General features: G+C 28.7%; 38 protein-coding genes and 1 pseudogene (2 of these 39 cut by a window edge). 6 read left to right on the forward strand and 33 right to left on the reverse strand.

Annotated elements, in window-relative coordinates; translation table 11 throughout:
- From AACH12_RS13770 to AACH12_RS13850, 17 genes are all read right to left on the reverse strand, one after another.
- Positions 1 to 870: the 5' portion of a nucleotide sugar dehydrogenase gene (locus AACH12_RS13770; protein WP_338535953.1), read on the reverse strand. It extends 297 nt beyond the left edge of the window; only the first 870 of its 1,167 coding nucleotides appear in the window; the start codon lies at positions 868 to 870; its stop codon lies beyond the left edge, outside the window.
- Positions 871 to 932: 62 nt separating this feature from the next.
- Positions 933 to 1,718 carry a glycosyltransferase family 2 protein gene (locus tag AACH12_RS13775; protein ID WP_338535954.1) on the reverse strand — a complete coding sequence of 262 codons (786 nt, stop codon included), beginning with the start codon at positions 1,716 to 1,718 and terminating at the stop codon, positions 933 to 935.
- Between the two features lie 35 nt (positions 1,719 to 1,753).
- Positions 1,754 to 2,461, reverse strand: a complete 708-nt coding sequence (locus tag AACH12_RS13780) for a sugar transferase (protein WP_338535955.1) — start codon at positions 2,459 to 2,461, stop codon at positions 1,754 to 1,756.
- Positions 2,462 to 2,471: 10 nt separating this feature from the next.
- On the reverse strand, positions 2,472 to 3,584 hold the full coding sequence (locus AACH12_RS13785; protein ID WP_338535956.1) for a DegT/DnrJ/EryC1/StrS family aminotransferase: 1,113 nt from the start codon (positions 3,582 to 3,584) through the stop codon (positions 2,472 to 2,474).
- 82 nt (positions 3,585 to 3,666) lie between these two features.
- Positions 3,667 to 4,221 (reverse strand): winged helix-turn-helix transcriptional regulator, encoded by a 555-nt coding sequence (locus tag AACH12_RS13790; RefSeq protein WP_338535957.1) that lies wholly within the window; start codon positions 4,219 to 4,221, stop codon positions 3,667 to 3,669.
- Between the two features lie 179 nt (positions 4,222 to 4,400).
- Positions 4,401 to 5,681 carry a hypothetical protein gene (locus AACH12_RS13795; RefSeq protein ID WP_338535958.1) on the reverse strand — a complete coding sequence of 427 codons (1,281 nt, stop codon included), beginning with the start codon at positions 5,679 to 5,681 and terminating at the stop codon, positions 4,401 to 4,403.
- A gap of 12 nt (positions 5,682 to 5,693) precedes the next feature.
- On the reverse strand, positions 5,694 to 7,037 hold the full coding sequence (locus tag AACH12_RS13800; RefSeq protein WP_338535959.1) for a GumC domain-containing protein: 1,344 nt from the start codon (positions 7,035 to 7,037) through the stop codon (positions 5,694 to 5,696).
- A 41-nt stretch (positions 7,038 to 7,078) separates the two neighbouring features.
- Complete coding sequence (locus tag AACH12_RS13805) at positions 7,079 to 7,933, reverse strand: hypothetical protein (protein ID WP_338535960.1); 855 nt, start codon at positions 7,931 to 7,933, stop codon at positions 7,079 to 7,081.
- Positions 7,934 to 7,946: 13 nt separating this feature from the next.
- On the reverse strand, positions 7,947 to 9,605 hold the full coding sequence (locus AACH12_RS13810) for an S-layer homology domain-containing protein (protein WP_338535961.1): 1,659 nt from the start codon (positions 9,603 to 9,605) through the stop codon (positions 7,947 to 7,949).
- Positions 9,606 to 9,667: 62 nt separating this feature from the next.
- A complete protein-coding gene (locus AACH12_RS13815; protein ID WP_338535962.1) occupies positions 9,668 to 12,466 on the reverse strand; it encodes an S-layer homology domain-containing protein in 2,799 nt (932 codons plus the stop codon).
- Between the two features lie 206 nt (positions 12,467 to 12,672).
- On the reverse strand, positions 12,673 to 14,529 hold the full coding sequence (locus AACH12_RS13820; protein ID WP_338535963.1) for a polysaccharide biosynthesis protein: 1,857 nt from the start codon (positions 14,527 to 14,529) through the stop codon (positions 12,673 to 12,675).
- Between the two features lie 333 nt (positions 14,530 to 14,862).
- Entirely contained in the window at positions 14,863 to 16,224 is a 1,362-nt protein-coding gene (locus AACH12_RS13825; protein ID WP_338535964.1) for a GumC family protein, read from the reverse strand.
- Positions 16,225 to 16,364: 140 nt separating this feature from the next.
- Positions 16,365 to 18,086 carry an O-antigen ligase family protein gene (locus AACH12_RS13830; protein ID WP_338535965.1) on the reverse strand — a complete coding sequence of 574 codons (1,722 nt, stop codon included), beginning with the start codon at positions 18,084 to 18,086 and terminating at the stop codon, positions 16,365 to 16,367.
- A gap of 144 nt (positions 18,087 to 18,230) precedes the next feature.
- Entirely contained in the window at positions 18,231 to 21,620 is a 3,390-nt protein-coding gene (locus AACH12_RS13835) for an S-layer homology domain-containing protein (RefSeq protein ID WP_338535966.1), read from the reverse strand.
- 228 nt (positions 21,621 to 21,848) lie between these two features.
- Positions 21,849 to 23,279: a S41 family peptidase gene (locus AACH12_RS13840; RefSeq protein WP_338535967.1), complete on the reverse strand. Its 1,431-nt coding sequence runs from the start codon at positions 23,277 to 23,279 to the stop codon at positions 21,849 to 21,851.
- Between the two features lie 272 nt (positions 23,280 to 23,551).
- Positions 23,552 to 29,065, reverse strand: a complete 5,514-nt coding sequence (locus tag AACH12_RS13845; protein ID WP_338535968.1) for an S-layer homology domain-containing protein — start codon at positions 29,063 to 29,065, stop codon at positions 23,552 to 23,554.
- Between the two features lie 578 nt (positions 29,066 to 29,643).
- Positions 29,644 to 30,297, reverse strand: a complete 654-nt coding sequence (locus tag AACH12_RS13850; RefSeq protein ID WP_338535969.1) for an IS3 family transposase — start codon at positions 30,295 to 30,297, stop codon at positions 29,644 to 29,646.
- Between the two features lie 126 nt (positions 30,298 to 30,423).
- Between AACH12_RS13850 and AACH12_RS13855 the strand changes: the two genes are divergently transcribed.
- Complete coding sequence (locus tag AACH12_RS13855) at positions 30,424 to 32,274, forward strand: IS1634 family transposase (RefSeq protein ID WP_338535970.1); 1,851 nt, start codon at positions 30,424 to 30,426, stop codon at positions 32,272 to 32,274.
- A 97-nt stretch (positions 32,275 to 32,371) separates the two neighbouring features.
- Here AACH12_RS13855 and AACH12_RS13860 read toward each other — a convergent pair.
- A pseudogene (locus tag AACH12_RS13860) lies at positions 32,372 to 32,987 on the reverse strand (helix-turn-helix domain-containing protein); the annotation flags it as partial.
- Between the two features lie 290 nt (positions 32,988 to 33,277).
- Positions 33,278 to 37,390, reverse strand: a complete 4,113-nt coding sequence (locus tag AACH12_RS13865; RefSeq protein ID WP_338535971.1) for an S-layer homology domain-containing protein — start codon at positions 37,388 to 37,390, stop codon at positions 33,278 to 33,280.
- A 428-nt stretch (positions 37,391 to 37,818) separates the two neighbouring features.
- On the opposite strand from AACH12_RS13865, the gene AACH12_RS13870 reads away from it, so the two are divergent.
- Positions 37,819 to 38,610: a methyl-accepting chemotaxis protein gene (locus AACH12_RS13870; protein ID WP_338535972.1), complete on the forward strand. Its 792-nt coding sequence runs from the start codon at positions 37,819 to 37,821 to the stop codon at positions 38,608 to 38,610.
- A 93-nt stretch (positions 38,611 to 38,703) separates the two neighbouring features.
- On the opposite strand, the gene AACH12_RS13875 is transcribed toward AACH12_RS13870, so the two are convergent.
- The 5 genes from AACH12_RS13875 to tdh all read right to left on the reverse strand — a co-directional run bounded on the left by AACH12_RS13875 (position 38,704) and on the right by tdh (position 42,198).
- Positions 38,704 to 38,832 carry a hypothetical protein gene (locus tag AACH12_RS13875; protein ID WP_338535973.1) on the reverse strand — a complete coding sequence of 43 codons (129 nt, stop codon included), beginning with the start codon at positions 38,830 to 38,832 and terminating at the stop codon, positions 38,704 to 38,706.
- Positions 38,833 to 38,841: 9 nt separating this feature from the next.
- Positions 38,842 to 38,952 (reverse strand): PD-(D/E)XK nuclease family transposase, encoded by a 111-nt coding sequence (locus AACH12_RS13880; protein WP_422388901.1) that lies wholly within the window; start codon positions 38,950 to 38,952, stop codon positions 38,842 to 38,844.
- A gap of 180 nt (positions 38,953 to 39,132) precedes the next feature.
- Positions 39,133 to 39,273 carry a hypothetical protein gene (locus AACH12_RS13885; protein ID WP_338535974.1) on the reverse strand — a complete coding sequence of 47 codons (141 nt, stop codon included), beginning with the start codon at positions 39,271 to 39,273 and terminating at the stop codon, positions 39,133 to 39,135.
- 479 nt (positions 39,274 to 39,752) lie between these two features.
- Positions 39,753 to 40,655: an Rpn family recombination-promoting nuclease/putative transposase gene (locus tag AACH12_RS13890; protein WP_338535975.1), complete on the reverse strand. Its 903-nt coding sequence runs from the start codon at positions 40,653 to 40,655 to the stop codon at positions 39,753 to 39,755.
- A 508-nt stretch (positions 40,656 to 41,163) separates the two neighbouring features.
- Positions 41,164 to 42,198: an L-threonine 3-dehydrogenase gene (gene tdh, locus AACH12_RS13895; protein WP_338535976.1), complete on the reverse strand. Its 1,035-nt coding sequence runs from the start codon at positions 42,196 to 42,198 to the stop codon at positions 41,164 to 41,166.
- Between the two features lie 646 nt (positions 42,199 to 42,844).
- On the opposite strand from tdh, the gene AACH12_RS13900 reads away from it, so the two are divergent.
- A complete protein-coding gene (locus AACH12_RS13900; protein ID WP_338535977.1) occupies positions 42,845 to 44,440 on the forward strand; it encodes a peptide chain release factor 3 in 1,596 nt (531 codons plus the stop codon).
- 99 nt (positions 44,441 to 44,539) lie between these two features.
- Here the strand turns inward: AACH12_RS13900 and ltrA are convergent, their stop codons facing one another.
- A complete protein-coding gene (ltrA, locus tag AACH12_RS13905) occupies positions 44,540 to 45,559 on the reverse strand; it encodes a group II intron reverse transcriptase/maturase (protein ID WP_338535978.1) in 1,020 nt (339 codons plus the stop codon).
- Positions 45,560 to 45,856: 297 nt separating this feature from the next.
- Here ltrA and AACH12_RS13910 point away from each other — a divergent pair, with 297 nt between their 5' ends.
- The 3 genes from AACH12_RS13910 (at position 45,857) to AACH12_RS13920 (ending at position 48,436) form a co-directional block, all read left to right on the forward strand.
- Entirely contained in the window at positions 45,857 to 46,324 is a 468-nt protein-coding gene (locus tag AACH12_RS13910; RefSeq protein ID WP_338534917.1) for a DUF6431 domain-containing protein, read from the forward strand.
- A gap of 64 nt (positions 46,325 to 46,388) precedes the next feature.
- Complete coding sequence (locus tag AACH12_RS13915) at positions 46,389 to 47,633, forward strand: DDE-type integrase/transposase/recombinase (protein ID WP_338534918.1); 1,245 nt, start codon at positions 46,389 to 46,391, stop codon at positions 47,631 to 47,633.
- Positions 47,633 to 48,436: an ExeA family protein gene (locus AACH12_RS13920; protein WP_338534919.1), complete on the forward strand. Its 804-nt coding sequence runs from the start codon at positions 47,633 to 47,635 to the stop codon at positions 48,434 to 48,436. The genes AACH12_RS13915 and AACH12_RS13920 overlap by 1 nt, the downstream gene beginning before the upstream one ends.
- A 108-nt stretch (positions 48,437 to 48,544) precedes the next feature.
- On the opposite strand, the gene AACH12_RS13925 is transcribed toward AACH12_RS13920, so the two are convergent.
- From AACH12_RS13925 to AACH12_RS13960, 8 genes are all read right to left on the reverse strand, one after another.
- Entirely contained in the window at positions 48,545 to 49,009 is a 465-nt protein-coding gene (locus AACH12_RS13925) for a reverse transcriptase family protein (protein ID WP_338535979.1), read from the reverse strand.
- Positions 49,010 to 49,492: 483 nt separating this feature from the next.
- The gene (locus AACH12_RS13930) at positions 49,493 to 51,439 is read right to left on the reverse strand and encodes a fructose-1,6-bisphosphatase (RefSeq protein ID WP_338535980.1); all 1,947 of its coding nucleotides are present in this window, start codon (positions 51,437 to 51,439) and stop codon (positions 49,493 to 49,495) included.
- 144 nt (positions 51,440 to 51,583) lie between these two features.
- A complete protein-coding gene (locus AACH12_RS13935) occupies positions 51,584 to 52,375 on the reverse strand; it encodes a mechanosensitive ion channel family protein (RefSeq protein WP_338535981.1) in 792 nt (263 codons plus the stop codon).
- A gap of 36 nt (positions 52,376 to 52,411) precedes the next feature.
- On the reverse strand, positions 52,412 to 53,218 hold the full coding sequence (locus tag AACH12_RS13940; protein WP_338535982.1) for an MBL fold metallo-hydrolase: 807 nt from the start codon (positions 53,216 to 53,218) through the stop codon (positions 52,412 to 52,414).
- Positions 53,219 to 53,260: 42 nt separating this feature from the next.
- Positions 53,261 to 54,106: a two-component system regulatory protein YycI gene (locus AACH12_RS13945; protein WP_338535983.1), complete on the reverse strand. Its 846-nt coding sequence runs from the start codon at positions 54,104 to 54,106 to the stop codon at positions 53,261 to 53,263.
- 30 nt (positions 54,107 to 54,136) lie between these two features.
- Positions 54,137 to 55,603 carry a hypothetical protein gene (locus AACH12_RS13950; RefSeq protein WP_338535984.1) on the reverse strand — a complete coding sequence of 489 codons (1,467 nt, stop codon included), beginning with the start codon at positions 55,601 to 55,603 and terminating at the stop codon, positions 54,137 to 54,139.
- Between the two features lie 16 nt (positions 55,604 to 55,619).
- Positions 55,620 to 56,615 carry a hypothetical protein gene (locus tag AACH12_RS13955; RefSeq protein WP_338535985.1) on the reverse strand — a complete coding sequence of 332 codons (996 nt, stop codon included), beginning with the start codon at positions 56,613 to 56,615 and terminating at the stop codon, positions 55,620 to 55,622.
- 642 nt (positions 56,616 to 57,257) lie between these two features.
- Positions 57,258 to 57,671 carry the 3' portion of a HAMP domain-containing sensor histidine kinase gene (locus AACH12_RS13960; RefSeq protein ID WP_338535986.1) on the reverse strand. It continues 1,353 nt past the right edge of the window, so only the last 414 of its 1,767 coding nucleotides appear in the window; its start codon lies beyond the right edge, outside the window — the gene reads right to left on this strand; the stop codon is at positions 57,258 to 57,260.

Genomic DNA, 57,671 nt, shown 5'->3' on the forward strand with positions numbered 1-57,671 from the left:
CATTTCGGCAATATGGTCTTTTCTCGTTCTATTTGCATCTACTATTGCAGACATTATATTTTGAGGTACATCTGAATAGTTAGCCAATAATTGCTTAGTATCCTTTGGCAAACAATAACCACCATATCCAAAAGATGGATTATTATAATTACTTCCTATTCTAGGATCTAAACTTACTCCATTTATTATTTGCCTAGTATCTAATCCTCTCAATTCAGCATAAGAATCCAACTCATTAAAAAATGCTACTCTCATTGCAAGATATGTATTTGAAAACAATTTAACAGCTTCAGCTTCAGTTGAATTTGTAAACAATACGTCAATATTTTCTTTAATTGCACCTTCAACTAGTAAATCTGCAAACTTCTTAGCTCTTTCAGACTTCTCTCCTATAAGAATTCTTGAAGGATATAAATTATCATATAGTGCTTTCCCTTCTCTTAAGAACTCAGGTGAAAAAATAATATTATCTGTTTCAAACATTGCTTTAATTTTTTCTACGTACCCAACTGGTACAGTTGATTTAATAATCATTACTGCATCCGGATTAATAGATAATACGTTAGCAATAACAGCTTCAACTGTTCTTGTATTAAAATAATTTTTCTCTGCATCATAATTTGTTGGTGTAGATATAATAACATATTCAGCATCTTTAAATCCCAAATAGTTATCTGTGGTTGCTCTTAAGTTTAATTCTTTAGTTGCTAGGTATTCTTCTATCTCTTTATCAACGATAGGCGATTTTCTATCATTTATCATATCTACCTTTTCTTGGATAATGTCAAGAGCTATAACTTCATTATGTTGTGCTAATAATACAGCATTTGATAATCCAACATAACCTGTTCCTGCTATTGTAATCTTCATCAATTAATGACCCCTTTTATAACTTCTCTATTTTTTCCCAATTACAATTCTATCAAAAAACTTTAATTTTTATCATGTACTATATTTACATATTTTATTTTCTTTAAAATGCCAAACAATAAATTTCTTATAGTAAATATTAGAGATTTAAATTTATTCATATTTTCATTTTTTCTGAATAGCAAATAATGATACTTTATCAAGTTGTAATAAGAATGATTTGATATCGACCCCTTTCGTTTACGATACTTCGCCAAATTTTCATCCAATAAATAACAATTTGATTTTTTAATAACCTTTAGCCAAATTGCATAATCATTATTTTTTTTTATATCATTAATCTGTATAATGCCAATTGTATCAGCATTATACATTACTGTTAAGCACCCTGGCCAACAATAATTATACATTCCAACTTTTGTTATTTTTTTAGGACCAGATACTAATTTTCCTAAAGATTTTGAATTCTCATCTATCTCAGAATAATTTGTATAAGAAAAATGATAGCCATTATTTTTCATAAAAGTAATTTGTTTTTCCAGTTTGTCTGATTTCCACAAATCATCACTATCAAGAAACGCTATCCATTTTCCCTTAGCAAGTGCTAGTGCCTTATTCCTCGAAACAGCCGCTCCACTATTCTTAGAATTTACAAACAATTTGATACGTTCATCATTAAAATTTCTAATTATATCTTTAATTACAGTAGCTGAATCATCTGTAGAGCAATCATCTATAACCAACATTTCCCAATTTGTGTAACTTTGAGAACGAACACTATCAATTGTACTTTTTATAAATTCAACTGTATTGTATGATGGTGTAATTATTGAAACTAATTCGCTCATTCTTTCACCTCTATCTCTAATTGATATACTATATTTTACAAACTAATCTGTTTGCTTTCTTCAATAGCACTCCAATACTCATCATCATTTATTTTCTTTTCTCTCAATAAATAATCACCAAAATCTTCTGATGTATCCATTCCTTCTGTTGATATATTCTCTTTCATAAAAACCTTAACCGCCGTCATAAATATAATCTTCCAATCTCTGATAAATGAAATATCATCAATATATTCTAAATCAAGCGAAAGTTTCTCTTCCCAAGTAACATTGTTTCTACCATTTACTTGAGCCCATCCTGTAAGTCCAGGGTAAACAAAATGCCTCTGTCTTTGTTCTTCTGACATAAAAACCATATCTTTTACTAACTGCGGCCTAGGACCTACTATACTCATATCTCCTTTAAGAATATTGAACAACTCAGGAAGTTCATCTAAAGAAGTAGATCTCAATATTTTCCCAAATTTTGTTAATCTAACACCGTCTGGTAATAACTTGCTATCCTCATCTTTCTCATCAGTCATTGTCCTAAACTTGTACATGGCAAATATCTTCTCATTAAGCCCAGGCCTTTTCTGCTTAAACAGTACCGGACTACCAAGCTTAACTCTTACTAATAAACAAACGATTATAAATACAGGACTTAAAGCAACAATTGCAATCAAAGACAAAATGAAGTCCATTGGTCTTTTCAGAAACCTTCTGTATATACAATTATTAGTTTTTACCTTACTCTCATTCATATCATCCACTCTATTTCCATAACGATTTTATAATTCCACAAATTCTTTCAAGATCCTCATCCGTCATCTTGGTATCAGATGGCAAGCACACACCATTTTTAAACAGTTTCTCACTCACATCTCCACCAACATAATCATACTCAGCAAAAAAAGGCTGCATATGCATTGGTTTCCAAACAGGTCTTGATTCAATATTTTCTTTCTCTAACGCTTCCATAAAATCTATTGGTTTAATATCACCACTTAAAGTAATGCAACTAAGCCAGTAATTAGGATTATCCCATTCATTTACAGGCATCATCACTAAACCTTCTAAATCGCCTAATTCTCTTTTATAATAATCATAAATATACTTCTTCTTCCCAACTCTCCTATCAAGAATTTTAAGCTGACCTCTACCAATACCAGCAACAATATTGCTCATTCTGTAATTGAATCCCAATTCGCTGTGTTGATAATGCCTAGCTTTATCTCTTGCTTGAGTCGACCAAAATCTTGCTTTAACAATTTTTTCTTTATTATTGCTTACAAGCATACCACCACCTGACGTGGTAATAATTTTATTACCGTTAAAACTAAATATACCATATTCACCAAAAGTTCCAGTATGTTTTCCCTTATAATATGTACCTAGAGATTCTGCAGCATCTTCAATAACCGGTACATTATATCTATTACAAATTTCCATAATTCTATCCATATCAGCTGATAAGCCATAAAGATGCACAACTAAAACTGCTTTTACCTCAGGATATTTGTTGAATGCTTTTTCTAATGCATCAGGATCCATATTCCATGTTTTATAATCACTATCTATGAAAACAGGCTTTGCATTTTGATAAATAATAGGATTAGCAGTAGCAGAAAAAGTTAGTGTTGGACAAAAAACAATATCACCTTCACCAACACCCGCTAACTTAAGTGCCAAATGAATAGCAGCACTTCCAGACACTAATGCTGCTGCATGATCTATACCAACTTTTTCAGCAAGTTCTTTTTCAAAACCATTAACATTAGGTCCAAGTGGTGCAATCCAATTTGTATCAAACGCTTCCTTTACATATTCAATTTCATAACCTTCATTACTCATATGAGGAGATGCTAACCAAATTTTATCCGCCATTTATATTACTTCCTTCCACTATTTAATATGTATATACTATAAGTACTACCAAACACCTTAATTTACCAATTTATTTGTTATGCTAAAGCATCATACCCAAATCAAAACTTTCTACACTCTCAAAAACATCACTACTACCTAATCCATCTTCACCTATATGCATAAAAATCACATTTTTAACGTTTTTATATTCACTAATTTTTAAAGCATCATTAACCACTTTAACTCTATCTTTAAAGTGATACTCTAAGACTGCTACTTCAATTATATCACCAATTTCATCATCTGTTTTTAATATAATTATATTTTCATATTTTTTATGAAGTTCACTCATAATATGTTTAATTTTCTCTTTTGTTTCATATATAACTCTATAATGACTTTTCAAATAAGAAACTGTTTTTTTTGTTTTTTCAGCCATACCCATTGGTGTTAACATATACATAACTTGATTTTGAGATACATGATTCATTTTTATCATGCCTTCTTTAACCATTTTATTAATTAATACATTAATAGTCCCTAGCGATAATCCTAACTTATGCGAAAGTTGACGTTGGCTTATTTTTTTATTATCTAAAATTTCTGTCAAAATAATAAGTTCATTATCAGAATATAAATTTTTTCTTAATGCCAAGTCTCTCACCTCATAATATTATATACGTTCATTAACCGAACACTAACATAATACCACTATTTGCAAGTTCTTGTCAAGAATTAAAATGGTTTCATTTAATGAAAACATACTTATGGACCAACAATTATTTAAAAATTGTTGGTCCATAAACTATTAATCATTATAAACTCTTTCTTAGTTTACATCCTATTTTTAAATTTATAAGAAATTACTCTTAAAAATGAAAAAATCATGATCATTATTAAAATTCCAAGCACACCTACCCTTAAAGTAGACACAGCCCTATTAATCCAAGCTTCTTCTACAAGTTCTATGGAGTTACTATACTTATCAGAAAAATACTCCAAAGAAACTTCATCTATTAAATCAGTCCAATTTAATATTTTTTGATTTAACTCTTTAACCATTTTATCTACTTCCGCTTTTGCTTCCTTAGTTTCCTTTGTCTCTGATTTAAGTTTGCTTAATTTTTCAATTTCACTTTGAAGATATTTTATTTTTTCTTCTTGTTTACCAACATTTAATTTACTTCCTGTAGCTTCTGATGCCACTGTATCATAAGTATCATCTAATTTGTTTATGGTAATTGAATTTCCAAGAGAACTCGGTATAACAACTGAGTGTTCATTATTTTTTATAATTGATATAAGATTATCTAAAGAAGAATATTCACTAATGCTTTTATTTTTTTCAAGTTCATAGCGACTAATCATATACTTATACTTTAATATTAATATATCTACATCATTTGTAAGTTCATAACGATTAACTAAGGAATCAATTCTATCCATATCCAAATCTTTAGATATATTTATTGTTTCTTTAATATCTTTAAAAGTATAGCCCTTATCCGATACAAAGTCTTTATTATCATTAATTAAAACATCTAAGTAACTTGATATCATATTAAATTCACTTTTGAATATTTTGGTAAGTTCAGGATAATCATATTTTGAATAGTCAAAGTAACTTACCATATTACTTAACCCTATAAATGGATATGAGTATTTATCTATAAAATATTTTTCATAACCTTCCTTGAATTTACTAAGGAATTTTAAGTCTTCTTCTTTTGTTAATCCATTTTTACTTTTAGTATCTATTGACACAATAAATTCATTTGGATAATAAGTATAATTGTCTCCATCAATACGTCTACTTTTAATTGTTCTAACTATATTACTTGGAAGTACTTCTTTAATTTCTATAGAACTGAGTAATTCTTTTGTATATTTTATATTAGCTTCTTTAGCAACTAGTTTTAAAACATCTTCACTTACAATATTTTTATAATCAAATCTTGTATCATCAGGATTTAATCCTTTTTCAATACCATCAAATTGTAAACTTATAATTGTGCTAATTTTTACATCTCTTGTGTAATAATATAAACTAGTAATAACAAGAGCTATTATCAAACTTATAATCAAATTAGTGCTCACTTTATTTCTACTTTTCATTTTTTCACCCCTTTAAGATTCTTTCCAGTACTCTCTAAAAAATGCAATAAAAACACTTATCATTAAACCAAGCACTATACCAATCGCTAGATTTAATTTTACATTAACATTGCTATATATTTCAGCAGGTGAAAGCGGAGTAACTGCCCTTGTCATTAATTTTTCGTAGAATTCACTTGAAGTTTTGTTTGTTATATTTATCCATTTTTGAATTTCTATAAATGTAGAATCAATTAAATTTTCAACTTCATTTTCTACTTTTACTTTGCTTTTATCAAGCACTTTATCTTTATTTAATTCATTTAATTCATTTTTATAATAATCAATATTTTTTTGAATATCAGCAATCGTGCCCCCAAAACTTGAAGTTTGTAGCACTAAATTGCTAAAATAACTTTCTTTTGTATCTTTATTATCATTATTATCATTATTACTATTTAGTATAATGTCATTTTTAGTATTGTCGAGTTTATCAAGCATTGTTTTAGTAACGTTTTCTGAGTTAAGAACTTTGTTTTTATTAAGTTGTAATTGATCTATTAAATAGTTGTAGTAAACTATAAGTTTTTTCTTATCTTTTGTTAATTTAAAGGCACTTATCATAGAATCAATATGATTTAAATCAATTTCATCTATAATATATATGCTACTGACTATATCTGAAAAAGATAGACCGGTGTTTTTTGATCTATAATCAGGATCAGCTTTACTTAGTTTAGTATTATAGTCTACTAAAGTATCAATTTGATTGTGAAAAACCATTGATACATCTGAGTAGTCGTAGTCATTAGGTTTAAATGCTATTATTTTATTTACTACAGGATTAGTATCTATATACTCTTTTGAAAAATATTTTATATATGACTCTATTATTTGATTTGCAATCTTCATTGCAAGTGAACTATCAATTCCAGAAGACTTATCTGTTTTTACCTCAAGTAAAAATTGATTTGGATAGTAAGGAAGACTAGTACCTTCCTTTTCTAATGAAAACTTTTGTTTTTTTTCAATACTTTCTGGTATTAATGGACTAAAAACAATATTCTTTCTAATATCATTTGAAGATAATTTACCTTCAAGTTTTAATTCTTTAATAACGTCTTTTAATATGTATGGTGATGCTATTTCGTAAACATCAAATGTACTTCCATCTATATTTTTTCCCTGGCTAATTTTTGCATGATTTATGGAAAAAAGCAACTGAGCTTCCTTAGAATTCACATTCATATTATAAGAAATAATTCCTGTAATAAGCACAGCTATAAGTGTAAAGACAATTATAAATTCCTTGTTTTTTATAAGAACCATAATAAGTTCTTTTAATGAAATTTCATCATATGACTGATTATTTTCCATAAAATTCCCCCCCTTAAAACAATTTATATTTCTAAAAAAGTTTAATTAAAAGCCTTACTCATAAGTTCTTTTGATTTAGCTGCTTTTTGACTCTTATAATCATCTTCATATTTTTTTATAATATCTGCATTATAATTATTATTAATAAGTTCTTCTTTCATTTTATCTAAGACATTATAAAAAATTTTATCTATCCTTTTTTCAAGTTCTTTTGCTAATGCAAGATATTTACCCGCTAACTTTACTTTAGTAGTAAGTTTACTCCTATCTTTTTCACTATAAGACATATATTCTGTTTTTGCCGCAGCAATCAAATCGTTAAGTAAAATTGAAGACTGTTTTTGAAGCTCTATAAACATAGCCTCATATTTAGTAATTATTGCTTCTTTGCTAATTTTAATAGTTTCTTCATCATTTTCTTTTAAACTGTCTAAACTAAGGTCATCTGTTTTTACTAAAGCTTCTGTATTTTCTTTTAAGACTTCTTTAGAAACCTCACTTTTAGAGTCATTTACTATATTTTTAGATTTTTCATCAGTGGTGTTTGATTTATCAGCTACATTATCACTTTCTTCTTTAGGAGTGATATCTTTAGTAACTTCAGCATCTACTTTAGAATTTGCTGTTAAATCTTTAGAAACATTCTCTTTTGCTTCTTTTCTTTCTTTATTATCTTCACTTATAGTATTAGTAGTATTAGCGTCAGTATTAGTATTTGCTTTTTTTAACAAATTTTCCTCAACACTATTAAGTTTATCATCTACTTTTTTTAGACTAGATGGGTTTTCAATTTTTGAATTTTCTGTGCTATTATAAATTATAGTTCCTTTATAGACTCCAAAAATTAAAAACACACTGCTGATAACTAAAATTAAAGCCATAACTTTTTTTTTCATGTTTCACCTATCTTTACATATTAATTATTTCATATAACATACTTGCGACTTCTGCTCTAGTTATTTTTTGATTTGGTATAAAGTCTTTAAGGGGAATATCTTTATTTAAATTTAATGATATAGTTAGTCCAACATCGTCTTTCGCCCATGAACTTATTTCATTTTCACTATATGTTTTTGAAATATCATTATAATTCGGAGTGATATAACCTTTACTTTTCATAATCCTTGATAGAACCGTAAGAACTTCTTCGGTAGTAATACCACCTTCAGGATTAAAGTTTGTTTCACTAACGCCTTTCATAAGTCCAAACTCATATGCAGTTTTAACATTTTCATAGTACCATTTACCTTTTTTTACATCTTTAAAATCAATTTCTTTATTAGATTCGCTGTAACTTAGCATTCTAGTTATAAGCGCTGTAAATTCAGCTCTTGTTATCGGACTACTAGGGTCAAAAAGCATTTGGCTTTTTCCATTAATAATTCCTTTTGATGCTAAAGAATTAATTTTATCCTTGGCCCAATCGTAACCTTTAAGATCACTAAATTTTTTTTCGTTGATTTTTACAGTAAAGGCTGATAAATGATTTGTTGAAAAAGTAATCTTGCCTTCTTTGTAAACTCCACCCATAGGAGTAAGTTTTCCTAAAGCATCTACATAAAAAACTGATAAAAATTTACCCTCTTCACCACTTTTTAATTTATAAGGCAAAGTAATTTTTATTGGTTTTTTAAATTTACTTATAGAATTATTACCTACATATAATTTAATATTATAAATATTATTATCTTCTTTAACATTTAAAGTTAATTGGCTTTTTTTATCTTCATCTGTTAAACTTTCTCTATCAAAAGATAAATTTACATTCTCCGTATCAATTTCAACTTCATTTGCAGCATTAATAGCTTTATCTAGCGGTGGTATTTTTATTTCAAATTCTTTTCCAAGACTTTTACTTGTTAAATCAATTTTGATTGCATTATAATTTCTTATTTCTTCTTTAACTTTCTTATCTTTTAATGCTTTTATTTCTGTTTCCACAAAATTAGTAAAACTTTCTTTTTCAATTGCTAATTCTTTTTTACTTCCCAAAATTTTAGTCGTAACATCAAGTACATTTTTTTCAACTTTTTCTTCATCTAAAGTTTGACCTAAAGATGCAATACTTCCGCCAGTAGATGGAGGTGATACGTTATTCATTTTAGAATCAGAAGGAGCTATTATATTTGATTCATTAGTATTATTATTTAAAACAGCACTTTTTACAGAACTAGAAAGCGCAGCCAAATCGCCTGATAAAGTCTTTGTTTCAAGTGTTTTTGATATTTCATTTGAAAATACACTTAATAGAGTAATTGTAAAATTATAATGTTTGTCTTTTACCATACCCATTTGTCCATCTTTAAATAAAACTTTTTTTAAGGAATTGTACATAACTGAGTTGAAATTTGACTCAGTCAAATTTTCAGTGGAATTAACTTCATTACTTAAATCCACTAAGAAACTTTTAATTTCAGCTTCACTTGTACCTCCATTAATCATTCTACTCACAAAGGAAGGATAATTCGATTTTAAATTATCATAAACATTAACAAAATCAGTAGAAAAAACACTATTTGAAAACATCATAATCACTAATAAACTAATAAAGATAAATATTTTTTTCATAAATCCTCCAAAAATAAAAGCCCGTTTTACCGGGCCTTTTATTTGTTTTTTCTTAAGCACTTTTATTTCTCAAATAACCTATAAATCATTGTAGCGGCCTGAGCACGTGTTGCATTTTCTTTTGGCATAAAGGCACCGCTTTCAAAACCATTTACAATATCTTCATTTGAAGTTAAGATTATTGATCTCACAGCCCAGTTAGATATATTCATTGCATCTTCATATGGCACTGTTACAAAGTCACTGTACTTATATCCTTCTTCTAGCATTGCATTCGCTATCATTGTTGCCATTTCTTCTCTTGTTATTTTATCATTTGGCGCAAACATTGTCTGGCTCTTACCACCTACAATTTTATTGTCATAAGCTGCATAGACACTATCTGCATACCAAGAATTACTATCAACATCTGTGAATTTATTGTTTTTACTATCACCTTTATACGCCATTGCTCTTGTAAGAAGTGCTACAAATTCAGCTCTAGTAATCTTACTATTTGGCTCAAAATCATTACCATTTACTCCTTTTACAATTCCTTTACCACCAAGAAGCTCTACATAATCTTTTGCCCACTCAGCTTTATCTAAATCATTAAATTTAGCTCTTGCAGTTTTAGCAAAATATTTACTAAAATGATTTGTTTTAAAGGTCACTTTACCATCTACGTATTTTCCACCTACCGCTTTTACACTTCCATCATCTTGAAGTAAGAAAACTGTTACTTCATTTGTATTTTCGCCTTCTGCTAATGTATATGGAATTGTAATATTCATAGGTTTATTAAATTTATTTACTTTTTCACCTGCAACTTTTGCATTTAATTCAATAACTGTTGCGCCACTAGGAATATTTTTTCTTTTGCTTTGTAACATATCAGTTAACTTAACAGTTTCTGCACTAAGTGCTACGTCTCCACCTTTAAGATTATTAAAGGTATTTTTATTTATCTCAAAACTCGCCTGCGGAGATTGAACTTTAACTGTATCAACTACATCAAATACATCTTTAAGTTTAGGAAGTGTTACTTCTGTAGTTTTAGCTCCTTCTACAAGCGGAACTTTTATTGTAACAACTGCTTGAACTTTTTTATTCGATATAACTTTTGAATCTTTTAATGTTTTATTTATAGTCTTTACTGCATCAAGTGATGACTTTGCATCTTTAATCATATCGTCTAACGTAGCTGATACTAGGGCTTTTCCTTCTTCCACTTTTGTTTTTGTAGTATCAAGAGTAGTAGTAGAAACGTTTTCAACATAAGACTGCGCTACTTTTACAACTGCATTTTTTAATGCTTTTGTAGATTTTACGACTTCTTTTCCATTTACTTCTTTATTTTCATCTACATTAGTTATTAGCGAAACTGAACTTTCAATTAACGATTTAGTTAAATCAAGTACAACTTCTTTATCTTCAAGTTTTGCAAATAGAGAATCTGAAGAGTTTAGTAAATCTTTTGTTTGATCTAATACTTTGCTTGTATCTTCATTATTATTTAAAACACTAGACACTGTTGCTACATTTTTTACTACGCTTATTTGGTTTTCAATAGCGCTTTTAGCAGCTTCTGGCGTTTCAATAGTCTTAACTATATTTGCAGAAGCTTTAAGTACAGAACTCATATTTGTAGCTAATGTTGATATTTCTTTTTCATCAATTCCTGCTACAACTAACTTAGCTAAAGAAGATGCTGTACTAGCTACACTATCTGAAATTGCACTTGCAGCTGCCTCATCTTTTACATTTTCAGAGTCTACAACATCACTATCAGCTGATGAAGTAGTATCATCAACATTAGTTGGTTCCGTAGTAGTAGGTGTTGTTGTATCAGTTGTTCCAGTAGGCGTAGTGCCACTTGTAGTTGATTTTTCTTTCACTGTAACACTAAAAGAATATATATACCCAACGTTGTTATTCATATCACTTTCAGGTGCACCCACTCTATATACATAGATAGTTGTAGTTCCTTTTTTAACTCCTTTAAGCGTAAGTCCAGATACACTTACTATAGTTGAATCTGCACTATTTAGTTTAATTAAGTTTGTACTAGATTCTAATACGTTTAAAGAAACAGTTTGTGAATTACCCTCATAGAAAGAAGTATTTGCATTAATAGTTGAGCTTTCTCTAATAATTGCATTAGCTAAAGCTGCTTCAGCATCTTCTCCAATTGTAAGAGAGTTTATAATTGAATTAATAGTTCCAACCAATTTTGTACTATTCCATCCAATTTGCTGCATATCAGTTTTTAAAGTAGTATATTTTGATTTATCAAGTTCTACTCCAACTGCCGTTTGAAGTGCATTTTCAATAGCTGTTGTTAAAGTACTTTTAGTACTTGCCATAACCAAAGCAGATTTTTCAGAAGTTGTTATAGAATCTGCCACATTTTCTTTTGAATCTATAACTAAATTAATTAATTGATCTGCACTGCTATTAGGTAATAACGTAGTAAATAAACTTTTGTTCGCAGTTTTAAAACTTGCAATTTCACTTTCAATTTGGCTACTATCTGAATTAAAGTAAATAGTTAATAGTCCTGAAATCAAATCTTTAACATCTGTTTCATTTACAATTTTTGTTCCTGCTTGATATTCTCCTTCATAAGGATGATTAGCAGAATCAAAATTATAATAAGTAAAGAGTCCATCACCAGTTATTAATCCTTGCCACTGGGCATCCGTTATGGAATCAACTTCCGCTCTTGCCTGATGCAAATATCCTCTTTCAGTATCAGTAAAATTTGAATATACAGATTGCATTATTCCTACAGCCTGTGAAGTTGGCGTTACATCTGCATATACACTTGTTGTACTAAATATCATTAAAAATATTAGTACTAATGACAATTTTCTCTTCATTTTTATCCCCCTCCGTTGTGTTTTGTTGATTAGTATATTATATCATGTAACCCATTGTAATAGTAGGCTAAATATTCAAAATATTGTGATTAATAAACCAAAACAATGATAGTTACTTTTTACCCCATACTTAATTAACTTAAACAATATATTAACACTAGCTTAAACCTTTTTTTATTTAGCCTATATATTTAACAACTTATACTCTACCTTATATTAATTACTTTGTCATTTTTACCATCATACTCAAAAGTTTCTATAATATCATCTAATTTATTATATATATTTTTTTCATCTAAGGATCCATCTTTTAATTTATTTAATTTAGACAAGAAAATTCTTTTATTTATTGAAATTGGTTTTTCAATAAATATTTTTTTATTTGATGTTTTTATATGATTATCTTTTTTTAATAATAGCTCTTCGTAAAGTTTTTCTCCTGGTCTAAGTCCTGTAACTTCAATATCAATATCTACATTTGGTTCTAAACCCGAAAGTTTTATTAAATCGCTTGCTAAATCAATAATTTTAGTAGGTTTACCCATGTCAAGTATAAAAATCTCTCCGCCTTTAGCCATAGCGCCCGCCTGAATAACAAGCTTTGAAGCTTCTGGAATAGTCATAAAGTAACGTGTAACTTCTTCATGCGTTACGGTAAGCGGCCCCCCATCTTTAATTTGCTTTTTAAAAAGCGGTATTACGCTTCCATTGCTTCCAAGTACATTACCAAATCTTACTGCTACAAATTCCGTTTTATTTTTTTGATTTAAAGTTTGAATAAGCATCTCACAAACTCTTTTAGTAGCACCCATAATATTTGTTGGATTTACCGCCTTATCAGTTGATATCATTACAAATTTTGGAACACTATATTTAATTGCAGTTTCAGCAACATTTTTTGTGCCAAAAACATTATTTTTAACAGCCTCTTTAGGACTTCTCTCCATCAATGGTACATGCTTATGAGCAGCAGCATGAAATATAAGATCAACCTTATTATTTTTCATAATCTCTTCTAATCTTTCACTGTCTCTTACAGATCCTATCACTACATCTAAATTAATATTTTCTTTGTATTTTCTTAAAAGCTCATTTTGTATATCATATGCATTATTTTCATATATATCAAAGATTATTAATTTTCTTGGGCTATACTTTGCAACTTGTCTGCAAATTTCAGAACCTATAGATCCACCACCACCTGTTACAAGTATAGTTTTTTTAACAATGTAATTTTTAATAAGTTCAATATCTAATTTCACTTCTTCCCTTCCAAGTAAATCTTCTATATTAATTTCTCTAAGATTTTTTATACTCACACTACTATTTAATATATCATCCATTTTAGGTAATATTTTTACTTTGCATTTAGTTTCTTTTGATAAATCTATTATTTCTTTAATTCTTGATTTGTTTGCAGATGGAAGTGCTATAATTATTTGATCAATCTTAAGTTTTTCTACAATTTCACTCAATTTTTCTATTTTTCCAACAACTCTAGCTCCATTTATAATCTTACTTTGTTTTAAATCACTGTCATCTAAAAATGCTACCGTTACTGAGTTAAGCTTAATATGACTATTTACTTCTTTTGATATCATACATCCTGCTTCGCCTGCTCCTATAATCAAAACTCTAGTCTTATCTGATGAAAATACACCATACTTTTGTTTAACCCTTCTAAGAACCCTATAGCTAAGTCTAGAACCACCGATAAATAGTAAATCAAATAAACCAATAAGAACAATAACACTCCTTGGAAATCCACCAATCCTAAGCAAAAAAAGATATGAGACCATAATAGTATTTGCGACAACAACGCCATTAAATATTTGAAGAAGTTCATCTATACTTGCATACTTCCAAAGGCTTTTGTAAAAGTTAAAATATGTAAAAACCGCAAGTTTTATAATTAAAAATTCAGGCAAATGCTTAATTATGGCATCAACATTAACTGCACTAAAATCAAATCCAAACCTAATAATAAGTGCTAGCAATATATCTAAATTTATAATTAAAATATCTAGTATCACAAATGCCATTGCTCTAATCTTTCTTTTCATGTCAATTCCTCTTTTATTTTATTAATTAGTTTTTTTTTACACGAAGTTAGCATTAATTTTTATGTTAATAATCTCTAAGCTTGCTACTCCAAGCATAATAGTAAAAATTCTTCTACACATACAAACAACTGATTCTATTTTACATCATAGAGAGGAGTTTTACAACCAATTATATAATATTTAAGTAAATATATCCAATTCGACGATTTTCGCAAAACGTTCACATAAGGCATATTAAGACCTTATAAAAAACAGTTATATAGTATTAATCTATATAACTGCCTTTAGTATTTATTATATCCTTTTTTTTCTTAATTAATCATTAATTTATTATTATTTTACCTTGTTTGAATCAGATTTCCACATTGCCATAAAGAACACAATAAAAACACTTATCATTAATCCTAAAACAAAAGCTATAGCTAAATTTAACTTTTTATTAGGGCTTATAGGATGATTTGGTGTATAAGCTTTTGAATTTACTATTATATTAACTTCTCCAGCTTTAACAGACTCTGTAATTTTGATTTCATCATATTTATTTAATAACAATTCATAAGTCTTTTTCGCGTTTGTAATTTCATTATTTAATAAATCATTTGTGTGCATAAGCTCTGAAAGCTTTACTTCATTTGCATTTATTTCTTTATCTAAAGCATCTAGTTTATTTTTTAATAAAGTTTTTTCTTTTTTGTATTTTTCTATAATAAGATTTTTTTCTTCTAAGAAAGATTTTAATTTAATTTTTTCTTGATTTTCCTGACTTGTAAGGGCCAAGTAATTTGCATTATAACTTTCTGTTACTAAATTTATTCCTGATAAATCCTTTAAGGACAATCCATTTTCACTTAATGATTCCCTTAATAAATCATTATTTACAATGCTCTCATTTGTTTTAAGCGTTTTATCAACTGAAGAAATAACTGATTTATAAGACTCCAGTTTATTTTCTGATTTTTTTACATTAATTTCATTATTTAATATATCGTCTTGATAATTTGATTCAAGATTATCAAATTTTGTCTTAATATTTTTTTGATCAATATATAAATTTGCCTGAGCATTTTTTAAAGACGTTATACTTCCATTATCTTTTAAAAATTGTTCATACTTACTCATAGCAGTTTTTAATTTGGCATCTTGCTCTTCTATTTTAACTTTTAAAAATTCTACTGACTGATTTACTTTCTTTTCATTAATATTATTAATAAAATTAATAAAAGAATCTGAAGTAGCATTTGCTATTTGTTCTGATAAATTTGCAGAAGTAGTTTTTGCAGATATTTCTATGAGGTTCGTGTCTTTAATTAAATTTACCCTTACAATGTTACTAAGTGAATCAACAGTATACTTTTCTTTATCTAATTTTAAAGTTTTTATAACATTCTCAAATACATTAGGAGACTTGATTTGTTGTTTATAGGTCTCTAAAGTATTTGAATTTTGAATTGATAAGTTATTGATATATGAAGTAATATCAGTTATATTTTCCTTAGTGACTTTAGAAGCAACATTCGATGCTAATAACACTGTTTTAGACTCATAAACAGGTTTTTGAATAGCAAATGTATATATAGAAGCTAATATAAGAACTATAGATGTGATTACTATTATTGTCTTTTTACCTTTAATTATTGTTTCTATTAATTCTTTTAACGATATTTCATCGTATTCGTAATTTTGCTTTGTTTCCACTATTTCCTCCAGTATTCTACTAATATTTTATATAATAAATTAATTTTTAAGTAATGCTTTATCAATTAGTGCAATGCCCAAAGAGTATTATAACATAATGCAATGTGCATTGTAAAATTATATTAAGCTTTGCTTTAACATCAAACTTCACTTTGACCTATTGCAAACAAGGTCCACATTAGTGGTCCTGATGAAACTGTAGAATCATTAGTAAGCATAACTACACTTATAACAATTACAGAAGTTATTATTACAGATTTTTTATATCTATCCACTTCTTTTTTTCTAAATATATTTGTTAAAATTATACCTGTTAGTGTTAAATAACTTAAAAACGCCAAAAGACCAAAGTTAATTATGTACTGAAGATACATACTATGAGGTTTATCTACTACCATATTAGTATTAGCTAAAAATTTACTTTTATACACGTAATCTTCCTGAGGAAACGCTAGAGCAAATGTATCTGGCCCGTAACCTTTTATAATAGTGTTTTTTATAAGCGGTATAGACCTCGACCAAATATAGCCTCTACCAGATGCTAGCCTTTCGTAGCCTTTTAGCGGTTTCCAGTAAAGAGCTGCCTCCGCTGAAGATAGCTTACCTACACCATTAATATATTTAATACCCTCACTAGTAGGAGTAAAATTCCACTTATGGCCGTCTATTGTAAACTGCCAAAAATAAGAATTCCTATACTTTCCTACTGCTATATTCATATTTTTAACTACATCTCTATCAAAATAATATGTTTTATTTTTAAATTTTGGAAGTACTTTTTTTTCTCCTTCTTCATAAACTAATCCCACTGGAGAATGTTTTTGCATTAGAAATTTATAAGACACTCCATCATAATTAACTATTATAGAATCATTGTTAGTTTTTAAATCCATTAGTTTTGTGTATGAATATTTATTTACATTAAATATACTCATAAATCGATTTTCAATAAATCCATTCATATGTGAATTAATACCTACTATAGAGCCTATAAGAATAAGCATAGCTAAAACAAATACATATTTATTTTTTATAATATTTTTTGCGTTAACAATAATTATAACAATTAAACCTAAAACAATTGCAAACATGCCTGCACGGGAGTATGAACCAACTAATGTTACAAGCGCAAGTGGTAAAGATACTAGCGCAAGAATTTTATTTATTTTATCTTTACTTAATATTATAACATTAAGAGATAAGGTAATTAGCATGGCCATTACAACTCCGACGTAATTGGGATTGTAGACTGTTAGGTATACTCTGTCTTTTGGCATAGTAAAATTTATTTTAGAATTTTTGCCTAAGAAACTTACTATATAATTTTTAAACCAATCCATTCTAAAAATATCTTTCCCTAAGTACTGAAGAGTTCCAAGCACTCCTAAAATTATAGTGAGGACCATTAGCATTCTAACAATAATAGATATATTTATTTTTTTATTTTTTAAGACATAGGCTATGTATAGTGTCATAATTATATAGCTTAAATATACTAAAAGCCCTTCATATCTATCGAAAAAACCATATAAAGCAATGTCTTTATGCTCACTCATTAGGTAGGATAGGACTATAAAAAATGTAAACATAAAATAAGGAATATATTTTTTATAATCAATTTTTACAGTAATCTGGCCTTTTATGTATTTATGTAGCATAATAATTATTGCTAAAATTGCTGAAAATATAATCAACTGAGCTTTATAATATGCAAATAAATCAATAAATATCTTTTTGTCTTCCATCCAAGTTACTGAAGTAAAATCAAAAGTTACTTTTTTTACTGCAATAACTAATACGGAATATAGAAATGTGAAAATCGGTATATAATAGATCCATTTTGCTTCTTTATTTTTTTTCATTAAAACACTCTCCATTGTATCAATTTTACCTAACGCTTAAATTATATCATTCTATGTATTATTTGAAAATTAATTTTTTATTTAAAAAAGGCTAATCCTAAGATTAGCCTTTTTCTAAATCAGAATTAATTATTTTTGCAATTACTATTTTACAACAGTAGTGTAAGAATTATCTTCATCTAGATTTTTATTGTCATATAAGCCTTTAACGTTAGTAGTATCATTTAATGTTACTTTAACAACGTCATCAACTGATAATCCTGTAGCATAAGTTAATACTACTTCATCATCACTAGCAGTTACATCAGCAACAGTTACAGTTACGTCAGTTCCATTTACAGATACTGTGTAATCAGAAGCTGCAGTAGCAGTAGCATTTACATTTTGATCAAATGTTACTGTGATTGCACCAGCAGTTGTAGCTGATAAATCATCAATCTTAACATCTGAAGCAGAAGCAGTACTTACACCGAAGTCTGAAGTAATTGCAACTGGAGTAGAATCTGAAGATTCAACTACTTTAACACCAGCTTTATCATAAACTGAAGCTAAATTAATAGTTAAAGTATCTTGATCTACTGTTGAAGGATAAGTAGAACCTAATGTTAATGTAGCAATTGTTGCATCATCATTCCACTCAACTAAAGTAATTGATGGAGCAGATGCATTTGTGAATGCATAATCAGCAGTTTGAGTTCCCTCGTCCATAGCTTCTGGGTAGTATACTTTTACATGTTGCTCATCTGACATTACAGCATATACATCATCGATATATAAATCTGAATCAGCAGAACCAGCAAAGTCAAGAGATAAATCATCTGCATCTGTACTAAATACGATTGCATCATTAATTGCAAAACCTGCAGTAATTGTTGCAGTCCATGTCTCATTAGTTAATGCAGTTCCAAGTTTGAAATCATATTGTGTTTTAGCATCATTAACAGCTACTGCACTAGTAGGATTAAATGAAGCAGGAGTACCATCTTTAGCAGCAAGAGCTAATTTAGCTACATTAACACTAGCTACATATTGATTAAAGTAAACTCTAAGAGTTTTTGAGTTTAATGCAACAATACCTGAAACAGTAACAGCGTCTGCATCTGTACTATTTAAAGCAAAGTCAACATTATCATTATCTGAATCAGTACCAGCAACTTTAATATTAGCAGTATCAGTAGAACCTGCAACTGCAAATGTGTCAGCAGCAGCAACTAATACTAAAACTTTATTGTTAGTTGGGTCTTCATATTTAGAAGTAATTGTTGGTGAAATACTTGTGAAAGTAAGTGCAGCTGAATCAAGATTCTCATCAGTTACGTCTTTATCAAAGTATAATTTCATCATTTGATCGTTAACAACTACAGCAGCTTCTAATTTAGGATTTGAAGCAGTAGTTCCTTGACCAGCAAATGTTTCTGTTAATTCATCAGTAGAAACAACTTTGTCAATATTTTGTATACCTTTTTTAACAGTTAAAGTATATACAGTTCCAGTTTCTGTCTTTGGAATTGTTAACTTAATGCTATCAGCAGCACCTGAAACAGTTTCTGCTTTTGAAGGGTATCCAATATCATTGTTAATTGAGTAATAAGCAACGTCAGTAGCATTATCACCAACTGATTGATCAAATTTAACAGTTATTGTAGTATCAGTATTTCTTGTAATACTAGTAATGTCTGCAATCTTATCAGCAACTTTTTGACCTACAAATGTAGTAGAATCATTATCAGTATCTAATTTGTTTCCATAAATATCTTTTGCGTCGCTTCCTACTGTAATTTCATAAAGAGTAGCATCTTTTTGATCTGCAGTAGTTAAAGTAACAACTTTTCCATCTACAGAAGCATCAGTAACAGCTAATGTAGCTTTGTCACCATATTTTTCTTTTACAGTAAATAATGATGCGCTAATGTCTTCGTCTACTTTTGCAGAGAAAGTAACATCTACTTCATTATTTCCTGTTGATGTAGCACTTGATACTGTTAAATCATCAGTTGGTTTAGCTTGTCCAACAAATGTAGCAGTGTCATTATCAGTATCTAATTTAGTGTCATAAATTGATTTAACATTTTTAACAGTAACTTCATATAAAGTTGCATCAGTTAAATCAGAAACAGTTAAGATAACATATTGTTTTTCTTCTGTAACAGTAGAAGCAGAAATTTTAGCTGAACCATAATATTCATCATCATCAGCAGCTAAAGCAGCATCTACAACAGTTACTTCTTTTTTGTCGCCATATTTTTCTTTAATAGTAAAGTTAGCAGGTACTACTGTTGCAGCATCAACTTTTTGATCAAGTAAAACTGCTACTTTGTTGTAGTCATTTGATTTTGAACCTGAAACTTTAATTTCGTCAGATGGTTTTACAGTTCCAACGAAAGTATTTGTATCATCATCATCCATTACATTTCCAGCTAAGTCAGCAGTTTTAGTAATGTCTGCAGAATATAATGTAGCTTCTGCTTGATCAGCAGTAGTTAAAAGAATTGCATCATTTCCATCATATTCCATGTTTAATACAGCTAAAGCATCTTTAGTACCATATTTTTTAGCTAAGCTTACTTTTAATGTTGATAAATCAACAGCTTCGTTAAAAGTAATTTTTACTTGGTTATAATCTTCTGAAGTTACACTTGATACTGTAGGAGCATCTTCGTCAGCAGCTTTTCCACCGAAGTTAGCAGAAGTATCTCCACTTGTTACAGTGTAAAGAGTTCCATCTGTAGTAGAAGCTTCTAAAGTAAGAAGAACTGTTTCTTTATCAGTATCCCACTCAGCGAACTTAGCAGATTTAACTGCAATAGCTTTATCAGCAGCATCTTTAACAGTAAATACAGAAGCATCTACCATAGTTCCAGCATCTGTTAAAGCAACTTCAACAACTTTTGAGTTTAATGCAACAGCAGTGTCAATTTTAACAGCTACTGCAGTAGGAACAACAACTTCTGGCTTAAGAACACCAAGAGCTTCTCCTAATTTTGTTTCAGTTCCTTTTTTAGGAGTGTTTACTGTGTTTAACATTGCAGAAAATACTTGACCTCTGTTAATGTCTTCAGTTTTACCAGCAGTAACGCCAGTCATAAGACCTTTTGCAGTTGCATCTTCAACAGCAGTAGCCCAGTTAGCTTCGTAACCAAGTGCAGTAAGCATAAACTTAGCAACTTGTTGAGTTGTTACTTTTCCTTCTGGAGCAAACATTCCATTACCAACGCCTGAAGTCCATCCCTTCATTTCTGCGTAAGCAATATAGTGAGCTGCCCAGTGACCTTCAACGTCAGTTGAAGTACTTGGAATTGCGTAAGCCTTAGCTTCGTCCTCAACTCCTAATAATCTTGCTAACACTACCATCATTTGAGCACGTGTTAACATTCCTTCTTCATTTAAATTGCCATTTTCGTCACCCTGAACAAGACCGTAAGTCTTAAGAGTTTGACCAGCGTCCATTGATGTTGCAGTAACATCAGCGAATGCCATTGGCATTGTTCCTAACACTAATACAAGTGCTAGTACAAGAGATAATACTCTCTTCATGTTTAAATTCCTCCCTTTTAGTATAAAATGTGTTTTGTTGAAGGGAAAATATGTAATCATCCGACTACCCTTCATATCGGTGATTTTGAACTGATGAGTTCTATAGACACCTCACCAATTCTAAAATGATTATATCACCACTATTAAATAGTAGCAACTACTACAAGTCCTTTGTAATATAACTGTAAAAAGCATTACACTATAAAGGCTATATTAAACACTTCACCACTATTTATCAACAGAAGCTGTGGATAATGTTAATATCTTTTTAATTGCTTCTTTTATTTGTAAATCTTCGCCTTTTCCTTCAGAGATTTTTTCTACCTCATTGTTTAATTTAGTTTCCGTTCCTTTTCCAAGTATACCATCACTTTTTATATGCATTTTCGTTTGAATTTCTTTAATTATTTGTTTTGTATCTTTACCGTAAATTCCATCTACTTTAATCTTATAACCTATTAAGTTAAGTCTTTCCTGAGCTGCATAAACATTAAGACTTACATCACCTAATTTTGAAACTGATCTTTTTTCAGCAAAGGGTGCAAGTTTATCTATATCATCCCTACTTACAAATTTTAAAGATTTAATTTCTAGATCAGGTTTTATGCCTACCTTATCAATCTTATTTCTACTAGGAGTGAGGTATTCTGCTATAGTAAGTTTAAATCCACCTTTTTCATTTGATCCTTTTAATGTTTGAACAGTTCCTTTTCCATAAGAATTTTCTCCCATAATTACAGCCAATTTATAATCTTTTAATATGCCTGTCAAGATTTCAGATGCACTTGCTGAGCCACCATCTATAAGAACTACAATTGGTTTTCCGTAGTAGGTGGGTGAGCGCTTCGACTTATAGACATCTTCATCTGTTCCTTTATAATCTACATATAACAGTTCTTTATTTGCTTTAACAAAATTATCAGCTACATCTAATACTTCTGAAAGTAGTCCACCTGGGTTTCCTCTTAAATCTATAATTAACCCTTTTACATCTTTTTCATTAAACTCTTTTATTGCTTTTGTAACATTCTGGGATGTATTGTTATTAAACTCTGTTATTCTAAGAAGTCCTATATTATTATTATCTACTGAGTATTTTACAGGATTTATTACTATTTTGTCTCTTATTATATCAATTTTAAGTAGTTCCTTTTCTCCATCTCTTTTTACAGCTAGACTAACTTTTGTTCCCGGTGTTCCTCTCATAACAGTTACAGCTTTTTCTATCGACCAATCTTTAATATCAGTTCCATTTACTTCAACTATAAGGTCTTTTGATTTTAATCCAGCTTCAAAACCAGGTGTTCCTTCTATTGGAGAAACTATTCTTATATATCCGCCTTCGTTTGCTGTTATAACAATTCCTATTCCGCCAAATTCACCAGAAGTATCAACATTAAATTCTTTAAACTCTGCTGGTGTAAAATATCTGCTATGTTTATCTAGTGTTTCAAATATACCCTTATACATTCCTTCATATAACTGTTTTTTTGTAACATCATACTTATAATTATTACTAATCACATTAACTAAATAATCTATGTAGTCTTTATCAACCTTACTTGTATCAATATTAAAAGTTGTATCTGCAAATGTTGGAAGTGCGGAAAACGTTAATAATAGTATTAGTAGTATTGATATTAGTTTGTTTTTTTTCATGGAATTCTCCTTTTTTAGAAATGTCACTCAAAAACATCTCACTTTATGATAAAAGAGTGTTCATAGGATGGCACTTGTTTATGTAATTTGTATTAATTCTTAATTTTCATTATATCACATACTAGTAATTTTAGTTTTTAACAGTATTATATAATTTATATTTCAAAATTATTACTAAAAAAATAGATCATACTTTGAAAAACAATTTCAAAGATATAATCTATTTTTTTGCAATATTAATATTATTGAACAGTACTTATTTTATTAATTAATTATTTATTTAAAAATTCATAAATAATCTTAACGGCTTCTGCTCTTGTTGCTGTACTTTTAGGCTTAAAGGTATTATCAGCATAGCCTGTAATAATTCCATTTGATTTTGATGCATATACAGCTTTTTTTGCATAATCTGAAATTAAAGCATCATCACCAAACTTATCTGATGTTCCTTCTAAATCTACACCATTATTAATGCTATACGCTTTCGCTATCATTACAGCCATATCTTCTCTTGTTATTGCTTGATTTGGATAGAAATCGCCTTCTTTTGCTCCTGCTGATATTCCATTTATTCCAGCTATTCCCACCACATTGTAATACCATGAATCTTTTGCAACATCTTTAAAGTTTGAATTTACTGCGTCATCTAATTTTAAGTATGTTACTAATAATTTTGCAAATTCTGCTCTTGTTATTTGACCTTGTGGATCAAACGCAATATCACTTTTACCATCTACTATACCCTTTGTTGTTAATGAATCTATATATTTTTTTGCCCAGTTTTTATCAATATCTTCAAATGTTGATTCATATTGCATCAATGAATAGATACTAAAGTGTGGTGCTGTAAATATTATTTTATTTTCTTCTACACGATAATTAAGTTTTTTCCATCTACCGTTTTCTAGTACTCCTATCATTAGACTATCTAAATCTGTTTTAGCTACTTCGCTAATATCAAATGATAATTCTACTTGGCCTTTAACTTTATTCCCGCCATTTCCAACAGATAAGTCCATTGTTTTTAATGGTTTTGCTTTCCCTGCGTTTGTTTTACCTACTACAGTGTTTAGCACTTCATTACTTTCTATAGTAAGTCCTGTTTTTACTGTTTTCATTAATGAAACAGGAAGTATAAAGTTAACTCCTTTTGCTTCTACTGTTAAGCCAACATTTCCTTCACTTAATTTATTAATAGATTCTTCATCTAATTTAAGAGAAGTTTTTTGATCATCTTTAACCTTTGGAAGTTTAATATTAACATTTTGTTTTACTTCTTTTGCAACATCTTCAAGTCCGTTTTCATTTAGTGATTTAACCATATCTAATTTAGCCGAAAGTGAGGATGTAATTATGTTTTTCATTTGTTCTTTAGTAACTTTAAAATTAGTTACTTTAGATTTATCATTTATTGCTTTTTCAGATTTAATTTCTAACGTAGCTGCTTTTTTAATAACTTTTTTAACCATTAATGCTATATCTGTTTTTACTGATTTTGTGTTTTTATCTCTTTCTTCCCTATTAATATCTTCTTTTGCAAGAAGAGTTTTAACATTAGTACTGATCATATCTTTAACCATAGTTTTTGCCGAATCAAAATCCAGATTTGTATTATTTAATACTTTATTAGTTAAATCTATTTGATTATTTACAACTTCTAATGCTTTATCAGAGTTTAGACTTTCTATTACTTTTTTTATAGTTTTATTTAACTCAATCACTTTTTTATCTGCATCTTTTGCAGTCAAACTATCTTTATTCATGTTTTTTACCAATGCTTCAACTTTTTGTTTGATTTTTTCTTGCATAGCATTATCAATTTTTTTACCTTTAAGTGGTAAATTTTTCGATATATCTGCTACTGCTTTTTCATCATTCTTATTCAGTGCAGAAGTATTTTCATTAGTAGGCTGGTTACTCATAGCAAAATTTGGAGGTACGCTAAATGAAGAAGGTCTGCTCGGTGAACTACTTGGCGTTGAACTTCCACTCGGCGAATTATTTACAGGCGAACTTCCACCATTATCAACTCTAGCTTTTTTTACAGTTACTATTCGCACTGCAGTTCTTTTATATCCTAAAGCATCAGTCGCAGTATATTTAATTGCGTATATTCCTTCTTTACTCATGTCTACATTTCCAGTTTTTACAGGAATAATTTCACCATCTTCTTTGTCTTTTGCACTAGCGCCAAATTCTGTGTATTTATCTCCAACAGTTAATGTAATTGTATGTTCACCATTAATAGTTACAACGGGCGCTTCATTTGAATTTTTATAATTAGAAATAAATCCAAGTTTATCTGATAATTTTGTTTTTTTACCATATATATTAGTGTCTAGTGTTTTTGATGCAATTATTTCTGCATCTCTTTTACTAATATTATCTGACTCTTTTAATGAATCATTATAATAGAAAATGCCTAATTTCTTAGCTTCTTTAAAAGCTGTAGCTTTAGTAGGATTATATCCAAGTGATTTTAGCATATACATAGCAATATCATTAGCTGTTACTTGTGAATTAGGCTTAAAATGTGTTAATTGCCCTTTTTCATTCATCCATCCTCTCATATATACATATGCAATATAGCGTTTCCAGATGCTTGATGAAATATCTTCAAAAATACTTGGAATAAAATAACTTTTAGCTTCTGCATCACACCCCATAAGTTCTGTAAATATAACTATCATATCTTCACGTGTTAACATAGAATTTATTGATAAACTATTTTTACTTATGCCTAAATCACCTAAAATAGATAAATATGTTTGTAAATTAGCTGAAACTTCTCCAAGTCCTATAAATACATCATCATCTACTAGAGTATTATTTGAATTTAATAAACAATCAATAGTAATTTTGTACAATACTCTATTTTGATTAGCTGTTGTGAGTAACAGCGTATTTGACCCATCAGACTCTATTTTTAAAACAGGTACTTCTAATTTAGATCCATATTTTTCTTTTATACTAATCTTTAACTTCGATATATCAAACGAATCATTCATAGTAACTTTTACTTTATTACTAGCAGTACTAGTAGATAAAATTATACTAATTTTTTTAACCTCAACAGTTAATGTTTTACTACTTTTAGCTCCATCAGAGTCAGTAGCTGTATATACTACTTTATAAATTCCTTCTTTATTTGTGTCTACATTTCCAGATATTTTAGGAGTTATCTCTCCATCTTCTACATCAATTGCAGTAACTCCTTGACTAGAAAAATCATCTCCTACCATCAATTTTCTATAACTTCCACCAGTAATTTTTATTACTGGATTATGATTTGTAATTTTTATTAAACCAAATTCTTTTGCTAATATAAGTGCATTATTTTTATTTACATCGCTTAAATTATTAATTGTAGCCTCTATTGTAATATTTATCGTAGCAACTAGCGCTTCAGACAGATCATTAATATCCTTAAGTTCTTCGCTAGTTAAAAGAGTTGAACTTTTTCTTATAGAAGATAACAATTCTACTAATTTAGCTGTCACATCTGATTTTACTCCAAATTTTTCATTCGAGTATATTCCTGTTTCTGTATTATATGTTTCGCTTCCGATTCCACTCGACATAATAACATCAAATACTTTCTTTAACACTGCTACTTTTGTATGACCATAATATTCATACTTATCAAGTTCATCCCGCGTCTCAATAGGAAGAGCATTATACATATTATCCCATAGTATTTTAATTTGATCTTCATATTTGAAGTATTTTTGATAACCTTCTGCATCATTATCATCTAAAATATTTAATAGTAATTCTTTTGAATTCACCATTGTAGCTATTAAAGACAATACAGCATCATCAGAAAAACCATATTTTTTTAAAACGTTTTTGGTTGTTTTATCTTTTTGTATACCTTCGTCAATATCGTTTATAATTGATAGTACTTTTATACCTAAAAAAACTTTTGATTTTTTAAAACTATTTTTAAAAATATTATTCTCTAAAAGTTTACTATACTTATCAAAACTTCTTGCATAATTTATCTCAGTAAAGTACATCTTTACATTTTTTTTATTACCTTCTATTGTTTTAAAGTTTGAAAATAGGCCTTCATTATAGTTCTCAATACGAACACTTATATTTTTTAGATTATTAATACTAAGAGGTGCTAATGCAAAATCACCTTTTGATGAGTGAGTGATTAATAAATCACCATCATCCCATTTTAAGAATATATCAGAATTTGGCATTAGTATACCTTTACTATCTAATGCTAAAATCTTGATTGTAGGTTCTTGAAAATTAACATTTCCAATATCCATTCCACTTGAAAAATCTTTACCGCTCAAATTTATTTTTAAAGAATTTGCATTAAATTTATCATTTAGCGGAATTACATATAGGTATTTTGCATTATTAATACCTTCCAACTCACTAATGTTTGTAATTAATTTCCCCTGATCTATAGTAAATTTTTTCCCATATATTGCACTATTATTTGTAGCAATACAAAGTTCAACTTGACCTGTATATAAGTTGGCGTTTTTATCTAAAACATTCATTGTTATTTTAGGTTTTATTCCACTATCATTAGTAACAATTACATCTTTTGTAGTTGAATATTTACCTAAAACTCCAAAGTCAGCGCTTATTTCTAAAGAATAATCTCCGCTTTTTATAGGAACATTAAATTTATTCCATACACTCGAAAAACCATCTTGTTTCACTATTTTTTTTGTTTTTTTGTTTTTCCATTTTAAAGTAAATATATTTTTTTCATTATTACTATTTCTAATATCTAATTTATTTTCATATTGATCTTTAATTTCTAAAATATCTCCAATTCTTATGTTTTCATTAATATCAAATTTATCTTTTGAAATATTTAACATTATATTTTTTCCTAGTGAAATTGTTTTAGAATCTGTATTAAATGGTCCTTTTATAAAATACTCGTAAGCAAGAACTCCACGATCAATATCTATTTCGATATTTTCTACATCTTTATTTATAACAAGATTATTCATTTCTAAATAAGGATGTATATTTACAGCATAGGCTAAATTTGTATAAAATTTAGGAGTAGTAAATAAATAAGCACGATCATATAGGTCACCTAAATCAACTGCTAGTTTACATACATTGTTAATCGTAATTACTTGACTTGTATTACCTAGACCAGTAACATTATCTAAAAAATAATTTTTTGATTCTCTATACTCTTTATTTTTATCGTGAATATTTAACATATATTTACCATCTGGTAAATATAATTTATAGGATTCTTCATTTAAACCAACATTAAAATTCCAAAATTCACCTATGTAAAGTCCGCGATTTAAAAAATTTAAATACACAATAATAGACACATCACTATTTTTATGAAAATTTGCAGTATCTAATGTGTACACATTAGTTAAATCACTAATATTTTGTGATTTACTTTGTCCATTTTTCGTAAATTCCTGAGCAAATTGATAGCAATTTAATCCATTTTTATAAGAATACGTGATAATGAATTTCTTATATTTTGTAAAGTCAAGATTTTTTACTACAAACTCATATGAATCATCCGTCTTTTTTGTAAGTTTCATAGGAAGTTCATTTGAATCAAAACTTTTTTCAACATAAACTTTGTCACCTAGGTCCATAATTCCTACAACATTCACTTTTTTTATAGCTAATCCATTTGGTTCAGCAGGTATTCCATCAATTTTAAAAGTTATTACACCATCATTTATCTCTGATGGTACAGTTGCAAAATTCACTGCACTAAACATAAAGATAAATAAGGTAAAAACCACAACGTACTTTAATTTTTTCAATCTGTCTTCCTCCCAATTAACATTATCAACTTTTTACAATTTTTTAGAGTTCTAGTAATCCAATTTCTTAAACATTAAAACTCTTAAAAAGCACTTGATTAAATTTTGAATGAAATAAAATACTCCTCAAAAACTAAAAAAATCATTTATGTTTACATATAGCAATATTGCTAATTTAAAACACAAACAACTAAATTGTACCATTAATAATTTTTTAACGCAATGATTTTTTGTATAATTATAACATTTTATGAAATCGTTGATTAATATGGTGGTTTTTCGACATTTTTCGACATTTTTCGACAAATTTCGATAATGTAATTTCGTTTTTCTATATGAAAATTAGAAATTATAATCCAGGGGCTGTAGAGTTCTTGATTTCCCTCATCAAGGGAATCTTAGAACTCTTAGCCATCGGACAAAAGAACGAAAAACCTCTTTCGGTGAGTAAACTCACCTTCGCTGTTTTTTATTTTCCTTTTTAATAAATAATTTTTTCAGTGCTGCCCCACCCAAGCTTCGCTTGGCTTTGACGCATCATCTTTCTTCAAATATTTGCAGTGGATTGTCAACATTAATTAAGACAGTTTTTTATCAGACATTATAGTTTTATATTCAATGGGTGTTAAATAATCTAAAGACCCATGAATTCTCTTGTTATTATACCAATTTACGTAATCAAATAACTCTAATTCCAATTCTTCAAAACTCTTAAATATTCTATTAAATGCAAATTCTGTTTTTATAATTTTATATGTTGCTTCTGCTACTGCGTTATCATAAGGACAGCCTTTTTTGCTCAAAGATCTCTTAATATTAAAATTTAATAATACTTCATCTAACAGTTTATTTTTAAATTCACTTCCACGATCTGTATGAAAAATTTCTATATTATGTAATGGCTCTTTTACTCTTGTAAGAGCTTTATATACAAGCTTTGCAGTCTTATTCTTACCTGCTGCATATCCTACTATTTCACGATTAAATAAATCTAATATTAGGCATATATAATTCCATTTACCATTTACATTAACGTAAGTTAAATCACTTACTACTACTTCAAGACACTTTTTGTCATCAAACTCTCTTTTAACTAAATTTTCAATTTTATCTTCATTAACTTTTGATTTTGTTACTTTATATTGCTTAATTGTATATGATGAAATAAGGTTGTATTTTTTCATTATTTTGCCTATTTTCTTTCTTGAAGCTATCACCTGACTTTGGAACATAAATTTGCAACTAATAATGAGTTATTGTTGATATTTCAATATTTCTCATTATTTTTTTGTATTTCTTTCCTCACAACTTGCCGTGAGGAAAGAAATGATGTATAATATATATAAAGGAGAATATGTATGTATATTAGTAAATCTAAATCAAGAAATGGAAAATATTATATTTCTATTGCTAAAGGGATTAGAAATCCTGAAACTAAAAAATCAAAAAAAATAATGATTAAAAGCTATGGTTCACATGACTTAAATTCAAAAGAAGGAAAAAAAGCTTTAGCAAAAGCAGAAGTTGATTTAAAAGAAATGATTAGGTTCGAAAAAGAAGCTAAAGGATTTAAATCATTTAAAGATTTTATAGCTAATCAAAAACTTTCTCTTAATAATAAAAATATTGGCTATTTACCATATCTATCAATCTTTAATGAGTTGAAGTTACCTAGATTTTTTAACAAATTAACTAAAGACTCTAAACTAGAGTATAACTTTAGTGATATGATGTTTTATCAAATATTAGGACGATTATTTAATCCTGCTAGTAAACATGAAGTAGCTAAAAGAAAAGATGATTTTCTTTATGATTTCAGTTTCATAAATAATGACAATATTTACTCAAGTCTAGATGTTTTTTCTGGATTTAATAAACATAAATCAAAAGAATTATCTGAAAAATGTACAGTTATTAATGATATGAATGCTCTTATATCAACTGTAGATGATGAAGTTAAAAAGATACTAGAATCAAATATCAACAATACTTTACAAGAGATTGATGTACTTACAGAATCGTATGATGAGAATTTTAAATTGACTGAAAACAAATTATTTAAGCATCTTAATAAAACTATAGATAAAATTATACCAGAAAGAAATATGTCATTTGCTCTTTATGACTGCACAACTTATTACTTTGAGTCATTTATTGAAGATGAACTTAGAGAACGTGGAATGAGTAAAGACAATAAAAGAAATGAAACACAAGTAGTAATGGGATTATTAATTGATTCTGATGGGATTCCAATCTCATATAAGCTATTTAGAGGAAATGAACATGAACTTCATACAATGGAAAAGGTTATTGATGATGTCCTCCATAATTATAAAATAAAGGATATTGTCATTGTTGCAGATAGAGGCTTAAACTCAAAAAAAAATCTAAAGATGATTAGAGACAAAGGTTTAAATTATATTGTTGGTTCAAAGTCTAGTTCAGTTCCTGATAAAATTAAAAAGACAAAGTTTGATCAAACTTGGAATATTACATCTGGGAAAGATTCTAAATATAGAAGTGGTTATATCACAGCTATTCGAACAGCTTCACATGAAGGTGAAAATTATAAAGAGTTGGTAATCAAGAAATATTCTGATTTATACAAAGAACGTGAAATGATTAAGCAAAAAAAGACAATTGAAAAGGCTCAGAAAAATTTAAAAGACTTCACAAAAAATGCAACTGCCAAATCAAAGAGTAGATATTACAAAGCTACTGAAAATCCTAAAGAAAAAATACTAGTAGAAATAGATGAAGGAAAAATATCAGCAGAACGAGAAAATTTTGGATATTTTTATATAGTTACAAACAAGTTAGCTATGGATCCAGTATCGATTATGAAAGCATACAGGTCACTTTATAAAATTGAGGAATCGTTTAGGATATTAAAAACGAACATAGAAGCAAGACCTGTATATCACTTTAAATCAAGACGTATTAGATCACATTTCCTTGTTTGTTATGTAGCCCTAGTCCTTCAAAGATTATTGGAATACAAATTAAAGAAGGTTGAAATTAAATTATCAACACATGAAATAATAAATGGATTATCAAATTTTAAATTAGCTGAAATAGATTATGGAATAGACAAATTGTATATGATATCAGATAAGTTATTAAAAAGTGATATAAATAAGAATATATTTAAATTTAAAGATAGTATTACATTTAAGGATACAATTTCAAAAATAATTAATAAAATGTAGTGAGTTTTGCACAAAACTTAAAAATGCTATAAACCTTGATTTTCAAGTGATTATAGCATTTTTTTAGTTAAATGATGTTCCAAAGTCAGGATTTTGTTACTTTATATTGCTTAATTGTATATGATGAAATAAGGTTGTATTTTTTCATTATTTTGCCTATTTTCTTTCTTGAAGCTATCATATTTACTTTTGAAAGTTCTTTTTTTATTTTTCTTGTACCATAGGCTTTTCTATTACTTTTGAAAATTTCTATAATTCTATTTTCTAAAATACTATCTATTTTTATTGTTTTTTTTTCGTAATAATAAGTTGACCTTGCTATTTTAAGAACCTTACACATGGCGCTAATACTGTACCTATCTTTATTTGCATTTATTACTGCTATTTTCGTCCCATTATTAGCGCCGCTTGCTTTTAAGTGATTTCTAGGTGCTTTAGCACCTTAGAGGAACTTATCCTTTAGGGCAAATATCATTTTCCATTTTTAACTGTTGGTTTTCTTTTCGTAATTTATCAAGTTCTTTATCTTCATCACTTTTATTATCTTTAGCTTTAAATGATCCAGTAGTATTATAGTCTGTAATCCATTTATAAACAGTAGAACGTGCTATATTGTATTCATTTACAACTTCTATTTGCGGTTTACCATTTTTAATTAAATTAACTATCTGAACTTTAAATTCATCTGTATAATGCTTATTTTTTTTTGACATGATTACCTCCGTTTTCTAATTATTTTTAGTTTATCATGTCCGAGTATTTGTTGTCTAATTAAGTATATCCTATCCATTCTTCAAATATTTGCAGTGCCGCCCCACCCAAGCTTCGCTTGGCTTTGACGCATCATCTTTCTTCAAATATTTGCAGTGCCGCCCCACCCAAGCTTCGCTTGGCTTTGACGCGGGCATTCTGCCCTATGACAAAAGGAACGAAAATCGCTTTTGGTGAATAAATTCACCTCACTCTTTTCGTTCCTTTTGTCGCACTGCTTTTTTTCTTCGCGCTAGTTATATATCCCGTGTAACATTGCTACTGCTTCTTCTTTTGTTATATCTGATTTTGGTTTTAATCCGTCTTTGTTATCCATGATTTGTAATTCATCTAGTAAGGCTAGGCTATCTTTCGACCAATCTGATGTATTATCGTTATCATCATATTTTGCTAAATCATTTGCCATACTTGAGTTTTTAACGTTTCCTTCATATTTCGTAAGTGCTGACGCTATTAGTGTTCCTACTTCTTCTCTTGTCATTTCTTTATCTGGATTAAAATTTCCATCTCCTGTTCCATTTATTAATCCATTTTCATATGCTAGTTTTATTTCTTTATAATATGGGCTATCTTTATCAACATCTTTAAATTCTTTTCCTTCTCCATTTTCATCCAAATTATATGCTCTTACTATCCATGCTGTAAACTCTGCCCTTGTTACTTTTGCATCTGGATTAAATGTATCTTTCTTATCTAATATCCCTTTTCCTAGCATTTCATTTATTTCATCTTTTGCCCATGAATTATCTACATCACTAAAATGTTTTGTTGTTTTTAGTACTGTATATTTACTTAATCCAAATCTATATGTTGTTATTGAATCTGTAATCGGATCATATCTTCCACCAACCGGTTCCCACTCTCCTGTTTTTTCATTTAATCTATGAACTACAAGATATTTCTTTTTCTCTTCTTTTGTAAGGTTCATTCCTAAATTATCTAATTTAAATGTGAGCTCTATTGGTTTTTTAAATGAATGTTTTTTTTCATTATCGACATATATATTTACATCTGTAATTATTGGTTTACCAATAAATTCGGTGCTTTTAGGTAATTCTCCAACCACTTTTTTCTCATAATTCATTTTTACTTCAAATTTCTTATCGGCTTTAAGCATTTCATCAGTTCCAACTGATACTTTAACATCATTTTGTTCGAATCCTACTTTTTTAATCCCTGCAGCTTTAATCTCTTCTATTACATCTTTATGAATAGATGTTTTTATTTCTTTTGTAGTTTTATCTCGAACTAAGGTTAATACTATTTCTGGTTCTATAGGTTTAACTACTTTATCTCCTAGAACTTTATCAAGAGAATCATTTACTTTCTCAACATCTTTTTTGTAATTATCTAGTTTTTCTTTTAAAACACTATGGAAGGTAGAACCTTTAGTTATTTCTCCACTATAAGGTACATAAATTTTACCCATAGTTTTAACACTTTCTTCAGAAAGTTTTCTTGAGGTTTTTCTAAGTTCTTTAGCATCTTCAGATGTTTTATCAATTTCATCAACTACTTTACCAATTTTATCTAAATATGATGTTGTATATTTAACTCTAAAATCTCTATTATTTCTATCTATTATAGAATTTTGTACCTGAGTAGTTAATTTGACTAAATTGTCTACATCTTTTTTAACTAATTCTTTAGTTTTAAGTGAATTTGCCATATTATTTACAAGATTAACCGATAAATCCAATAAACTATCACTTGCATTATTTTGAAGTTTGCTAGCTAAATCAACAACGGCATCATCTACTCTATTGGTAAATTCCTCTTCGCTTAAATTACTTGGCAAAGTAACGTCTACTGGCGGAACATATACAGTTTCTGAACTTCCACTTGTAGAAGTACCACTAAGAATATCTATGTTCGCATCTATTAACGTTCCTAATTCATCTGTGTAATAAATACTTGGACTATACAGCAATTTTAAAGAATTTAAAGCTCCACTTCCCACATTATGTTCTTTTATACTATCTCTTAGTTCATATTCTGAACCTATAGTCACATGGTCCGCACCTATATCTAATCCATTGATTTCTTCGCCAGAAGAAACTGTATATTTAAATTTCAATAAAGATACTGTTAAACCATCCCTTATACTATAATTCTCTATAGAATCTAAAAATGCATAAGCTCCATTATTCAACAAAATTTTAATTTCATTATTATAAGGAGGACTTACTTCATTTTCATTTAAATCATATACACCAATCCCAGCGACACTTGAAACGGCATAAATATCTATAGTCTCACCTACAGTAATTGCCGCTGAAGACGTTGTAGTAGTATATATTAGCACTAGGGGTTTAACTAACGATTCTGTAGAAATTATTATATTCGATTCCGGTAAAATTTCATCTGAATTTGGATAAGTAGTATCGTCATCGTAGTATTCAAGATTTTTTCCCTCTAATGCATTTACACCTAAATCATAACCACCACTATTATCTCTGAGTTTATAACCAGTTTCTACCTCTATATTGTAACTTCCTATATCTAGTTTTTGACTATTATCAGTATCCTTAACTGTATATACAAATTTTAAAACAGTATATTTACTTGGATATGAAGACCCAGAATAGTCTAATATATCTTTATCACCTATATTTGTAAGGTAAGCCTCTCCTCCATTATTTAAAACTATTTTTGCCTTTGTATAATCTGTGCTAATATTTTCGCCGTTGTATAAATTTAATCCACTTTGGCCAGCAACTACATATATATCAACTGTATCATCAACAGTTATAGCAGATCCTGTTGTAGTTGTATATAATCTTGAAGCAGTGTAGTAATCGTTATTAGCTTCTATTTTAATAGAAGAATTCTGCATAGAAGAATCTAAACTTGGAAACATCTCGCTTGAATATTTAATTGTTTCGCCATTTAATGATTTAAGACCATAGGTAAAACTACTATTTATTTTTCTTAATGAATAGCCACTCGCAATTTCCATATCGTCATTTTCCAATGCTAATTGATTAGTATTCTCGCTAGAACTAGAACCTACTGTATACTGAAATTTTAAAAAAGTAATTGGAAGTGTCTGTCCTAAATACGAAACCGATGAATCCTGAATGCCAACTAAATTAGCGTATGCTCCATTGTTAAGTTTAAGCCTTACATATGAATAATAATTTGTTGATTCTACGTTAATTGTGGAATAAAGTTTTACCGAATCTGTTCCTAATGCAACATATATATCAACGGTACTTCCTGCCGATAGTGTGCTATCAGTTGTTGTTGTGTAAATTTTTGATACTGCTTTATAATTACTATTTGTTGTATCGACATTTAGATTAGCAGGAGATAAATTGCTATTATCTACGCATTTTTCTACCTCACTATATCCTAATTTAAGTATATCAGTTCCATCATTTAAAGTCCCTACTCCAAAAGTGTGCGAACCGTCACTAGTTCTAAGATAACCGTCTGATACCATTATATCTTCTGATCCTATATTTAAGCCTGTTATGTACTCACCATATCTAACAATATACTCAAACTTTAAATATGTTGCAATTGAATCTGAAGATATTTCTGTCAAATATGCATATGCATTATTATTCAATTGAATTTTAGCTCCATTTTTAACATTAGTTCTTGGAGTTCCTGTAGTTGAACTATCATATAAATTAACATCAGGTTCAAGCTTTACATATATATTTAAAGTGTCACCCTCAAAGAGCGTCTTTCCTAATGTGTTATCATAACCAGTAGTGTAAACAGCTGTAGGATTAACTTGAGGACTACCAAGAGTAACATTTGAAGCACTTAGAGAACCTATTAATTCATCTGAAATCGGAGTAACTTCAGAGTATTTTAAATGCATATGACTTGATCCAGTTGGATCTAAACTTGAAGGCATCAAAGCATAAGCATTATCAATATCTCTTATAGTATAACCAGTTTCTAAAATTATATCTTTTTCAGTTTGATCTAAATCTAAATTTGCTATATCCTCACCAGAAGTAAAAGTATACTTAAATTTTAAATACGAATGAGATTCTTCACCGCTATTATAATCCATATCGGCTATACTTATTAGATCAGCAAATGCACCGTTATTAAGTTTTATTCTTGCTTTAGTTCCAAAATCCTGAGTTACTTCATATCCATTAGGATCAAAAAGTTTCATATAAGGTGATGAAGTTTTTACATATATATACACAATACCACCATCAGAAATAGTTCCTGTAGAATCTGTATACACATTAAATATTGAAACACCTTCTGGAGTACCTGCATATGACATTTCTTTTTCATATAATGGCATTAATATTATACTAATCATAAAGAATGTCACAATAATTTTAAAAATCGTTTTTCTTGAAAAATTCATAAATATTCTCCCCCTAATCATAATTTTTATCAAACTTTTTTCGAAAATATTTTTTATTTTATACATATACTTATTTAGTTACTTTCCCCATTAATAACTAAACTATTTTTACATTATATCATTTTTAGTATTTTTTAATATAGTTTTTTACAATAACCCTCGGCTTATATATCAATAATTTTTTGGATATATATACTGATAAAGTCATATATATAATTTGTCTTATATTTTTAATACATACAAATATTTTAACATTATATTATAAGTAACACTACAATAATATATACCTTTTTATATGATAATTAAACAATTATATTTTTCAATATTAAATAAAATTTCTAATATTTTTTCTCAAATTTCTAAAAAAAAGTGTTATTATTACTATATAATAATATTTTTTTAGTGCAAGAGACTTATAGGAGGAAACAATGAAAATTGCAATTATTGGCGCTGGAAACGGTGGAACTAAACTTTTAAATTTTTTTATGAACAATGAGTCTTCTGAGGTAATTCAAATTATTGATCAAAATTTTGACTCTCCTGGTATAAAAACAGCAAAAGAAAATCATATTCAGTGTTCAACTGATATTAACGATGTAAATGAAAAAGTAGATTTAATAGTAGAGGCAACTGGTAGTTCATTTGTTGCAGAAAAGTTATTTGAACTCTATGGTCACTCAAAAAAAATAATTAGTTCGGAGCTTGCAGCTATTATTATGGGCGTTATTGATGAGCAAGTTCAAAACACTAATAAACTTAGTGAACAACTTGAAATAATTCAAAATACTTCTACTAGTCTAGAAGATCAAATGAATAATCTTAATGATTTTTCTAGTTCTTTAAATAATATAAGCAAAAAATTAGTAATTTCTTCCAATGAATATAAAAAATATATTGAGCAAACAGATACTACAATTAAAGCAGTCAATAAAATAACTCAGCAAATAAAAATACTTGGACTTAATGCAAATATTGAAGCTGCCAGAGCTGGTGAACACGGAAGAGGTTTTGCTGTTGTTGCTACTGAGGTTCAAAAATTATCTAATATAACTTCTGATTTTGCTATGGAAATTTCTAAGCTTCTTGAATCTATGGGTGTTGAAAACACCAAAATTTCTGACGAAATTGAAAGTCTTGGAAAAGTTACTATTAAACAAACGGAAACATCTGAGGCACTAACACACGTTGTTGAAACTCTTAAAAGCGAACTTATAGTTTAAAAATAAAAAAGTACTACTAGTAAGTATTCCAACAACGGATTGCTTACTAGTAGTACTTTCTTGATAAATTAATGTTCATTTATAATACTCATATTATAAATTCAAAATTTTTTTTATCTCTTTTACTTCCTCTAAAGTTAATTTTGTAATTTTCGTTACAAACTCTACATCTGACCCTTCTTTCAATAATTCTTTATTGTCAACAATTTCAACTCCAACCAATCTCTCTATTCATTTCCGATCTAAAACTGCATTCAGAAAAGCAATCAAATTATCTAAAACATCCTCTTCGCCAAACAATTTTTTAAATACAAAATCATTTAAAGGTCTTAACCTTTCCACACAAATCATTCATTTATATTTTTATTATATACCCTTTTTTCTCAAAAATAAATCAATTAAAAAAGCTTATACCATTAAAGATTCTAAATATATTAGTATCTAAAAAATATAAACCTTTCTAACACGTCTTTATTCTTTACTAATTCATAAACATACAAACTCTCTTACTTTAGTAAAATTTCACCTACTCTCAATTATTAAATCCACACATTTTTTACATATGTATTTACCTTTAAATTCAATAAGATATTCTTTTTCTCCACAAATCTCACAAATTTTTTCCTTGTCTTCAACCTTAATATTATTTTCCTCTGCGTACATAGTTACCTCCGATTTTTTTTTTAGAAGTAAAAGAAAAGATGTTTTTTGAATTTTCAGAAAATTCAATTCGTCTTATTTTGCACCGGAATAATTATTGTTCATTTCTTCCTTTTTTTACTTTTACTCCTTCTATGTTTAAATGTTATCATATATTCAAAGTCTATGCAATATATTAAAAAATTTATATGTTATATTCTTAACATTTTTTATAAATTAAAAAAAAGAGCACGTTTATTGCTAAAACGTACCCTTTTTCACCATATAAATTATAATAAATTATATATCTAATTTATTGTAATTTTAACAATATGAAAAATAATAGATTAAAGATTAAAATACATTTATTTATCCGATGCCTTAGAGTTCTAATACCCCCACTTCTAAAAAAAATGGGGGATAAAGAACTCTAAAAAGGCCCTGGATTATGTTTTCTAAGATTCAGTGGGAGTAAAAACTCCCTCTGAATCCAAGAAATTCATTTATAATTTTAATTCTTTTTTTATTTCATTAACTTTATTTAAAGATAATTTTGATATCTTAACAACAAAATCCACATCTAATCCCTCTTTCAGCAATTCTTTTGCAACCTCAATTGCTTTTTCTTTTATACCTTCTTTTATACCTTCTTTTATACCTTGCTTTCTTCCTTCGTCTTTACCGCGCTCTATTCCTGTATCAATTAAGTTTGCCCTATCTAACCTTGTTCTCTCACGTGCTTCATAGAGTTCCATTGTATATTCATCTGACGATAAATATTCTAATCTCTTTTCTGCTGCTTTAATGTTTTTATCCATTTTTATCAACTCCTTAAGATTTTCCTCAGAAATATCCTTATTAAAAAATGTTAACCATCTTTGTAAACTATCCTCAGATAAATTCTTATGCTTCATTTTATTAAACTTAGGAATTTCAATAAAATGTATTTCTAATAAATCATTAAGTTTATAATTTTTATTTTTATCTTCCCATATATGAAAACATGTATGAAATTCTTCTAATTTTATATATTCAAAATTTAATATGTTAATTGTTATGACTTTTGACAAATCATTGTATTTGTCTCCCTTTGCAATTGTTTTGTTAAATAATTTTCCCCAATAATATAATGTTCTCTTTTCCATATTGCTTTGATTCAGTAATTGAACTTCTATATTTATTTCTGTTCCATTTTTTGTCTTTGCTCTAACGTCTAATATCGACGCCTTTTCATCTATTATATCTCTAGTCAATTCTTTATTATCAACAATTTCGACTCCTAAGAGTCTTTCTATTCCTTTTCTATCTAAAATAGCATTTAATAAAGCTGTTAAATTGTCTACAACTTCTTTTTCTCCAAATAATTTTTTAAATACAAAATCATTTAACGGTCTTAATCTTTCCACAAAATCATTCCTCTATATTTTTATTATACACCCTTTTCTTTCAAAATTAAATTAGGTGTAATTTGATTATATAGGAATAATTTGTAAATTTATATTTCTTTTATATTACATTTTTTTACAACTGCTATTTGCCGACCTGTCGAACCTTCGGTTCGCCTAGCCGAGGGCATTCTGCCCTATGCAAAAATGGAGAAATCCCGCTCTCGGTGAATAAATTCACCTTCGCGGGTTTTCTTTCCGCTAGTTATTTTGCAGTGCCGACCTGTCAAACCTTCGGTTCGCCTAGCCGAGGGCATTCTGCCCTATGCAAAAATGGAGAAATCCCACTCTCGGTGAATAAATTCACCTTCGCGGGTTTTCTTTCCGCTAGTTATTTTGCAGTGCCGACCTGTCAAACCTTCGGTTCGCCTAGCCGAGGGCATTCTGCCCTATGCAAAAATGGAGAAATCCCGCTCTCGGTGAATAAATTCACCTTCGCGGGTTTTCTCCATTTTTGCGCACTGCTTTTTTACCATTCGAGTATGACTTTTCCTGATTTTCCGGTTCTCATTATGTCGAAGCCTTCTTGGAATTTTGTATAGTGCATTTTATGTGTTATTACTTTTGATACGTCTAATCCTGACTCTATCATTGCAGTCATTTTATACCATGTTTCGAACATTTCTCTTCCATATATGCCTTTTATATGAAGTCCATTAAATACTATTTTATTCCAATCTACTCTCGTATCTGGTCCTTGTATTCCTAGCATTGCGATTTTCCCGCCATGACTCATATTTTCTATCATTGTATTTAGAGCTGATGCATTTCCTGACATTTCAAGTCCTACATCAAAACCTTCTTTCATTCCTAATTCTTTCATTACATCTTCAAGTTTTTCTTTCATTGGATTCATTATTCTAGTTGCACCTAATTCTTTTGCAAGTCCAAGTCTATAGTCATTTACATCCGTTACTACAACATACCTTGCTCCTGCATGTTTTGCTACTGCAGCTGCCATCATTCCTATTGGACCAGCTCCTGTAATTAAGACGTCCTCTCCGACTAAATCAAATGATAACGCTGTATGAACTGCATTTCCAAGTGGATCAAATATACTTACTATATCCTCATCAATATCTCCATCAACTAACCATACATTGGTCATCGGTATTACTGCATATTCTGCAAATATTCCGGTTCTATTAACTCCTATACCCTGAGTATTTTCGCATAAATGTCTTCTTCCTGCTAAACAGTTTCTACAATGACCACAAACTACATGTCCCTCACCTGAAACTGTATCTCCTACTTTATAATCTGAAACCTCTTCTCCAACTTCAACAATTTCTCCAACGAATTCATGACCAATTGTCATTGGCACTGGAATAGTAGCTTTAGACCATTCATCCCAGTTATATATATGAACATCAGTTCCACAAATTGCTGTTTTTTTCATCTTCACAAGCACATCTCTTTTGCCTATTACAGGAACATCAACTTTTTCTAACCACAAACCTTCTTTTGCATATTTTTTTACCAATGCATCCATTTTTTTCGCCATTAAAATTGCCCTCCTTATGATTTCAAGTTCATTATAATACGAAATATAGGTTTTTACAACAAGAATGTTCGCCACGCGCACACATGTACAAGGCATGCAGATTGTGTGCAAATACTCCTTACCTAATGATCCAATGTTTAGCTTTAGCTAAACGAGTTCTCTTAAATTGTTTTATTTACTCTAATAAATATACGCCTTAAAACAAAGCTTTAAAACAGATTATTCATTTTTTGTTTTTTTCGTAAGTAAATTTTCACTAATGAATATGCACCTTAAAACAAAGCTTTGAAGCAGATTATTCTTTTTTGTTTTTTTCGTAAGTAAATTTTATCTAATGAATATGCGCCTTAAAACAAAGCTTTGAAGCAGATTATTCTTTTTTGTTTTTTTCGTAAGTAAATTTTATCTAATGAATATGCGCCTTAAAGCAAAGCTTTGAAGCATATTCATTAGATAAAATTTACCCCTTGACAGTTTTATTATATAATTATATTATGTAGGTTGAGTCTAAATGCACATAAATTAAAAATTAATCTTATTACTCAAAGTTTGTAATAAGAAAAAGGAAGATTTAAATATGTAAATAATTTTATATACAAATATATAACTACTAGAAAAATAATAACTTATTAAAAAGGAAGATAAAATGTCTAATAATTTAAATTTAACTACTGAGGTGAATAGAAGAAGAACTTTTGCTATTATATCTCACCCTGATGCTGGTAAGACAACTCTTACCGAGAAATTTTTACTTTACGGCGGAGCAATTCGTGAAGCTGGTTCTGTAAAATCAAGACGTGCAAATAAGCATGCGGTTTCTGACTGGATGGAAATTGAAAAGCAAAGAGGTATTTCTGTTACTTCAAGTGTTCTTCAATTCGAGTACAATAATTATTGTGTAAATATTTTAGATACACCTGGTCACCAAGATTTTAGTGAAGATACTTATAGAACTTTAATGGCTGCAGATTCTGCTGTTATGGTAATTGATAGCTCTAAAGGTGTAGAAGCTCAAACTATCAAATTATTTAAAGTTTGTAAAATGAGAGGTATTCCAATTTTTACTTTTATTAATAAAATGGACCGCCATGGTAAAGAACCTCTAGAATTACTTGAAGATATTGAAAAAGCTCTTGGTATACAATCTTATGCTATGAATTGGCCAATTGGTAACTCTAAAGAATTTAAAGGTGTATTCAATAGACGCGAGAAACAATTTGAAATTTTTGATGGTGGTAATCACGGCCAAGCTATTGCAGGTACTGTGTCTGGTGATATTTCAGACAATAAATTTAAAGATATTCTAGGCGATCACCTTCACGCTCAGGTTATAGAAGAATTAGAATTACTTGATATGGCGGGAGATGATTACAATATCGATAGTATTCTAAAAGGAGAACTTACTCCAGTATTTTTTGGAAGTGCTCTAACTAACTTTGGTGTAGAACCGTTTCTTAAATCATTTTTAAATATATCTACGCCTCCAAAACCTCGCCATAGTAACCACGGCGAGATTAATCCTCTCGATGAAAATTTTAGTGGATTTATTTTTAAAATTCAAGCAAATATGAATCCGTCTCATAGAGATAGAATTGCATTTTTAAGAATATGTTCTGGAAAATTTACAAAAGGTATTTCTGTCAATCACGTTCAAAAAAACAAAAAAATCAAACTATCTCAACCTCAACAATTTATGGCACAAGAATTCAAAACAGTTGAAGTAGCATATCCTGGTGATATAATAGGTATACACGATCCTGGTATATTTTCAATTGGAGATACTTTATGCGAAAATCAATCAAAATTAATTTACGATAGAATACCTCAATTTTCACCTGAACATTTTGCAAAAATTTCAGCAAAAAATTCTATGAAAAGAAAACAATTCCTTAAAGGAATAAATCAACTTGCAGAAGAAGGTTCTATACAAGTATTCAAAAGACCTTTTAGCGGTGCTGAAGAATTAATAATAGGTGTTGTTGGTGTTCTACAATTAGAAGTTTTAGAATATAGACTTAAAAATGAATATAGCGTTGATTTAATTATTCAAAGACTTCCATATAAATTAATTAAAAAAATAGAAAATATTAGATTTGAAGATATTTCGACACCAATGGATTCTATGCTTGCTATTACTGAAAATGATACCATAGTATTTTTACATCAAAATCCTTGGTCAGTTGGTCATCTTGAAGATAGAAATACAGGAATTGTAGTAAAAGAAATTTTTGAATCAAATTAAAATGCTTACATTAAAATCGGATAGGAGGGGAAATTGAATAATTCCCCCGACCTTCCACAACACCGTACATACGGGTCTCGTATACGGCGTTTCCTAAGTTTATGCATTAACAGATTTGTAATAATCAGAAAAGAATAGATAACCAGACTCTCTAAGTCGATTATCTGTGATAGAACAACTTAGTATTTGGCTACCGGCGACTTGCCAGTAGCCTTTTCTAGTATTTGCATACTTAATTGCATTGGAATGGTTATAACCGAGACGCTTAAGCATTCTGTACCTCGTTCTTACTTTCTTCCACCTTTTCCAGATAAACATCCGAAGCCTTCTGCGTAACCACCTGTCAGTACGTTGTAAAAGAGTTTTCATGTCAGCTAGTTTAAAATAATTCACCCAACCTCTAACAAATTGTTTCAGTTTAAGCTTTAAAGCTTCATAACTGATACCTTTGCTTCTTGATGTGATTTCTCTTACTTTCACTTTCATTTTGCCTACATTTTTCTTGTGCACTCTCAGTTTTATACCAACTCTACTTGGATAGAATCCATAGCCTAAGAACTTTATGTGTCCAATGTAAGACACTGAGGTCTTTTCTCTGTTCACACGAAGTTTTAGCTTCTCTTCGATGAACGGTAAAATATGTCTCAGTATCCTTTTAGCGCTCCGTTTTGTTTTTGCAAACAGCAATGCATCATCTGCATAACGAACAAAGCGTATTCCACGACGTTCCAGTTCTTTATCCAATTCATTCAACATAATATTACTGCACAGTGGGCTTAAGTTTCCACCCTGTGCTAAACCTATAGATGTTTCTTCAAACTTTCTATCGACTATTGCTCCTGCTATTAAATATTTGTGAATCAATGAAATGACGCGTCCATCTTTAATTGTTCTTGATAGGATTTCTATCATTTTCGATTGACTCACTGTATCAAAAAATTTCTCTAAATCCATGTCTACAACATATGTGTAACCTTCATTAGCATATTCTTTGCACTTCTTTAAGGCATCATGAGCACTTCGCTTTGGTCTAAAGCCATAACTGCTTTCACTAAATGTTGCTTCATAGATTGGCGATAGTATTTGCTGAATTCCTTGTTGCACCATTCGATCTACCACTGTGTAGATAGGCATTTTATTTACTATTATAACACTTATTATTCTTCAAAATAAACAAAGGACCTACATTAAATAATTGACTAAATTTTAATCAGATTATTTAATATAGGCCCTTTTTATGTTATGCTATCATAAAATAATTAAGAAAGGAAAAAAGACAGAAGAGCCCTTCGAAAGTTTCTTCTGCCTTTCTAAATGCTTACGTAAATCCATAGGATTTTCATAAGTAAGACATATATTATGATAACTATTTTTTCTACAATAATCAAGTCTTTTTCACAAAATTCTTATAATACGATGATTGATCATTTACCGTTTCATCGCCTTTCTTGTAGCTGTGGCCAAAAGGGCTGTCTTATTAAACACGCCTATTATAAACGTTTTATTAAAATTTCTGGTAAATTATACGAACTAAAAATTCTAAGATTAATCTGTAAATGTTGTGGTAAAACTGAATCAGTTCTACCAAGTTGGATTGTTCCTTATTCTCAAATATTATTAAAGGATATTATCACAGTTATTCAGACTTATTTAAAAAAATTACCTTTCGAAAATATTATGATCAACAACTTACTTATTGATGAAAGTAACATTAGATATATTATTCGTCAGTTCAATCGGCACTGGAGAGAGCGATTAGCTGTTTTTAAGATACCAATAAATCATAAATTTACAACTATTATGTCTTTTAAAAAATATAATAGACAGTTTATGCAAATTAAAAGCACTTCAAATATTTTATTTAATAACACCCACATAACTTAGTTTTACGCTTACTTTTTAATGATTTATACTCCTAATAAACTTATAAATACAGGAGGATTTTTTAATGAATAACGATGATAAGCAAAAAATTGCACTTTTTAGGTATAGCATTCTTGCTCCATTAATTAGCGGAACATGTGATGATTCGAAATCTAATAAGGCTTTTTTTCGTGATGCCTCTCATAACACTTATACCAATCCGAGGGGCATGGATACTATTATTTCGGCTACAACTATAGAGCGTTGGTACTATAGTTATCAAAAATATGGTTTTGATGGTCTAATGCCTAAAAGGCGTAATGATACAGGTCAATCAAGAAAACTTGATGATGATATGATAGAGCAAATTAACTATCTTAAAAGTGAATATCCAAGAATTCCTGCTACATTAATTCATCAAAAGTTAATTAGTAATGGCACTATTAACAAAGGTGAAATTTCACTTTCAACAATTAATAGATATGTAAATCAATTAAATAAAAATAATCTTTATACCAATAATAAGGATATGAGAAGATATGAGCGTCCTCATATCAATGAAGTATGGTGTGGTGACAGCAGTGTTGGACCTTACTTAATGATTAATAGGAAAAAACATAAAGTGTGGATTATTGCTATGTTAGATGATGCTTCACGTATGATAACTGGTATTGACGTATTTTTTAATGATAATACAGTTAATGTAATGTCTGTACTAAAATCTGCAGTTTCAAAATATGGAAGACCAAAACGACTAAATTTTGATAATGGATCTTCATATAAAAATAAGCAAATCACCTTACTTGCTGCTCGCATTGGTTCAACGCTTAACTACAATCCACCTTATACACCAACTGGAAAAGCTAAGGTAGAAAGGTTCTTTAAAACCCTTAAACAACAGTGGATGAGTGGACTTAACATGAATGATTTTTCATCACTCGAGGATCTTCGTTTATCACTTTTAATATATGTAAAATCTTACAATCAAAAGATTCATAGTTCTTTAAACGGATTATCACCAATGGACCGTTTTTTTAGTGAATCAGCGCTTATCAAAAGATTAAGTGAAGATCATATTTATAAAAGTTTTCTACTTGAAATAGAGCGGCGAGTTTCAACAGATAATGTAGTTGTAATTAATGAAGTGGAATATGAAGTGCATTATAGATTTTCTAAACAAAGAATTACTTTAAGGTATTCACCTGATATGAAAAATATTTTTATATTAGATAAATATACAGGAGATTTAACGCCTATTAAGTTACTAAATAAGCATGAAAATTCTAAAATCAAACGTGAAAAAGTTAAATTAACAGGAGGAAAAAATTAATGGATTATACAAGTCGTTTTGGGTTAGATTTTAACCCATTTATAAAAAATAGTAAAGAAATAATAATTGAAACATCTGAATACAAAGAAACTTTGTTAAGACTTAATATACTACTTGAAACTAGAGGATTTGGTCTTATTACAGGATCACCTGGAAAAGGTAAAACAACTATTATAAGAAGTTGGTCTAAAATACTAAATCCTTCACTTTTTAAGGTTATTTATAGTTCATTATCAACTCTAACTGTAGCTGAATTTTATAAAAATTTAGCTCAGCAATTAGGTTTAGAGCCAATGATGAGAAAAAATGATAATTTTAAGATAATTCAAAATGAAATTACTAGATACGCTGTTGAAAAACGCATAACTCCGGTTATTATTATTGATGAAGCAAATTACATTAATAATGGTATACTAAATGATTTGAAAATTCTTTTCAATTTTGAAATGGATTCAAAAGATCGTGCAGTTGTATTATTAGTTGGACTTCCAAATATAAATAATACTCTTAGATTAGTATCACACGAACCGCTAAGACAAAGAATAACTATGAATTATCATTTAGATGGACTAAATAAAGAAGAAGCTAGAAGCTATATAAAAAATAAACTCATCGGAGCTAATTGTCATGTAAATATTTTTAGTGAAGGAGCCTTAGAAGGCATAATTAACTCTTCAAATGGTATACCAAGAATTATTAATAAAATATGTAATGCATGCTTATTAATAGGTAATAATCAAAATATTACAGATATTAATAACGATATTGTAATGATGGCGGTTAATGAAACTGAATTAGGATAAAAAATAATAAAACTATGATTTAGTTATTTAATCATGGTTTTATTTCATTTTAAAACACATTATTTAACATGAATAAGCTACATCAATAAATTTGAATATGCTATTTTTTTAGCTATTTTTAACGTAATTTAATTTGAAGAATCCAACATCAAATAATTTGACAATCAACACCACTGTTGGTATTCCCAACTGTCGTTTCTTTCCATTGTCTTTCGGTATTTCTACTCGTCGAACTGGTTGCGGACGGTATTTTCCATCCAGTATGGCCTTTTTCAACTCATCTCCATTGTCTTGCAAATGTTGTAGAAGATGCTCTACTTCCATTCCATCAACGCCGTGAGAACCTTTATTCTTTTTCACCTGTTTATAGGCTTTATTCAGATTTGCAGATTCTAAGATTTGTTCTAAAAGTCCATTTGCATCTCTGTCGGCATCGGTGATGTTGTTTTCAGTTATCCTCTTTTCGGTAAGCACTCTGTCATACCCTTCGTGTGCCGCACTAGCTCTCCGACAGTAGTCATTGTCACTACAATATTTTCTGCTTTTCTTCATCCCGATTTCGGTAACATTCATTGACTTTCACCTCCTTAGGTTCAACCCTTCATGACTTCATAGGCGAAGTCACTAATATGGTATCGGCTGACTTCTCATGATAAATCTTATTTCAACCACGATTCACACAAATGTTTCACATGTCCATGAGATCTCCCCAGGTAAGAACACAATCTTTCTCTCCATGTATCTGCCACATTTACGCTGTTGATTCCGAGTAGTTATTGGACTTTGATTTGTTTAGCAACCTTATCCATCAACTTGCGCCTTATGTGATTTCTGTTCGTCAGACCAGAGATTTGCCGCCGGCTTCCTTCAGATTCCTCGTCACCAAGGACACCCTTGCCATAAGCTATACACTTCCCACTACTAGGGTATGTTAGGGACTTTCACCCGTTAGATTGTGCCCATGCTGGGCACACTAAAAAAAATAAGTAGATGGGTAGTATTATCCATCTACTTATTTTTTTATGTATCTTTCTCTTTTATTCAATTATTAGAATTCTAAAGTTCATTTATATATCCTTTTCTATAGCACTGCAAAAGTTCTTTAAGTATTAAAATTGATTTTTTTAGCTCTTTTCCATCATCAGTATCTGCAACTAAAACTCTTTTTTCCTCTTCTTTTATATATACCTCTTTTGGAAGCATATCATAGTTATTATAAATAGACTCTGTAAATGACAAAAATGGTTTATGCGAAACCAGAGCTATATTTTGTGAATTGTAAGTCAATGTATATCCCGCAATACCAGTTATTTTTTGATATGCTTTTGAAAATCCCCCATCAATTACCAATAGTTTTCCCTTTGCCTTTACAGGATTTTCGCCCTTTGCAGTTTTTACTGGAACATGCCCATTTACTATATGCCCTTTTTCTGTATCAAGCCCAAATTCTATCAATATTTTATCAATAAAACTTTCATCGTTTCTAAAATTATAATAAGCATTTTTATTTTCCCTCATAAGACTTTCATCACCTATAAACAGCCGCTCAAATGTTTTCATTTTATCTTTACCAAACAATGGAGAATTTTTGCCACACCACAAGTACCACAAAATATCATTATTTGCATTTTCTATAAAATATGCTTCTCTAGCTTTCAAATCAAAATAATCCATTAATGATTTACCAAAGTATATTTTCCCATCAAATTCAGCCTTAATAAATTCACCTTTTACATCAACTGGTATGGCTGCGTGATATAGTAAATTACCGTTCGTTTTATTATACATACTTCCTTTAGAATATAGAAACTTAATATGCTCTTTAAGTTTTTCTGAGTGTTTAAAACTAGAAATCAATATTTTTACTAATTCCTCTTCCTCTTCAGTAAGTTTATATGGATTACTTTTTATTAGTGTTGGGAAAAAAGAGTCTTTCATATTATAGATTTTTCCTTCAACTTTTACAGTCTTGTTATCCACTGCAAGTTTATCTAAAAATAATCTATCCTCCATTTCATAAGCCGGATTATTTTTTATTATTTTTCCCTCTAACTTAAATTGTATTACCGCTACAGCTTTTTGCATCTTACTTATTAATAATAAATCTCTATCACGTAACATATGATTCTTTTGTAATTTAGGTTTATAGATTGAATTTTCATTATCAGTCTTATTTTCACTATAAATTTCATCAGAAAATTGTGCTAAAGGAAGTAAATTAATCCCATATCCATCTTGAATAGTTTCTAAATTGGCATATCTAAGTGCAATTCGAAGCACATTAAATACGCAAGCACCTGATCCTGCTGCAGCTCCCATCCACAATATATCATGATTTCCCCACTGAATATCACAATTATGATGTTTTATAAGTTCATCCATGATTTTATGAGATCCATCGCCCCTATCGTAAATATCTCCAACTATATGAAGTTTATCAATTACTAATCTTCTAATAGACTTTGATATTTCAATAATAAATTTATCTGCTCTTTTTGTTTCTATAATTGTATTAATTATTTCATTATAATATCTCTTTTTTGATTCCATATCTTCTTGTTCTTGCATTAGCTCTTCAATTATATATATAAAATTTTCAGGAAGTGCTTTTCTTACTTTCGAACGTGTATATTTAAAAGATGCTGTTCGTAGCAGTAAAATCAATCTATATATGGCATCAAAATACCATTCATTTGTTATTTCGTTTTTTTTATGTAAATAAATCAATTTATTTTTAGGATAATATACTAGAGTTGCAAGTTCATTCTTTTCTGTTTCATTAATACGATTCTCAAATGTTTCATCAATTTTTCTTCTAATAACTCCAGAAGCATTTCTAAGTACATGAGAAAATGATTCATATTCTCCATGTAAATCTGTTAAAAAATGCTCAGTTCCTTTTGGAAGATTTATAATAGCACTTAAATTTATTATTTCTTTACTTACTAAGTCTATATTTGGATACCGCTTTGAAATCAATTTTAAATAATCTATTTTTTTCATGTTTCCTCCAAGAATTAAATAAGCCTACATAACATACTTTTTCAGTATAGCAATAATTTCTAAATACACTTAGTACATATGTCTTATATTTTAAAAAAGCTTTTAAAAATATTTAAGAAAACAATATCTTTAAAAGCTTCAAAATTACTTAAGTAAATTTATGTCCATATGTGGATATGGAATATTAATGCCTTCTTTATCAAAGGCTTCTTTTACTTCCTCAATTAAATCAAAATGTATATCCCAATAATCCTCAGATTTACACCACACTCTAAGGGTAAAGTCTATTGAACTTTCACCATGACTAGACATCCTAACAAAAGGCATAGGAGTTTCTAATACTTTATCATGCTTTTTAACGGTAGATAAAATTATTTCTTTAACTTTTTTAGTAGATGACTCATATCCAACTCCAAATACTAAATCGACTCTTCTTTTATTATTAAATGAATAGTTTATAATACTAGCATTCGCTAAAGATCCATTCGGAATAATAATTTGTTTATTATCAGGAGTGGTTAAGTATGTATGAAAAATCTGAATTCCTTCAACTGTTCCACTATGTCCAACGCTCTCGATATAATCACCAACTTTAAATGGTTTTAATCCTAAAATTAATACTCCACCAGCAAAATTTGCAAGACTTCCTTGAAGTGCAAGACCAATAGCTAAACTCATTGCACCAAGTATTGCTACAAAAGTAGTCGTCGCAACTCCAAGCATTGAAGCTACTGTAACAAAAAGAATAACTTTAAGAGCCATTTTTATAAAGGATCTTGAAAAAGATACTAATGATTTATCTAGTTTCATCTTTTCAAACGACTTATCTAATAATTTTATACTATATTTTATTATCTTAAGTCCAACAACTAAAGTTACAACAGAGTATAAAATTTTAAATCCATAAATTGATAATATATCCAAATAATAATTCATATTTTCTCCTTTTTTCTAAGTTTATATTTACAATACTCATTCTTTATTAATTTTGTAGAATCTGCTTACTTTATCTCTATAAGTCATATCTAAATTTACATCTTTGCCTACTATTATATTATTTTCTTCTAAAATATTTTTAACAGTTTTAAGAGCTAATTCAGGAAAATTATTTTCTCTACTTAAATGGCCAAGTAATACATTTTTTACATTTCCATTAAGCACTGTTTCTTTAATGAGTTCACCCGCAGCTTCATTGGATAAATGCCCATCATCTGATACTATCCTCTTTTTCAAATAATAAGGATAAGACCCAACCATAAGCATTTCTTTATCATGATTTGATTCAACTAAAAGTAAATCAGAATTTTTTACTTCACCTAGTACATATTTCGTAACTACACCAAGATCTGTTACAACCGATATTTTGTTGTTATCTTTAGCAAATGTGTAGCCAATTGGATCTACAGCATCATGAGAAACTTCATATGTTTTTACATTAACATCTCCAATAAAAAACGCATCATTTTTTTTTATAATTATAACTTTACTCTCATCTATTTTGCCTATTTTAAGTTTTACCTGCTCATAAGTTTTTTCAGTAATATATAATTTGTAGCCAAATTTTCTCATTAGTATTCCAACCGCTTTAACATGGTCAGAATGCTCATGTGTTATTAATACAGCTTCTATACTAAGTGGATCCACACCAATATTATATAATGCATTTTTAATGTATTTTCCTGTTAAACCTGCATCAAGTAATATACCCGTTTTATCAGTGCCTATATATTGGCAATTACCACTACTACCACTTGCCAATGAACAGAATTCAATTCCCATATTTTCTCCTTCATTACTACTTAGTGACACTATAAAAACATCTTATTTTTCAACTGCTCTTGTATATTCTATTCTACCATCTTTAAATGTAATTCTCCAGTAAGGAAATGCATCTCCTGAAGTTACAATTGTATTTAATGTTGAAGTTTCAAGTTTATATCCTAATTCTATATTTACAATATTAATTTTTTTATCACTTCTATCATAATTTTTCATCAAATTGAAAAGTGCTTTAGAAGGTGGAATAACCTCCTTTGAAAGCTTTGATACTTTTTTTACATCAAACCATTTTCTTGTAAATTCCTCAATCCCACTATCATCAATATAAAATTTCATATAAGAATCATCTAAGTAGAAATTCTTATATTTTTGCCTAAAGATAAGTAAAATTCTATTATTTATAGTTTTTTTCACATTTATATAGTAATCGTCTTTTTCAAATCCTTTTAACGCAATAAATTTGCTTGCTAATTTTATTGCTTCATCCATAGTTATACTTAGCATATTTTTGGATTTTAAATTAGAATCAAAATTTATATTTTTAAATTCAAGCTCTAACTCTTTTACACTAAGGCTATTTTTACTATCCACATATGATTCATTTATTTTTCTAAAATTTTTATTTAAAAATACATTTGCACTTTTTTCTAAATCATATTCTTGATAAGCTAATTCAATGTCGTTGATTTTAGTAAAGTACGTTAGATTATCCATTTTAACAAAAATATTTTTCTTCTCTAGCAATTTAATAACTTCTTTTATACTCTGATCTTCTTTTAACTTATGAACATTAAAAAGATTATCGCTGCTGTAAACATATACTCCTAAAAATATATTTGTTATAATTAATCCCACTATTAAAATCGTTTTTATTTTGCTCCATTCCATAGTATAAGTGTCCTTTCTAAAGTCAATAAATTACTTACTTTGAGAATTTGAAATATATAAAATATTTCCACCATATAAATCAAAGCAATATACTGTATCAAGAATTTTTATTTTCCAAATTGGTATCATTCTATTTGTAACATTATTTCTACTATTAAAGTAATCAATATCAATATTGTTAATATCTTGTAAAATGCTAATTATTATCTCGTTCTTATTATCATTGTTTAAAATAATTCCTTTTTCTCTTATATATCGGCTGAGTATCACATCAATATTTTTTTCAATTACTTGGTCAAATGATTTTGATTTTGCAATTTTTGAAGATATTTTAGAACTGCCAATATATTTTTTAAAACTTTTTTTAAAATATTTTACTTTACCTTTTTCAATTTCAATTTTGTAAGCATATCCGCCTTCAATATCATCAGAAAAAACGTTATAGTCTTTGATTCTATAATTAAACCATAAAGTAAAGTCGTTATTGTTTTCTTCATATTTTGCTAAATATAGTGTAGATGAAATTTCACCAAATTTTTTTATGCTATTTAAAGCAATGTTAATATTATCAACAATAGTATTTTTATCAACTACATTGTTGTCTTCAGTTTTAATTTTTTGAGAATATTCTAAACTTCCATCCTCAAAAAACGTCAATATTTTTTCTCCATAACCATACATATAAATTAGTGAATTATCAACATCATGAATTTTTTTTACAAAATTAAAATTATCATCAAATACTTTTTCCGCATACAACTTCATATCAATTGAATCATAAGAAAACGAAACGTTAATATATGGAATATTCGGTATTGAAGTAATAGGAGCAATAGTAGTATTCTCAATAAACTTTGGATCATCTTTTTTACCAAGTAAATTTCTAAGCGAATACATATCTTCAAGTCTTTTATATTCAATGATATTTGATTTTTCAATATTATTAATTATGCTACTAAGTTCAAATTCATTTTTTCTATTTAAACCTTTAAGTGAAAAATATTCATGCTGTTTTGAATTTCCAATAAAGATCTGATTATTAGAGGCTGTTGGCACAATAATTGTATCTACATATTCATTCAAAAATTCATCTGCTTTTTTAGGGATTCCAAGTAATAAATAAATATCGCCTATTTTGTAATTATAAGGCAACACAAACCTAAAAGATCTACTTTTATAGGCTTCATTCCATGCTATATTGTCAATCTTTTCGTAATTCAATCCCAATAAATATATTTTTAAATTCTCTTTTGTTTTATTCCATGCTATTTTATTAATGTCTTCTGAATATAATCCAGTATGCAAGCTACCCCCAAAGCTAACAAAATAGTTTTGGGGGTTAAATATACTTTCAATATTATTGATAGTTGATGGTTTGGAAACATTCTTATTTACAGAATTTCCAAAATCAACATCCATCAGAATTCTTCCAGACAGTAATATGCACAACATAAAAAGAGAAATCAAAAGAACATTTTTAAAGATCTCTTTTTTCATAAATCCTCCATCATACCTAATTTGACAACTCTTTACTATTTAAAATCTCCATAGTACTTGGAATATCTTGCAATATTTTTTCTTTAGTTAATTCCTCTTTTCTATTTACAAAGAAATTAATTTTTTTAATCACTTCATTTGAATCCTCACGTACAAACTCTAATCTATATTCTCCATTAAGGATATTTTCAACAGTATATTTGTAGAATGGTAAAATTCCATTTTTCTTAATACTTTGTTTTTCTATTTCTGGAATAAGCGTTTCTACATCTAAAATTTTATTAACACTTTCAATATTACTATCTACCATAGCAAATTGTAGAGAAATTTTATTATAATCATCAATCACTTTTTGATCTTCATTAGAATACTTTATTTCTTCATTTACATTTTTTTCAGAACTTGTCTCTTCGTTAATCAGTACAATTTTTTTATATAATAGCTCAAGCTCATCCAATTTTTTTGTTTTTACAAAATCTAATATCTTATAAGCTTCAATTAATTCAATAGTCGTCATATCTTTATAATCTAATGTGAATTTCGGAAGTTCAATATATTTTGATGTATTTAAAGAGTCATCATCTAGCGATTTTACAATTTTGCTTTCACTATCTTTGTTTAGACCATCTTCTTTTTGTGAATTATCTTTTAATAAAATACTAAACTTAGAAAGTTCAGATATATCTTTAATATCATCAATAACTATTAGTTTTTCAATCTTAGGTTCTATTTTATATAAATTCATTGTAATAGGAACATTTGATTGACCAAATGTTTTTAATAATGCTATAGAAATAAGCAAATTATCTCTAAGCAAAATTTCTTTCTTAACTTTTATTTTTGGTTCAATAACTTCAAATGAATCTGAAAGTTCTTCGTTTGAAATCATTTTTTCTTCAGTCAAACTATTTAATTTATTTACATTATTTACATTGTCGTCTCCAAATGAAACCAAAAACGAAGAGCAAATAATTAAACTCCCTAAAACCAATGCTAATACACGACTGTACATCTTAACCTCCAAATAAAACCGAATTATAGTAAAAGAAATGTCGAACTTTGTACTATTATTATACTAAAACAATATTACAGACAAATTACATAGAGTTTAAAAAGTCATTACAAGCGCGAATAAAAAAAGCAGTGCGCAAAAAAACAGAAATAATATTCGTTAAGCCGAAGGCTTAAAAAGTAATATTATTTCTGTTTTTTTTGCATAGTGCCAAAGGCACGTGTCGTAACAATAAGCGTAGCGCTTGTTACGGCGCACTGCTACACCTTTTTAATTTATTTACTCTTAAAATTCAATAAAATTTTCTATTTTTTGCATAGTGCCAAAGGCACGTGTCGTAACAATAAGCCTAGCGTTTGTTACGGCGCACTGCTACACCTTTTTTAATATATTTATTCTTAAAATTCAATAAAATTTTCTATTTTTTGCATAGTGCCAAAGGCACGTGTCGTAACAATAAGCGTAGCGCTTGTTACGGCGCACTGCTACACCTTTTTAATTTATTTACTCTTAAAATTCAATAAAATTTTCTGTTTTTTTGCATAGTGCCAAAGGCACGTGTCGTAACAATAAGCCTAGCGCCCATCAGGCGCACTGCTACACCTTTTTTAATATATTTACTCTTAAAATTCAATAAAATTTTTAATATTCTTCTAAATCTAATGGTAAAAGCAAATTAACTGTTGTACCTTTTTCTAATTTAGATGTGATTTTAATTTTACCTAAATGCGCTTCAACTATTTCTTTTGCAATTGAAAGTCCAAGACCTGTTCCACCTAATTCTCTAGATCTTGCTTTATCGACTCTATAGAATCTTTCAAATATTCTATTTATATCTTTTTCAGGAATACCAAATCCATTATCTTGAATTGTCATTGACACATTTTCATCTATTTTAGTTAAAAAAGTATTTATAATACTTCCATTTGGGGAATACTTAATGGCATTTGAAAGAATATTTAAAGCAACCTGCTCTATTCTATCATAATCAAAATATCCAACTAAATTATCCAAATCAGTAACTAAATTTATGGTTTGATTTTTATTTTTAGCCGT

Source organism: Helicovermis profundi (genome assembly GCF_033097505.1).
In the GTDB taxonomy this organism is placed as follows: Bacteria; Bacillota; Clostridia; order Peptostreptococcales; family Acidaminobacteraceae; genus Helicovermis; species Helicovermis profundi.

Coding starts and splice junctions, on each gene's coding strand:
- AACH12_RS13840 (WP_338535967.1), bottom strand. CDS start 23,279: ATGAAAAAAAACAAACTAATATCAATACTACTAATACTATTATTAACG.
- AACH12_RS13910 (WP_338534917.1), top strand. CDS start 45,857: ATGATTGATCATTTACCGTTTCATCGCCTTTCTTGTAGCTGTGGCCAA.
- AACH12_RS13820 (WP_338535963.1), bottom strand. CDS start 14,529: ATGAAAAGAAAGATTAGAGCAATGGCATTTGTGATACTAGATATTTTA.
- AACH12_RS13810 (WP_338535961.1), bottom strand. CDS start 9,605: ATGAAAAAAATATTTATCTTTATTAGTTTATTAGTGATTATGATGTTT.
- AACH12_RS13935 (WP_338535981.1), bottom strand. CDS start 52,375: ATGAATTATTATTTGGATATATTATCAATTTATGGATTTAAAATTTTA.
- AACH12_RS13865 (WP_338535971.1), bottom strand. CDS start 37,390: ATGAATTTTTCAAGAAAAACGATTTTTAAAATTATTGTGACATTCTTT.
- AACH12_RS13945 (WP_338535983.1), bottom strand. CDS start 54,106: ATGGAATGGAGCAAAATAAAAACGATTTTAATAGTGGGATTAATTATA.
- AACH12_RS13930 (WP_338535980.1), bottom strand. CDS start 51,439: ATGAAAAAAATAGATTATTTAAAATTGATTTCAAAGCGGTATCCAAAT.
- AACH12_RS13900 (WP_338535977.1), top strand. CDS start 42,845: ATGTCTAATAATTTAAATTTAACTACTGAGGTGAATAGAAGAAGAACT.
- AACH12_RS13950 (WP_338535984.1), bottom strand. CDS start 55,603: ATGAAAAAAGAGATCTTTAAAAATGTTCTTTTGATTTCTCTTTTTATG.
- AACH12_RS13780 (WP_338535955.1), bottom strand. CDS start 2,461: ATGAATGAGAGTAAGGTAAAAACTAATAATTGTATATACAGAAGGTTT.
- AACH12_RS13805 (WP_338535960.1), bottom strand. CDS start 7,933: ATGAAAAAAAAAGTTATGGCTTTAATTTTAGTTATCAGCAGTGTGTTT.
- AACH12_RS13940 (WP_338535982.1), bottom strand. CDS start 53,218: ATGGGAATTGAATTCTGTTCATTGGCAAGTGGTAGTAGTGGTAATTGC.
- AACH12_RS13885 (WP_338535974.1), bottom strand. CDS start 39,273: ATGTACGCAGAGGAAAATAATATTAAGGTTGAAGACAAGGAAAAAATT.
- AACH12_RS13800 (WP_338535959.1), bottom strand. CDS start 7,037: ATGGAAAATAATCAGTCATATGATGAAATTTCATTAAAAGAACTTATT.
- AACH12_RS13920 (WP_338534919.1), top strand. CDS start 47,633: ATGGATTATACAAGTCGTTTTGGGTTAGATTTTAACCCATTTATAAAA.
- AACH12_RS13915 (WP_338534918.1), top strand. CDS start 46,389: ATGAATAACGATGATAAGCAAAAAATTGCACTTTTTAGGTATAGCATT.
- AACH12_RS13815 (WP_338535962.1), bottom strand. CDS start 12,466: ATGAAGAGAAAATTGTCATTAGTACTAATATTTTTAATGATATTTAGT.
- AACH12_RS13835 (WP_338535966.1), bottom strand. CDS start 21,620: ATGAAGAGAGTATTATCTCTTGTACTAGCACTTGTATTAGTGTTAGGA.
- AACH12_RS13785 (WP_338535956.1), bottom strand. CDS start 3,584: ATGGCGGATAAAATTTGGTTAGCATCTCCTCATATGAGTAATGAAGGT.
- AACH12_RS13925 (WP_338535979.1), bottom strand. CDS start 49,009: ATGAATGTTACCGAAATCGGGATGAAGAAAAGCAGAAAATATTGTAGT.
- AACH12_RS13850 (WP_338535969.1), bottom strand. CDS start 30,297: ATGTTCCAAAGTCAGGTGATAGCTTCAAGAAAGAAAATAGGCAAAATA.
- AACH12_RS13855 (WP_338535970.1), top strand. CDS start 30,424: ATGTATATTAGTAAATCTAAATCAAGAAATGGAAAATATTATATTTCT.
- AACH12_RS13955 (WP_338535985.1), bottom strand. CDS start 56,615: ATGTACAGTCGTGTATTAGCATTGGTTTTAGGGAGTTTAATTATTTGC.
- AACH12_RS13870 (WP_338535972.1), top strand. CDS start 37,819: ATGAAAATTGCAATTATTGGCGCTGGAAACGGTGGAACTAAACTTTTA.
- AACH12_RS13830 (WP_338535965.1), bottom strand. CDS start 18,086: ATGAAAAAAAATAAAGAAGCAAAATGGATCTATTATATACCGATTTTC.
- tdh (WP_338535976.1), bottom strand. CDS start 42,198: ATGGCGAAAAAAATGGATGCATTGGTAAAAAAATATGCAAAAGAAGGT.
- AACH12_RS13795 (WP_338535958.1), bottom strand. CDS start 5,681: ATGAAAAGTAGAAATAAAGTGAGCACTAATTTGATTATAAGTTTGATA.
- AACH12_RS13775 (WP_338535954.1), bottom strand. CDS start 1,718: ATGAGCGAATTAGTTTCAATAATTACACCATCATACAATACAGTTGAA.